The 57,225-nt window shown below is 69.4% G+C and carries 47 protein-coding genes and 5 pseudogenes (1 of these 52 running past the window's edge); 19 read left to right on the top strand and 33 right to left on the bottom strand.

Annotation, left to right across the window (positions count from 1 at the left end):
* Positions 1-2,256: the 5' portion of a family 78 glycoside hydrolase catalytic domain gene (locus ACIOKD_RS36620; protein ID WP_402092351.1), read on the bottom strand. It extends 42 nt beyond the left edge of the window; only the first 2,256 of its 2,298 coding nucleotides appear in the window; its start codon is at positions 2,254-2,256; its stop codon lies beyond the left edge, outside the window.
* 384 nt (positions 2,257-2,640) lie between these two features.
* Positions 2,641-3,264, bottom strand: coding sequence for a TetR/AcrR family transcriptional regulator (locus ACIOKD_RS36615; RefSeq protein ID WP_402092350.1), 624 nt, complete (start codon positions 3,262-3,264; stop codon positions 2,641-2,643).
* 279 nt (positions 3,265-3,543) lie between these two features.
* Here ACIOKD_RS36615 and ACIOKD_RS36610 point away from each other — a divergent pair, with 279 nt between their 5' ends.
* A complete protein-coding gene (locus ACIOKD_RS36610; RefSeq protein ID WP_402092349.1) occupies positions 3,544-5,082 on the top strand; it encodes an MFS transporter in 1,539 nt (512 codons plus the stop codon).
* A 357-nt stretch (positions 5,083-5,439) separates the two neighbouring features.
* Positions 5,440-7,803: a bifunctional serine/threonine-protein kinase/ABC transporter substrate-binding protein gene (locus ACIOKD_RS36605; RefSeq protein WP_402092348.1), complete on the top strand. Its 2,364-nt coding sequence runs from the start codon at positions 5,440-5,442 to the stop codon at positions 7,801-7,803.
* 284 nt (positions 7,804-8,087) lie between these two features.
* Here ACIOKD_RS36605 and denD read toward each other — a convergent pair whose 3' ends face one another.
* Complete coding sequence (denD, locus tag ACIOKD_RS36600; protein WP_402092347.1) at positions 8,088-9,122, bottom strand: D-erythronate dehydrogenase; 1,035 nt, start codon at positions 9,120-9,122, stop codon at positions 8,088-8,090.
* A gap of 113 nt (positions 9,123-9,235) precedes the next feature.
* Between denD and ACIOKD_RS36595 the strand changes: the two genes are divergently transcribed.
* Positions 9,236-10,063, top strand: coding sequence for a siderophore-interacting protein (locus ACIOKD_RS36595; protein WP_402092346.1), 828 nt, complete (start codon positions 9,236-9,238; stop codon positions 10,061-10,063).
* Between the two features lie 51 nt (positions 10,064-10,114).
* On the opposite strand, the gene ACIOKD_RS36590 is transcribed toward ACIOKD_RS36595, so the two are convergent.
* Genes ACIOKD_RS36590 through ACIOKD_RS36580 form a run of 3 tightly spaced genes read right to left on the bottom strand, consistent with a single transcriptional unit; the run spans position 10,115 to position 11,576 of the window.
* Positions 10,115-10,321 carry a hypothetical protein gene (locus ACIOKD_RS36590; RefSeq protein WP_402092345.1) on the bottom strand — a complete coding sequence of 69 codons (207 nt, stop codon included), beginning with the start codon at positions 10,319-10,321 and terminating at the stop codon, positions 10,115-10,117.
* A 59-nt stretch (positions 10,322-10,380) separates the two neighbouring features.
* Positions 10,381-10,977 (bottom strand): hypothetical protein, encoded by a 597-nt coding sequence (locus tag ACIOKD_RS36585; protein ID WP_402092344.1) that lies wholly within the window; start codon positions 10,975-10,977, stop codon positions 10,381-10,383.
* Positions 10,974-11,576 (bottom strand): hypothetical protein, encoded by a 603-nt coding sequence (locus ACIOKD_RS36580; RefSeq protein WP_402092371.1) that lies wholly within the window; start codon positions 11,574-11,576, stop codon positions 10,974-10,976. The genes ACIOKD_RS36585 and ACIOKD_RS36580 overlap by 4 nt, the downstream gene beginning before the upstream one ends.
* Here ACIOKD_RS36580 and ACIOKD_RS36575 point away from each other — a divergent pair.
* From ACIOKD_RS36575 to ACIOKD_RS36565, 3 genes are all read left to right on the top strand, one after another.
* Positions 11,529-11,690, top strand: a complete 162-nt coding sequence (locus tag ACIOKD_RS36575; protein ID WP_402092342.1) for a glycoside hydrolase family 125 protein — start codon at positions 11,529-11,531, stop codon at positions 11,688-11,690. The genes ACIOKD_RS36580 and ACIOKD_RS36575 overlap by 48 nt on opposite strands.
* A 266-nt stretch (positions 11,691-11,956) precedes the next feature.
* Positions 11,957-12,718, top strand: a complete 762-nt coding sequence (locus tag ACIOKD_RS36570; RefSeq protein WP_402092341.1) for an isocitrate lyase/phosphoenolpyruvate mutase family protein — start codon at positions 11,957-11,959, stop codon at positions 12,716-12,718.
* A gap of 344 nt (positions 12,719-13,062) precedes the next feature.
* Positions 13,063-14,295, top strand: coding sequence for a glycosyltransferase (locus ACIOKD_RS36565; protein ID WP_402092368.1), 1,233 nt, complete (start codon positions 13,063-13,065; stop codon positions 14,293-14,295).
* A gap of 321 nt (positions 14,296-14,616) precedes the next feature.
* Here the strand turns inward: ACIOKD_RS36565 and ACIOKD_RS36560 are convergent, their stop codons facing one another.
* Positions 14,617-15,525, bottom strand: coding sequence for an aminoglycoside phosphotransferase family protein (locus ACIOKD_RS36560; protein ID WP_402092340.1), 909 nt, complete (start codon positions 15,523-15,525; stop codon positions 14,617-14,619).
* Positions 15,526-15,571: 46 nt separating this feature from the next.
* Here ACIOKD_RS36560 and ACIOKD_RS36555 point away from each other — a divergent pair, with 46 nt between their 5' ends.
* The gene (locus tag ACIOKD_RS36555; protein ID WP_402092339.1) at positions 15,572-16,240 is read left to right on the top strand and encodes a S1 family peptidase; all 669 of its coding nucleotides are present in this window, start codon (positions 15,572-15,574) and stop codon (positions 16,238-16,240) included.
* Positions 16,241-16,616: 376 nt separating this feature from the next.
* On the opposite strand, the gene ACIOKD_RS36550 is transcribed toward ACIOKD_RS36555, so the two are convergent.
* The 5 genes from ACIOKD_RS36550 to ACIOKD_RS36530 form a co-directional block, all read right to left on the bottom strand.
* Positions 16,617-18,053, bottom strand: a complete 1,437-nt coding sequence (locus ACIOKD_RS36550) for an FG-GAP repeat protein (RefSeq protein ID WP_402092338.1) — start codon at positions 18,051-18,053, stop codon at positions 16,617-16,619.
* A gap of 279 nt (positions 18,054-18,332) precedes the next feature.
* A complete protein-coding gene (locus ACIOKD_RS36545; protein WP_402092336.1) occupies positions 18,333-18,530 on the bottom strand; it encodes a hypothetical protein in 198 nt (65 codons plus the stop codon).
* A gap of 401 nt (positions 18,531-18,931) precedes the next feature.
* Positions 18,932-19,249, bottom strand: a complete 318-nt coding sequence (locus ACIOKD_RS36540; RefSeq protein WP_402092335.1) for a hypothetical protein — start codon at positions 19,247-19,249, stop codon at positions 18,932-18,934.
* Complete coding sequence (locus ACIOKD_RS36535) at positions 19,192-19,371, bottom strand: hypothetical protein (RefSeq protein WP_402092334.1); 180 nt, start codon at positions 19,369-19,371, stop codon at positions 19,192-19,194. The genes ACIOKD_RS36540 and ACIOKD_RS36535 overlap by 58 nt, the downstream gene beginning before the upstream one ends.
* Positions 19,368-19,619 (bottom strand): hypothetical protein, encoded by a 252-nt coding sequence (locus tag ACIOKD_RS36530; RefSeq protein WP_402092333.1) that lies wholly within the window; start codon positions 19,617-19,619, stop codon positions 19,368-19,370. The genes ACIOKD_RS36535 and ACIOKD_RS36530 overlap by 4 nt, the downstream gene beginning before the upstream one ends.
* 166 nt (positions 19,620-19,785) lie before the next feature.
* Here ACIOKD_RS36530 and ACIOKD_RS36525 point away from each other — a divergent pair.
* From ACIOKD_RS36525 to ACIOKD_RS36515, 3 genes and pseudogenes are all read left to right on the top strand, one after another.
* Positions 19,786-19,920: pseudogene (locus ACIOKD_RS36525) on the top strand (IS630 family transposase); the annotation flags it as partial.
* A 194-nt stretch (positions 19,921-20,114) separates the two neighbouring features.
* Positions 20,115-21,398 carry a cytochrome P450 gene (locus tag ACIOKD_RS36520; RefSeq protein ID WP_402092332.1) on the top strand — a complete coding sequence of 428 codons (1,284 nt, stop codon included), beginning with the start codon at positions 20,115-20,117 and terminating at the stop codon, positions 21,396-21,398.
* A 446-nt stretch (positions 21,399-21,844) separates the two neighbouring features.
* Entirely contained in the window at positions 21,845-22,546 is a 702-nt protein-coding gene (locus ACIOKD_RS36515) for a response regulator (protein WP_402092331.1), read from the top strand.
* Between the two features lie 57 nt (positions 22,547-22,603).
* On the opposite strand, the gene ACIOKD_RS36510 is transcribed toward ACIOKD_RS36515, so the two are convergent.
* The 9 genes and pseudogenes from ACIOKD_RS36510 to ACIOKD_RS36470 all read right to left on the bottom strand — a co-directional run bounded on the left by ACIOKD_RS36510 (position 22,604) and on the right by ACIOKD_RS36470 (position 33,780).
* Positions 22,604-24,349 (bottom strand): GAF domain-containing protein, encoded by a 1,746-nt coding sequence (locus tag ACIOKD_RS36510; RefSeq protein ID WP_402092330.1) that lies wholly within the window; start codon positions 24,347-24,349, stop codon positions 22,604-22,606.
* A 428-nt stretch (positions 24,350-24,777) separates the two neighbouring features.
* Positions 24,778-24,963, bottom strand: coding sequence for a CBS domain-containing protein (locus ACIOKD_RS36505; RefSeq protein ID WP_402092329.1), 186 nt, complete (start codon positions 24,961-24,963; stop codon positions 24,778-24,780).
* 175 nt (positions 24,964-25,138) lie between these two features.
* Positions 25,139-25,267: pseudogene (locus ACIOKD_RS36500) on the bottom strand (CBS domain-containing protein); the annotation flags it as partial.
* A gap of 61 nt (positions 25,268-25,328) precedes the next feature.
* The gene (locus ACIOKD_RS36495; RefSeq protein WP_402092328.1) at positions 25,329-28,022 is read right to left on the bottom strand and encodes a GNAT family N-acetyltransferase; all 2,694 of its coding nucleotides are present in this window, start codon (positions 28,020-28,022) and stop codon (positions 25,329-25,331) included.
* Positions 28,023-28,420: 398 nt separating this feature from the next.
* On the bottom strand, positions 28,421-30,805 hold the full coding sequence (locus tag ACIOKD_RS36490) for a phosphoketolase (protein WP_402092326.1): 2,385 nt from the start codon (positions 30,803-30,805) through the stop codon (positions 28,421-28,423).
* Positions 30,806-30,974: 169 nt separating this feature from the next.
* Positions 30,975-31,838, bottom strand: coding sequence for a universal stress protein (locus ACIOKD_RS36485; RefSeq protein WP_402092324.1), 864 nt, complete (start codon positions 31,836-31,838; stop codon positions 30,975-30,977).
* Positions 31,839-31,843: 5 nt separating this feature from the next.
* Positions 31,844-32,035 (bottom strand): hypothetical protein, encoded by a 192-nt coding sequence (locus tag ACIOKD_RS36480; protein ID WP_402092323.1) that lies wholly within the window; start codon positions 32,033-32,035, stop codon positions 31,844-31,846.
* 24 nt (positions 32,036-32,059) lie between these two features.
* Positions 32,060-33,004: a universal stress protein gene (locus ACIOKD_RS36475; RefSeq protein WP_402092322.1), complete on the bottom strand. Its 945-nt coding sequence runs from the start codon at positions 33,002-33,004 to the stop codon at positions 32,060-32,062.
* 152 nt (positions 33,005-33,156) lie between these two features.
* The gene (locus ACIOKD_RS36470; protein WP_402092321.1) at positions 33,157-33,780 is read right to left on the bottom strand and encodes a hypothetical protein; all 624 of its coding nucleotides are present in this window, start codon (positions 33,778-33,780) and stop codon (positions 33,157-33,159) included.
* 170 nt (positions 33,781-33,950) lie between these two features.
* Between ACIOKD_RS36470 and ACIOKD_RS36465 the strand changes: the two are divergent.
* A pseudogene (locus ACIOKD_RS36465) lies at positions 33,951-34,680 on the top strand (SulP family inorganic anion transporter); the annotation flags it as partial.
* Between the two features lie 150 nt (positions 34,681-34,830).
* On the opposite strand, the gene ACIOKD_RS36460 reads toward ACIOKD_RS36465, so the two are convergent.
* Both ACIOKD_RS36460 and ACIOKD_RS36455 read right to left on the bottom strand, forming a co-directional pair.
* A complete protein-coding gene (locus ACIOKD_RS36460; RefSeq protein ID WP_402092320.1) occupies positions 34,831-35,703 on the bottom strand; it encodes a universal stress protein in 873 nt (290 codons plus the stop codon).
* Positions 35,704-35,754: 51 nt separating this feature from the next.
* Positions 35,755-36,687, bottom strand: coding sequence for a universal stress protein (locus tag ACIOKD_RS36455; RefSeq protein ID WP_402092319.1), 933 nt, complete (start codon positions 36,685-36,687; stop codon positions 35,755-35,757).
* Between the two features lie 457 nt (positions 36,688-37,144).
* On the opposite strand from ACIOKD_RS36455, the pseudogene ACIOKD_RS36450 reads away from it, so the two are divergent.
* Together ACIOKD_RS36450 and ACIOKD_RS36445 are read left to right on the top strand one after the other, a co-directional pair.
* Positions 37,145-37,324: pseudogene (locus ACIOKD_RS36450) on the top strand (regulator); the annotation flags it as partial.
* Between the two features lie 98 nt (positions 37,325-37,422).
* Entirely contained in the window at positions 37,423-37,731 is a 309-nt protein-coding gene (locus ACIOKD_RS36445) for a transposase (RefSeq protein WP_402092318.1), read from the top strand.
* A 167-nt stretch (positions 37,732-37,898) separates the two neighbouring features.
* Here ACIOKD_RS36445 and ACIOKD_RS36440 read toward each other — a convergent pair whose 3' ends face one another.
* The 3 genes and pseudogenes from ACIOKD_RS36440 to ACIOKD_RS36430 all read right to left on the bottom strand — a co-directional run bounded on the left by ACIOKD_RS36440 (position 37,899) and on the right by ACIOKD_RS36430 (position 42,768).
* Positions 37,899-38,528 carry a maleylpyruvate isomerase family mycothiol-dependent enzyme gene (locus ACIOKD_RS36440; protein WP_402092316.1) on the bottom strand — a complete coding sequence of 210 codons (630 nt, stop codon included), beginning with the start codon at positions 38,526-38,528 and terminating at the stop codon, positions 37,899-37,901.
* Positions 38,529-39,805: 1,277 nt separating this feature from the next.
* Positions 39,806-40,599, bottom strand: a pseudogene (locus tag ACIOKD_RS36435) (FAD-dependent monooxygenase); the annotation flags it as partial.
* Positions 40,600-40,932: 333 nt separating this feature from the next.
* Entirely contained in the window at positions 40,933-42,768 is a 1,836-nt protein-coding gene (locus ACIOKD_RS36430) for a thiamine pyrophosphate-requiring protein (RefSeq protein ID WP_402092367.1), read from the bottom strand.
* 433 nt (positions 42,769-43,201) lie between these two features.
* On the opposite strand from ACIOKD_RS36430, the gene ACIOKD_RS36425 reads away from it, so the two are divergent.
* The 6 genes from ACIOKD_RS36425 to ACIOKD_RS36400 all read left to right on the top strand — a co-directional run bounded on the left by ACIOKD_RS36425 (position 43,202) and on the right by ACIOKD_RS36400 (position 49,705).
* Entirely contained in the window at positions 43,202-43,438 is a 237-nt protein-coding gene (locus ACIOKD_RS36425; protein WP_402092314.1) for a hypothetical protein, read from the top strand.
* 238 nt (positions 43,439-43,676) lie between these two features.
* A complete protein-coding gene (locus ACIOKD_RS36420; protein WP_402092312.1) occupies positions 43,677-43,916 on the top strand; it encodes a hypothetical protein in 240 nt (79 codons plus the stop codon).
* Between the two features lie 988 nt (positions 43,917-44,904).
* Positions 44,905-45,381, top strand: coding sequence for a hypothetical protein (locus ACIOKD_RS36415; RefSeq protein WP_402092311.1), 477 nt, complete (start codon positions 44,905-44,907; stop codon positions 45,379-45,381).
* 670 nt (positions 45,382-46,051) lie between these two features.
* Positions 46,052-47,254 (top strand): hypothetical protein, encoded by a 1,203-nt coding sequence (locus tag ACIOKD_RS36410; RefSeq protein WP_402092309.1) that lies wholly within the window; start codon positions 46,052-46,054, stop codon positions 47,252-47,254.
* 1,258 nt (positions 47,255-48,512) lie between these two features.
* Positions 48,513-49,142, top strand: coding sequence for a hypothetical protein (locus ACIOKD_RS36405; RefSeq protein ID WP_402092307.1), 630 nt, complete (start codon positions 48,513-48,515; stop codon positions 49,140-49,142).
* A 98-nt stretch (positions 49,143-49,240) separates the two neighbouring features.
* On the top strand, positions 49,241-49,705 hold the full coding sequence (locus ACIOKD_RS36400) for a hypothetical protein (protein ID WP_402092306.1): 465 nt from the start codon (positions 49,241-49,243) through the stop codon (positions 49,703-49,705).
* Between the two features lie 256 nt (positions 49,706-49,961).
* Here ACIOKD_RS36400 and ACIOKD_RS36395 read toward each other — a convergent pair whose 3' ends face one another.
* The 7 genes from ACIOKD_RS36395 to ACIOKD_RS36365 all read right to left on the bottom strand — a co-directional run bounded on the left by ACIOKD_RS36395 (position 49,962) and on the right by ACIOKD_RS36365 (position 57,205).
* The gene (locus ACIOKD_RS36395; RefSeq protein ID WP_402092304.1) at positions 49,962-50,840 is read right to left on the bottom strand and encodes a hypothetical protein; all 879 of its coding nucleotides are present in this window, start codon (positions 50,838-50,840) and stop codon (positions 49,962-49,964) included.
* A gap of 34 nt (positions 50,841-50,874) precedes the next feature.
* Positions 50,875-51,648, bottom strand: coding sequence for a hypothetical protein (locus ACIOKD_RS36390; protein ID WP_402092303.1), 774 nt, complete (start codon positions 51,646-51,648; stop codon positions 50,875-50,877).
* Between the two features lie 131 nt (positions 51,649-51,779).
* The gene (locus ACIOKD_RS36385; RefSeq protein WP_402092301.1) at positions 51,780-52,205 is read right to left on the bottom strand and encodes a hypothetical protein; all 426 of its coding nucleotides are present in this window, start codon (positions 52,203-52,205) and stop codon (positions 51,780-51,782) included.
* 72 nt (positions 52,206-52,277) lie between these two features.
* Complete coding sequence (locus ACIOKD_RS36380; protein ID WP_402092300.1) at positions 52,278-52,754, bottom strand: hypothetical protein; 477 nt, start codon at positions 52,752-52,754, stop codon at positions 52,278-52,280.
* Positions 52,755-52,821: 67 nt separating this feature from the next.
* Positions 52,822-53,403 carry a DUF6262 family protein gene (locus ACIOKD_RS36375; RefSeq protein WP_393704150.1) on the bottom strand — a complete coding sequence of 194 codons (582 nt, stop codon included), beginning with the start codon at positions 53,401-53,403 and terminating at the stop codon, positions 52,822-52,824.
* Positions 53,404-53,528: 125 nt separating this feature from the next.
* Positions 53,529-56,024, bottom strand: coding sequence for a tyrosine-type recombinase/integrase (locus ACIOKD_RS36370; RefSeq protein WP_402092366.1), 2,496 nt, complete (start codon positions 56,022-56,024; stop codon positions 53,529-53,531).
* Between the two features lie 2 nt (positions 56,025-56,026).
* Entirely contained in the window at positions 56,027-57,205 is a 1,179-nt protein-coding gene (locus tag ACIOKD_RS36365) for a tyrosine-type recombinase/integrase (protein ID WP_402092298.1), read from the bottom strand.
* Positions 57,206-57,225 lie beyond the last annotated feature (20 nt).

Genomic DNA, 57,225 nt, shown 5'->3' with positions numbered 1-57,225 from the left:
GCCGGGGCCGACCTCCACGTCCTCCATGCCCGGCAGATCGACCAGCGCGGTGACATCCGGCGGCACGAGAAGGTCGACGAGCAGCGTGCCGCCCGTGATCCGCCACCCGGTCTCGATACGGCCGTACGGTGAGTCGTGCTCGGCCCGGGCCCAGGTGAGGCCGCCGCCGGGGCGTGGCCGGATCAACAGCCGCCGGTATCCCGGACCGGCGGCTGCGAGCCCCGCGACGGTACGGTGCATCCAGTCGGCGACCGCTCCGAGCGCGTAGTGGTTGAAGGAGGTCATCTCGCCGGGGTTGACGTCTCTGTCGGGCAGCATGCTGTCCCAGCGTTCCCAGACGGTGGTGGCGCCCATGTCGACCTGGTACAGCCATGACGGGCACGCCCGCTGGGTCAGTAGCCGGTAGGCGGTGTCCACGTGCCCGGTGTCGGTCATCGCGTCGCACACCTGGGGCGTGCCGAGGAATCCGGTGCCGATCCGGTGTCCGCCCTCGGCCACCAGGTCGGCCAACCGGCGCCCGGCCGCGGCCCGTTCGGTGCCGTCCTCCAGCAGACGGAAGCGGAGCGCGAGGGCGTAGGCGGTCTGGGTCTCCTCGGTGAGGCGTCCGCCACCGGCGTGGAAGCGGTCGCGGAAGGCGTGGCGGACGGCGTCGGACAGGGCGTGATAGCGCGCGGCGTCCTTCTTCTCGTCCAGCACCTCGGCGGCGTCGGCCAGCAGCCGCGCGGAATGCGCGTAGTACGCGGTGGCGACCAGACCGGCCGATGTCATGGCCCGGCCGGGATCGTCCGCAGGCGCGGACGGGTCCAGCCAGTCACCGAACTGGAACCCCTCGCCCCAGACACGGCCGGGCCCGGCGATCCGGTCGACGGCGTCGACCCAGGCGCGCATCGACGGGTACTGGGCGCGCAGCACCTCGGTGTCGCCGTACCGCTCGTACAGCACCCACGGCACGATGACCGCGGCGTCGCACCAGCCCGCCATGGGCGGGTTGCCGGGCGGGATGGGTACCGGGATGATCACCGGGATGTCCGGGCTGAACACCGGGGGAACGCCCCGCTCGTCGGTGCTCTGGTCGGCGGCCAGATCGCGCAGCCAGGAGCGCAGGAAGTCGTGGACGTCGTAGAGGAAGGTGGCGGTGGGGGCGAAGACCTGGACGTCACCGGTCCAGCCGAGGCGTTCGTCGCGCTGCGGACAGTCGGTGGGGACGTCGACGGTGTTGCCGCGCATGCCCCACACCACGTTCTCGTGCAGCCGGTTCAGGGAGGGGTCGGAGCAGGAGAACCAGCCCGTGCGGCGCAGGTCGCTGTGGATGACCACGGCGGTGACGTCGGCCGGATCGAGGTCGCCGGGCCAGCCCTCGACATCGGCGTAGCGGAAGCCGTGGAAGGTGAAGCGGGGTTCCCACTGCTCACCCGCCGGATCGCCGCGCAGGGTGTAGCGATCGGTGGCGGTGGCGTGCCGCAGCGGACGCGTGCACAGGTCGCCGTCCTGAAGGACCTCGGCATGGCGCAGCGTGACCGTGCGGCCGGCCTCGCCACGGACACGGACGCGCAGCCGCCCGACGAGGTTCTGGCCGAAGTCGAGGACGGTGCGGCCGGTCGGTGAGGTGGTCACGGCGACCGGTCGCACGTGGTCGGTACGACGCACCGGCGGGCTGTCGGCCGGGAAGAGCACCGTGGTGTCGAACTGCACGACCTCCACCGGCTGCCACGCCGAGTTGTCGAAACCGGCCTCGCTGAAACGGGTCTGCTCGATGCGCGCGTCGTACACCTCGCCCTCGTACAGCCCGGAGGAAAGGACGGGGCCGGGGCTCCACTGCCAGCCGTCGTCGGTGGTGAAGGTGTCGGCGGACCCGTCGGCGTACTCGACGCGCAGTTCGGCGACGAGCCCGGTGCGCTCGCCGTAGATGTCCCGGGTGCCGCCGTTGAAGCCGAGCAGTCCCCGGTACCAGCCGTCGGCCAGGTGGGCGCCCCACGCGTTGCGCCCTTCCCGGACCAGCGCGGTGACGTCGAAGGTCTGGTAGCGGTGGCGGTGTCGGTAACTCGTCCAGCCGGGGGCGAGGACATGGTCGCCCACCACGGAGCCGTTCAGCTCCAGTTCGTACACGCCGAGGGCCGTGGCCAGGAGGCGGGCCGATCTCACGGCCGCCCGCGCGGTGAACTCGTCACGCAGCAGCACGGCGGGACGGGGGCCGTCGGGTGAGGCGGTTGCGGAGGGGGCGGGACCCACGGCATGGGCGGTCCAGGAGTGATGCATGGCGGCCTTTCTCAGCGCCGGGAATGAGCAGGCACGATCATGCGACCAAAACCTAGCGATTACTAGGTGTTGGCGTACGTGACGTGTGCCACTCGCGCGGAGGGGGTTCGCGTGATGGTGACGCGCGCATGACAAGCGCGTCCTGCGGCGGGGGTTGGGCCGGGGCCGGGGCGGTGGTGTGGCGTGGGGAGCGGTGGTGTGGCGCTCGGCTCCTGCGGCCCCTGTCGGCGGATCTGCAGATCGGCCGAATTGCAGGTCAGCAAGTCAGCAAGTCAGCAGGTGAGCAGGTCGGCAGATCGGTAGATCGGTAGATCGGTAGGTCAGTAGATCAGCAGGTCGGTAGGTCGGCGAGCCGGCCGGTCGCAGTCCCGGTAGCAGTCCCGGTCACAGTCCCTGTCCGTCCGTCGAGATGCCGCGCATGAGGCGGTCGAGATGGCCGCGCATCACGGCGACAAGGTCGAACGACCGACCCCCGGCCAGCCATTGCTGATGCAGGCCCGCGTCCACCGCCACGCACTCGCGGGCGATGCTCTCGTGGTCGAGGTCGGCCCGCAGTTCGCCCTTGTCGCTGCCGGCCCTGAGGCGGTCCGACAGTTCCCTCAGCCCCTTCTCCTGCCAGGAGGTGAAGTGGTCGTGGGCGGGGTGGTCCGCAGCGATGGCCTCGACGGCGAGCATGACGGCCACCTCCACCATGCCGGGCATGGTGAGTGTCTCGGCCGTGTCCTCCAGGTGGCACCGGAAGGCATCCCGGACCGAGTCCGAGACCCGCTCCCAGCGCACGTCCATGCGCTCGTGCCAGTACTCGACGACCGCGACGAGCAGCTGCTGTTTGTCGCGGAAGTGGTGCAGCAGTCCGGCGTCGGTGATCTCGGCGTCGCGGGCTATGCCCGCGAGGGAGGTCTTGCGATAGCCGTCCCGGCCGAAGCGCAGCAGCGCGGCATCGAGAATCTGTGTACGCCGTGCCCGGCCTGCCGTGTAGTGGCCGCGCGGTCCCCTGGGTGTCGCCATGCGAGAACGGTACCGGCGGGACGGCCGGCCATGCCGGGCCGCCCGGGTGTCGGCTGCCTGGGTGTCGGTCGCCTGGGTGTGCGCTGTGTGAGGTGCATCACCATTCTGATACCTAGCGAGCACTAGGTGTTCAGGTAATCATCGACCTCACGCCGCGACGGATCAACGCCCGGTCACGCCCCTGTGAACGACAAGTTACGCCGGGCGTCCCCGGCCACCCCTCCCACCCCCCACCGCGCCACCCCATTCCTTCGGCACCTCCGTGAAAGGAGGGCTGGTATGACGCCGTCGTCATCAAGCCCCTCGGTCGACCTCGCACCCCGCGCCGCCGCGGACGGACGATGGTCCCCCCGTCTGGTCCTGCTGTTGATCGCACTCGCCTGGCCGACCCAGCTCCTGGCCGCAGGCGGCATCCTCGGCGCCAATGCCACCGCGAGTGTCGCGCAGACGTTCCACACCACTCAGGTGGTCTGGTTCGGGCTGACGCTGACCCTGGTGACCACCCTGCTCACCCCCTTCGTGATCAAGCTGGGGGACCAGTACGGGAAGAAGCGCGTCATGCTCGCCATGATGGCGCTGGGCACTCTCGGCGAGGCACTCGCGGCCGTCGCCGGCAGCTTCTGGCTGGTACTGGCAGGACGCGCTATCGCCGGTTTCTACGGGCCGTTCGGTGCCCTGTCGTTCGCCGCGATACGGGATCTCTTCCCGCCCCGGCTGGTCAAGCAGGCCAGCGGCATCACAGGCAGCAGCGTCGGCCTGGTGGCCATCGGCTCGCCGTTCCTGGCCGGCTGGCTGGTCGACAACTGGGGCTACCGCGGCACCCTGTGGTTCCTCGCCGCCGCCACCGCCGTCGCCTTCGTCCTGGTCGCTCTGCTGGTCCCCGAGACACCGCGGTACGTGTTCGGATCGGGCTTCGACTGGCTGGGCGGCCTGGTGCTCGGCGGCGGTTTGACCTCCGTGGTCTATGCCGTCGGTCAGGGGCAGAGCTGGGGCTGGTCGGACTCCAGGACCCTCGGCTGGCTGACCGCGGGCGCGGTGGCACTGACAGCGTTCTTCTTCGTGGAGCGCTCCAGTGACCACCCCATCCTGGACCTGGGAGTCCTCAGCCGCCGTCCGGTGGCGCTGGCGCTCACCGCCGGAGGGCTGGCGCAGACGGTCGCCTTCACGATGCCGGGCCTCGCCATCCTGCTCGCCCTCTACCCGCACATCCCCGGGGTCTCGGCGGGTCTGGGCTGGACCGCCCATCACAACGCCGTCGTCAGTGTGAGCTGGAACGTGGTGATGTTCGGCACCGGCCTGCTCATCAGCCGGTGCCTGCGCACCTTCGACGCCCGCAGGGTGTGGTGGGTCGGTCTGCTCGTGATGGCCGCCGGATACACCCTCGTGGGCTTCTACCACGGCGGTGAACTCGAACTCATCCTCACTTCCTGCGTCGCCAACGTCGGCGCCGGCGTCGTCGTCGCGACGGCTCCCACACTCGTCGTCGGTGTGGTCTCCCGGGACGAGCAAGGTCTGGGAAGCGGGATGCTCAACATGCTCATCAGCCTCTTCGGCGCGATCTTCACCGCCGTCGCCTACGCGATCCTCACCTCGGACAGCACCGTCGTCGAGGGCACGGCCTTCTACCAGGACACCGGCTACTCCTGGATCTTCTGGTTCGGAGCAGTGGTGACTCTGGTGGCCCTGCTGCTCTCCCTGTTCATCCCGACGCTGCGCGATCCTGTCGAGGAGGATGTCGCCGGGGCGGACGCCGACGACCGTGTCATACGTCCGGGGCCGGCGCAGGCGACACCGTCGAACGCCGCGACAACCGGCTGAACGCTTTCCTGGGCGCGCCGTCACCACTTGCTACGACCGTGTCCGCGGAGTTTGGCGTGCGGACGTTCACGTTCTGCAGGGTCAAGCCCTTGGACTGGTACTCGCCAAAAGATGAGACTGCTGTCACCCCCGCACGCCATGAGTACCAGTACACGCTCATCGATGCCGCCTCCTACAAGATCGGCCCGCAGGACGGCTTGTGGTCCGCGAGAACTGCGAGGACTGCGAGGACCGCGAGGCACATCAACCATTCGCGGTGCGGCGGAATTCGAGCCGTTTCACTTGAAGGTGTGGCAGTCGTGGGTTGCAGAGGGGGAAGCGGGAAGCCGTGGCGGGCGATGACGGTACGTTCGCGGGATGCGGCGGATCGGGGAGTTCACCGTGCAACGGCGCCTGGGCGCCGGCGGTATGGGTGTCGTGTATCTGGCGCGCAGCACCGCGGGGCGGCAGGTCGCGCTGAAGGTGATCCGTCCCGAATACGCCGAGGAGCCGCACTTCCGTGCCCGGTTCCGGCACGAGGTGGCCGCTGCCCGAAAGGTGAGCGGGGCGTTCACCGCCTCAGTGGTGGACGCCGACCCGGACGGTGATCCGCCATGGCTGGCCACTCAGTACGTCGCCGGTGGTTCCCTCGAAACCCGGGTGCGGTCCGTCGGCCCCCTGTCCGTGACCGAGATCGCCGGGCTGGCCGGGCAGTTGGCGGAGGCACTGCGCGACATCCACCGTCAGGGCATCGTGCATCGGGACCTCAAGCCGGCCAACGTCCTGCTCGCCGATGACGGCGTACGCGTCATCGACTTCGGTATCGCACGGTCCGTCGACCAGAGCCGGGCGCTGACCCGCAGCGGTGCGATGGTCGGCACGGCAGCTTTCATGGCGCCGGAACAGCTCGATACGGCTCACGCCCTGTCACCCGCGACGGACGTGTTCGCCCTGGGCAGCGTGCTGGCCTTCGCCGCGCTGGGCCGTAGTCCCTTCGAGGACCCCGGGGCGGCCGGCGTGGAGCCGATCGCGGTCGCTTTCGCTGTGGTGCACAAGAAACCGGACCTGACAGGCCTGCCCGCCGCGCTGCGCGGACTGGTGACCCGCTGTCTGGCGAAGGACCCCACCCGGCGGCCGACCCCGGAAGAAGTCCTGCGCGTGACAGCCCTGGCCGGTAAGGGCCACGAGGAGGACCTCGCGAATCGGCCGGTGCGGCCTCGACGACGATCGCCCTGGACGTCGTTCGCCGTCCTGGCCGTTCTCCCCGCCCTGTGCCTGCCCGGTGACGCGGGCCGATCGGCACCGTCGCGGGCCCTGCCGTGCGCAGCCGGCCTCAGCGCGCTCGGCGAGGGCCCGATGCGCAGATGCGTCGGGCTGCTGGATACCGCCGCCGCGCCCGACGTTCTGCGTCGCTCGTCGACTCGGGCGGTCGCCGCGGTGCTGGAGCGGATCGCTCTGGAGAACCGGCGGGTCGTCGCGGACGCCGAAAAAGCGGGCGGTCGCCCGTACGTGTCGATGGCCTATCTGACACCCATCACCGAGGAGTTCGACGGCCGGGCCTCCATGGAGGCCGTTCAGCGGGATCTGGAAGGAGCCCACCTCGCCCAGCTCACGACCAACCGGAAATCGGCGGACGCGCCCGAAGGCCCCGCGGTCCGGTTGCTGTTCGGCCAGACAGGGGGTTCAGCCCAGCAGCGCAACCACACCGTCGGCCAGGTGCTCGCGGCACGGCGCTCCGAGCGGATCGTCGCGGCGCTAGGCCTGGGCGGCAGCACCGCGGCCAGCCAGGACATGGTGGAGGAACTGACGGCCGGAGGCCTGCCCGCGTTCGGCTCGGTCCTCACCGCCGACTCCTGGGCCGCCGTTCCCGGCCTGGTACGGGTCGCCCCGACCAACGCCGATCAAGCCGCAGCCGCCGTACGCCATCTGTCGAGCGGCAAGTTCGCCCGTTCCCGGATCCTCTACGTCCAGGACATCGCCCCCGGGGACCAGTACACCAGCACGCTGGCCCAGCAGTTCCGCGCCCGGCTGCCGGCGGACCGGCTGGTCCGCCCGGACCCCGTGCTGTTCGACTCCTCGCGCTCCGAACCGGCAGACTTCCGCGCCGCGCTCGCGGACGTGTGCACGATCAAGCCCGACGTCGTCTACTTCGCGGGCCGCGGCACGTCTTTGCCGCACCTCCTGACCAACCTCGCCGCACGCCGCTGCCGAGGGCACCGGATCACGGTGATGTCGGGCGACGACGCCATGATGGTCCGGCACACGAACGGCTATGGCCGTCACCAACTGGCCGCGGCACTGGGCAAGGGTGGCATCGACCTGCTGTATACGGGCCTGGCCCACCCCGGAGCCTGGGACCTGGCACCCGGCGCCTTCGCCCCGACAGCCGTCGCGCCGTTCCGTGACGGCACGTTCGCCGCCACCTTCCCGCACGGCGAACTGGAGGACGGCAGGGCCATCATGATGTACGACGCCCTCTGCCTCGCGGTTCGCGCGGTCCAGGAGGCCCGCGGAACGTCGACGCCCACGCCCACCGTCACCGACGTGTACCGCACTCTGTCCCGGCTGCGCCAGGAGGGGGCTGTGCCGGGCGCCGGCGGCTGGATCGACCTCGGCGACGACGGTGCTCCGGTGAACAAGGCGATCCCCGTTCTCCGCATTACCCCCGACGGCCGAACCACTGCCTTGACAGTCGTGTCGGCCCACGGCGCCCCGGACGAACGGCGGGAGGGGAAACGCTAGCCGCTGTGTTGCGCGAAGGGGATCGGCTGTCCATGGACATGGACATGGACATGGCTGTGGCTGTGGCCGTCGACGGCTGGGCCGCGGACCCGGCCTCTCCGTCGTCGTCCGGGCCCCGACCGCGGAGGACCTGCGGCTGATCGAGGCCACTGAGGCCACTGAGGCCACCGATGCCACCAATGCCACCGATGCCACCAATGCCACCGAGACAGGGCCTCAAGAGCGGGTAAGACGCGTAAGAATCACCGGTTACCGACGTGTTCGACAGGCTCTCGTCGGTGTCCTCAGGGGCCGTTCGTCCCGACGGAGACGGCGACGGTGACGGCGTCGGGATGGTCCTGGACGTACGACCTGAGGACCGACTCGAAGTTGTCGTCGGGGCGCAGGCCGAGTGCCGTGGCACGTGCGTTGTCGAACGAGGCGGGCCACGAACCGACGATGGCCTCGACGGTGGAGTCGGGCGCGACGGTCACCAGGTCGGCGACGGCGTCGCCTGCTACCCGCCGCAGCGCGTCGAGCATGTCGGCGACCGTGACCGTGAGCGCCGGCAGGTTGACCGGAAGCCTGCCTTCGAGAGACCCGGGGCCGTTGTCGCGTCCGGCCTCGGTGATGCGGAGGATGCCCTCGACGGTGCGCCCCGGTGAGGCCAGCGCGACCTGCAGGCCGGGGTCGACCGGGCAGGTGGCCGCAAGGCCGGAGAGGGGCTCGCGGACGATGCCGGACAGGAAACCGGAGGCGGCCGCATTCGGTGCGCCCGGTCGTACCGCGACGGTCATGAGGCGCGCCACACGTCCGTCGACGAAGCCCCGGCGCGTGTATTCGGCGATCAACTGCTCACAGACACGCTTCTCCATTCCGTAACTCGACTGCGGCGTCGGCAGCGTCCACTCGTCGACCACGGGCGGCAGGGGCGCCGCAGGGTCGGAGCCGTACACCGCGACGCTGCTGGAGAACACCACCCGGGGCGTCGGCCCACCGGCGGCCGACTGGGCGCGGGCGGCATCGAGCAACGCGCGCGTCGTGTCCAGGTTGGCGGTCATGCCCAGGTCGAAGTCGCTCTCGCACTCGGACGAGACGGCCGATGCCAGGTGGATGACCACGTCCACGGGCTGCCTGAAGACGTCGTCGAGGCGTTCGCTCAGGTCGCCCTGGACGATGTCGACCAGTGGGTGGTCCGCCACCGGCGTCGCGGCCGGCACGTACCGGTCGGCGAGCAGTAACCGGTCGACGGGCGCACCGCACAGGGTCCGCCGTGCGAGCAGGACATCGGTGACCTGCTGTCCCAGGAAGCCGAAGCCACCGGTGATGACGATCCTCATGCGTCCTCCTCGTGCTGCTTGAGCAGACCGGGTCTCTCGCTCGCTGCCGTACCAGTCCATGAAGTGACGAGGTTGGGATTGGCATCCAAGTAAGCTGAGGCTACCCTTACCAGGTGTCGAAGATCCCGAAGTTGATGCCCCGGCAGCCCCGGCTGTTCCGTTGTCACGTCGTGCGCAGTGAGCGTTACACGTCCTCGATGCAACGGGTCACGGTGACCGGGCCGGACCTCTCCTCGTTCCCGTGGCAAGGCTACGACCAGTGGTTCCGGTTGTTCCTGCGGAGACCGCACCAGGAGGAGTTCGTCCTGCCGGAGATCTCCGGGCCGACCTGGTGGAAGCCGTTCCTTGCCGTACCGGAGGAGGAGCGGGCGCACTGCGCGAACTACACCGTGGCCGACTTCCGTCCCGACGCGGCGGAACTCGACATCGACTTCGTGGTGCACTGCGGTCCGGGCGGCGAACCGGAGGGTGCCGCGGCGATCTGGGCCTGCGGGGCGAGCCCCGGTGAGGAACTCGCCCTCCTCGACCAGGGGTTGCTGTTCGACTGCCCCGACGACGCCACCGACGTACTGCTCGTCGCCGATGAGAGCGGTCTGCCCGCGACGGCCGGGATCCTGCGCTCCCTCCCGCGTGAAGCGGTCGGCCGTGTCATCCAGGAGGTCCCGACCGCGGATGACCGCCGCGACCTGGACGCCCCGGCCGGAATGAGCGTCACCTGGGTGGTGCGTGACGACCCGTCCGCGGTTCCCGGCGCCGCCGCACTCGCGGAGTTGCGCCGGCACGTGCCCGCCGACCCGACGGGTTATGCCTTCGTCGTGGGGGAGTCGACACTCGCCACCGAGGGCCGACGGCACCTGCACCGTTCCGGACTGCCGAAGTCGCGCATCACCTTCTCCGGCTTCTGGAAGCGCGAGACACACGAGAAGGCCGCTGCCGCCTGACCGGCACCGCGCGCAAGGGGCCGCCCCTGCCGTCACGGCCCCTTGCGGAGGTCACTCGCCTGGGGACGGGTGCAGGTGGAGGACGACCGCTGCCGTTCCGAGTGCCGGCACGGTGACCGGGACGGTTCCTCCCGGCTCCATGTCGATGGCGCGCGGGGCCAGGCCGAGGTAGTTGGTGCGGAACGCCTGCCCGACGGCGAGCGGGGTGCCGACCCCGCAGGTGACCGGAGCGTCCGCCAGGGACTGCAGACGGATCATGAGCCGTCCCTCACTCGGGACGGTCGGCCCGACGACCCGTACCCGGGGGTCGTCCAGGGTCAGGAACCGTGTCTGCGCCGGACGTTCCGCCTCGGCTTCGGCTTCGGCTTCGGCGTGGGCACCGGCGCGGGCGCGGACCGGCACCAACGGGTGACCGGTGACGGCCGCGGTACGCGCGGCCAGGTGCTCGCCGAGCCCTTCGGCGGCGTTCTCGTCGGCTTGGGTGAAGGCCACGCTGTAGCGGAAGGCGTGGTGGAACGCTTGCTGGGAGGGGAAGTGGTGTCCCAGATGTGGTTGTGCACCCAGGAGAAGACAGTGCCCGGCTCCTCCTGCGGGAGTGACTGGGGATAGGGCGCGTAAGGGATCGTGATCCCGCCGAGTTGCACGAGCGGGGCGTCGGCGGTCGCCAGGGCGGCGTGGTGGGCGGCGTCGCTCAGGCTGATCCAGCGGCGGATCGCGCGCATGTGGGTGGCGGACCCCGGCACGGTCTCCCGGTCGGTGCCGAGGACGCCGCCGGTGGCCTCCGTGCGCACGATGGGGTCGTCCAGGGCGAACGGGAAGGCGAAGAAGGCGCTTTCTTTGGTGAGTGTCGCCGTCTTGTCGATGCGGTTCTCCAGGTCGATACGGGCCGCGTCGTGCGGGAGGTGCACCCTCACCCGGAGTCGGCGCGTTCCGGCGGGGCGCATTGGTAGACCTGGCTCTGGCCGGTGGCGTCCGAGGTGCGGTCGACGAGTGCCGCGGGCGGTGCCGTGCTGCGCGAGGCGAGCAGGTGCATCGAGTCGTCGGCGACGGTCTTGCTGGACTGGTGGTTGAACGCGCCGGCCGTGGCGTACTCGTCGTACACGTAGCCGTTGAAGCCGATGACGGCGTCCTGCCGGACCAGTTCACGTCCGGTGTGCTTGTCGACGACGGAACCGATGCACGCCTCGCGCAGGTCGACGGTGACCCGCAGATGGTCGTTCTCCAGGACGGCCGGGTCCGCGGACGTGCGAGCCCTGTCGCTGTCCCGTGGGGCAGGGGTGGCGCCGGGCGCGATGTCCAGGCGCAGCGAGCCGCAGGCCGGTACGTCGGCGACGGGCACGTGCAGGAACCGGCCGGCCGCCCGGTGCCGGTCGTTGCTCTGGGCCTCCTCCGCGAACGGCAGGGCGGCGCCGCTGCGGGCCGTCCAGGACCTGAACTGACGGACACCGACGCGGGCACCGGCGCCTTGCACGAGTCCTTCCACAAGGACGATCCGCACCGGTTCACCCGCCACTGGTTCTCCTGGGCCAGCGCGATGTACGCCGAACTCGCCCTGGACGTCGCCGGTTTCGGAACCCGCCCTCTGTGGTCCCGCCCTTCTCCGCACCTGCCCGCGCCCCCGACGTGAACCGCTCCATGCCATGAGTGGGCACGCCCGCACGCCCGCACGCCCGCACGCCCGCACGCCCGCACGCCCGCACGCCCGCACGGCGCCGGCCGACCGCAGCCGCTGACCACGAGACGCGACCGTGAGCCGCCCGCCCGCCCGCCCGCCTGGCCGGGCCGCTCCTTCCGCTGGAGGCGGGGGAGTCGACGCGCCACCAGCTCCGCAGGGAACCGGGCTGCACCCCGCCGGCACGCTGTTCCTGGCGATCCGGGGGTAGCGTTCTCGAAATGGACCTTCGCACCACAGTTGAGCGTGCTCAACGCCTGAAGCAGCTGCATGCCGAGTACAAGCCGCTCGTGCTGCCGACCGTCTGGGACGTCTGGTCGGCGCGGACGGCAGCCGGCGCCGGGTTTCCCGCGCTGACGATCGGCAGCCATCCACTTGCCGACTCCCGGGGGGCCGAGGACCACGAGGGGCAGACCTTCGAGGAGGTACTCGCCGCCGTCGGGCCGATCATCGCGGCGGTCGATGTCCCCGTGTCCGTGGACCTGGAGGCCGGGTACGGACAGAAGCCGGCGGATCTCGTCGCCGGGCTCACCGAGGTCGGCGGCGTCGGTCTCAACATCGAGGACACCGTCCACTCGGACGGCGGACGCGTGCGCAGCACGCAGGAGCACGCGAGTTACATCGCCGGACTGCGCGCGGCGGCCGATGACGCGGGCATCCCGGTATGGGTCAACGGGCGCACCGACCTCTTCCTGCACGCGAAGGATGCCTCCGGTGTCCTCGACGAGGCGATCGAGCGACTCCGGGCCATGGAGCAGGCCGGCGCCGACAGCGTCTACCCGGTAAGCATCCAGGACAACGACGACCTGCTCACGGCGGTGACCGGCGCGGTCGCCATTCCCGTGAACTCCACGGCCCATCCCGTCAAGCACGACCTTGAGCGCTTCCGCCGTCTCGGCGTCGGCCGGATCACCTACGGTCCGCTGCTGCAGATGGCGTTGACGGATGCGATGAAGGACATGCTCGGGCCGTGGGCACCCTGACGAGCTGAACGAGCCTTGGGCGCCCCTGGGGAGGGGCGCCCAAGGGTTCAGTGGCGGCTACTCGGTGGTTCTGCCGGGCCAGAGGTTGCGGGAGGGGTGGTGCTGGGCGGTGTCGGTGTCGGGGTCGGGGTGAGGTGAGGGGCACGCTGGGACGCGCCGGAGAGCGTTGACGCTGCCTGCCTGCCTGCCTGCCTGCTCGGCGGGTGAAGGTCACCGGGGGCCGATCTCGTGCTCGGGGCGGGCTCGCTGTTCTGGGAGCTGTCGTGTTCGGACGGCGGTCTCGGCGGGGCAAGCAGGGCCTGGCTGTCGTCGGCGCCATACTGTCCCGCGTGCGAGTAGCGATCATGACGGCGGGTTCGCGGGGCGACGCCGCGCCCTACACAGGACTTGGGCGCGGGCTGGCGGAAGGTGGCCACGAGGTCACGGTGGTGACACATGCCTGCTTCGAACCCCTGGTCGCGGCCGCGAGGCTGGGTTTCCATCCCCTGCCGGTGGATCCGCGGGCCGAGCTGGAGTCCCCACGCGGGCGCGCGCTGCACCGCAGTGCCACCGGGATCGGCAAACTGGCCCGGATGGTCGCGATGACACGGTCGCTCGTGGAGCAGATGACGGACGACCTGGTGATCGCCGCGGGGTCGGCCGACGTGCTGCTGCTGTCGAGTTCGCTGGGGCCCCTCGGTCACACCGTCGCCGAGGGGCACGGCCTGCCGAGCTTGGGCGTCTACCTGCAACCGATGGCGCCGACAGCGGAGTTCGCGCCGCCCGCGACCGGCACACGGTCACTGGGGGCGGCGGGCAATCGGCTCGCGGGGCGTGCCGTCAACGTGGCCGTGGACCAGATCTTCGCCGGTGCGACACGGGCGTTGCGGACCCGGCTCGGTCTGCCGCCGCTCGGCTCGCGTGCCGCCCGCCGGGCCCGTGAGCGGCGCGACTGGCAGGTGCACCACGGGTTCAGCCCGCTGGTGGTACCCAGACCTCGCGACTGGCGAACGGGGCTTGGCGTCGCCGGGTACTGGTGGCCGTACGACCGGGACCGTCAACTTCCGTACGCACTAAGGGACTTCCTCGACGCCGGACCCCCGCCGGTCTTCTTCGGGCTGGGGAGCGCCACCGTGCCGGATGCGGAGCGGCTGGGCGAGGAGGTCGTGCGGGCCCTGCGCGCGGCCGGGGTCCGGGGTGTCGTGCAGCGGGGCTGGGCCGGGCTGTCCGCCAGCGGCGACGACATGTTCACCGTCGACGAGGTCCCGCACGCGGCGCTCTTCCCGCGGATGGCCGCGGTGGTCCATCACGCGGGTGCCGGCACGACCGGGGCGACGCTGCGTGCCGGCGTTCCGGCCGTGCCGGTGCCGATCCAGTTCGACGAGGCGTTCTGGGCCGCGCGGCTCGTCTCGCTCGGGGTGGCCCCGGCGGCGGTTCCGCTGCGCGGGCTCACCGCTGACGCTCTCGGTGCCGCCGTGGCGCGAGCCGTGACCGAACCCGCCTACACGGAGCGTGCGAAGGAGCTGGCAGGCCGGCTCGGTGGCGAGGACGGGGTGCGGCCCGTCCTCGCCACCGTGGACCGGCTGGCCGGAGCCTGAAGCCACCGACCGCGCCGGCGACCGGGCGGTCGGAAGAGGCCGGGTCACGGTCCGACAGCTTCAAACCGTCAGCAGTCCCTCAGCAGTCCCAAGGACCCCAATGGCTCATCCCGACGACAGGCCTTCGACGGACGGACTCGGCCTGCGCGCTTCCTCGCGGTGGCCACCGCATGGCCTCTGCCGCCAGACCGTTTCCAGCAGACCGTTTCCAATAGACCGTTTCCAGCAGACCGTCTGCGGCAGAAGCACCTGCCGGCCCGTCGGCTCACGCTGCTTGCCGGTGACAGCGCCGATGAACCCACACGTCCTGGAATCGTTTGATCAGCCGATCAGAGCCTCGGTGATCTGGCGGGTGGTCTGCGCGGTGACCCGGGGATTGGCGGCGGCGTAGGAGGTGTAGGCGTTCAGGCCGGTGGCCAGGGCCCAGCCGCGGCCGCGGGTCCAGGTGGCGTCATCGATACCCAGCGTGGCGCGGAAGGCGGCCCGGGACCCGGCCGACATCAGAGTGAAGGCGATGATCAGGTCGCAGGCCGGGTCGCCGATGCCGAGCTCGCCGAAGTCGATGACCGCGCTGAGGCGGCCGTCGACGGTCAGCAGGTTGCCGGTGTGGAAGTCGCCGTGGAACCAGACCGGCGGGCCACCCCATCCGGAGGCGCTCAGCGCCGCGTCCCACAGCTCGGTCAAGGCCGCGGCGTCGAACGCACCGTCGACCTCCGTGATAGCGGCCCGTGTCGCGCGGTCCCGGTCGGCCGGCGGCCGACCGGTGAGCTCCTCGCGAGCGTCCTCGACCGGGAAGTCCTCGGGAACGAATGTCTGAAGAGCGATGAGGAACTCCGCCAGTTGGACGGCAGCCCGGGACGAGTCGGCCAGTGCCTCGACGGTCGCCACCTCGCCGTCCAGCCAGCGGGACACCGCCCACGGCCACGGGTAGTCGAAGTCGGGCTCACCCACCCCCGCCGGTACCGGGATGGCCAACGGCAGGTGCGGGGCGAGCCTGGGCAGCCACTCGGACTCCTTCCTGGCCTGCCGGATGGCCCCCGCATGGCGGGGCAGCCGGACGGACAGATCCTCGCCCAGCCGGTAGATCACATGGTCAGAACCGGCCGGGTCGAACAGCTTGGGAGGCAGCTCGTCGCAGGTGTCGTGTTGGCGTTTTTCGGCCTGGTCGTCGAGGGCTGAGGGGGCGCATGCTGGCAGGTACATGCCGTAGGGGGTCGTCGTGATTGCCATGCGTTCTGTGAGGCGTCCGAGAGTCGCTGTTCGTGCCGTTGTCGTAGTGGCGCTGTTCTTCGGCTGGTCCGTCACTTGGTCCGCCGCTGCCGGATCGGCCGCTCACGCCGATGAGCGGGCGGGGCGGCAGGCGGCTGTCGTGGTGCGCGGGGGTGACACGCTCTACAGCGCGGGTAGCCGCTGCACGGTGGGCTTCAACGCCCGTTCCGGCTCCACTCCGTACGCGTTCGTTTCGGGTCGGTGTGCTCAGGGCGCCACCACCTGGTACGCCGATGCCGCTCTGACCGTCAGTGTCGGTGTCACTGCGGGGGTGAGCTTCCCGGGCAATGACTATGCGAGCGTCCGGTACACGAACACGGCGGTTTCCTATCCGGGTGAGGTGTCGCTGGGCGCCGGGGCTGGTACTCGCGACATCACGGGCGCGGCGAATCCCGTGGTCGGGCAGTCGCTCTGCCATGTCGGGCGGGTCGGCGGATACCGCTGTGGGACTGTCCAGGCGGTCAATGTCACGGTCAACTACGGCGGGGGAGTGGTGTCCGGGCTGTTCAGGTCCACCATCTGCGCCGAGCCGGGAGACACCGGAGGTCCGGCCTTCTCGGGCGGCACGGCGCTCGGCGTCATCGTCGGCAGCAGCGGGAACTGCGGCTCAGGAGGGGTCACCTACTACCAGCCTGTGGTCGAGTGGCTGTCAGCGTACGGCCTGAGCATCTATTGAGGTCGCCGGGGTGGTGCCGGAGCGACGATGCGCGACACCCCTCTCCCTCCGTGCTCCCTTCATGCGCACGACTGCGCGGCAAGCTCCGACATGTGGCTGGAATATGCCAGAGGTATGCGGGGTGATGACATAGTCGCCATTGGAGGGCGTCGCCGGACCTCATGCGGTCTCATCGAGCGCCGCACGGCCGGAGAGCTCACGGCGCTCTCGCAGGCGGCCCCGTTTCTCCTCCCCGCCGGACGGGGCCGCCCCAGTTCGACCAGACCGCCGCCGGCACCGGTCGGAGCGCGACGATCGAGCACCGAACGCTCGGCCGCTCCATGCTTCGGTGACTCGGTGACCGAGGGACTGCCGGTAGTGAAGGGCACGCGGGTGTTCAAAGCCCCAGTACTTCGCCGTACTTGATGGCCCCGTGGGGGAGCGCGAAGCCGAAGGGGGTCAGCGACTTGCCCGGCGGGTAGGTCTCCTCCGTGCTGCTCGGCGCGAACCAGACGCCACCGGACCTGGGCTCACCGGCGTTCTCTCCGGGAGCGCTGACCGCGGTGTCCCACAATCCGTCGCGGTTGTAGTCGCCGACGGCCAGCCGGGCGCCGAAGCGGTCGCCGGCCTCGGCGGTGCCGGGCATGTTCGGGGTGCTCTGGCTGCGGGCCAGCCCACCGTAGAGGCCGTGCTCCGTGCCGTTCATCGTGACGTATCCGCCCGCGTCCTTCACGGTGCCCACGTCCTCGCCGGGCACGCCGACCACCAGTTCCGGACGGCTGTCGCCGTTCAGGTCACCGGCGGACAGCGAGGCACCGAAGTCGTCGCCCTCCTCGGCGGCACCCCCGACCTCCGGGTTCGACTGGGTGACACACTCGTACTCGGCGCCGAAGTTCGCGCCAACTGAGCCCTTGAGCAGGAGCACCGCACCACCGAGCCGGTCCTCGCAATGCGTGCTCTCCGACTCGGGGTTGGGCTGTACGAGGCCGACCGCGAGGTCGTCCGTGCCGTCCTGGTCGAAGTCGGCGGCGGCGAGCGCACTGCCGCGGTCGGAGTCCGCGTACCACTGGGTCGGCTGGGCCTGGTCGTCCCAGCGTGTGATGAAGGTGCTGGAGTCCTCTGTGCCCTGCCAGGTGGCGGCGAGGTCGTCGCGGCCGTCGCCGTCGAAGTCGCCGGTGGCCAGGTCGCGGGTGGTGCCGCCCATGCTGTAGCGGCGCAGGGTGGTGGTGGTCACCGGGTCGGCGGTGAGAGGGCCCGGGCGGAACCGGAGCGCACCGTGCTCCTCGCCGTTCTCGCCGAACGCGAGGTCGGTGTCGCCGTCGCCGTCGTAGTCGCCCGTGGCGATGGTCCGGCCGATGCTGCTGTACTCGGACGTGCCCCTGGCCACCGTGGTGCCCTTGGTCTGCCACTGCGAGCCGTCCAGGACGGTGATGGTGCCCTCGTCCTTCAGCTGGTCGGAGGTGAGTGACTCGCCGCTCGCGCCGACGGCAAGTTCGAAGACGCCGTCGCCGTTCACATCGACGGGCGCCACGGAGGAGCCGAAGCGGTCGCCCGCCTCGGGCGTGCCGGGTATGCCGGCCTCGGCCTGGCTGATGACGCCGGTGGACTGGTACGGGCTCTGCGCGCCGCCGTAGATCACGCTGACGTAGCCGGCCTTGGCCTTGCCGTCCACCGTGGCGTTGGGCATGCCGACCGCGATGTCCGCGTATCCGTCGCCGTTGAAGTCGAACCGCGGAGTCGTTGCGGCCGCGGCGCTTCCGGCGAGCGGCAGGGTCAGACCGGTGGCGGTGAGTGCCGCGACGGCGGCGGTGGCGGCCAGGGTACGTACACGCACAGGGCAACTCCCGTAATAAAAAAGGGGAAACGCAGGGAAAGGGCTTCCGGGGCTGTGACTCGTGAGGTGTACGAAGGGTTGTGCGAAGGCGTCCGTCCGGTGAACGCGACTTGCTGCGATCCGAGTTGGCCCCGAAGGTTCGCCGGAGCCAAGCGCCGAGCAAGATCCACGTGGATACCGGCCCGTGGCCTCGGCGCGGATCGGGGCAGAACGGAAAGGCCGAGTACGTTTTCCCCGCTGCGGCCCGTATCCGAGCACCACCAGCAGGTGCGACCGGGATCAGAACAGCTCGGCCTGGTCGAAGGGCGGGGCCGCCGGGCGTTCTTCCGCGCCCGCGCCCTGGGGGTGTGCGGTGGGGGTCTCGTCGCCGAACAGCGGGGCCGTGCCGCACTCGTCGGGTACGGCAAGGACGGCGGCCGGCCCAGCGGGCTTGCCCGGTCGCGGTGGCGCATCCTGGTCGAAGTCGTCGGGGGTCATGTGCCTCCAGTCACGCCCGTGCCGCTTGCTCACTTGCCGCCTCCCGTCACCGTTTCCGTCAGTTCCCAGCTGTTCACCTTCCCCGGACGCAGGCTCATCGATCATGGTTAGCCCATTGTGGAAACCGCTCTGTCCCGGGGGCAGGACGGGGAACCCCGGGGCAGGCGAGTTCCTGTTGTCCCGAGGCACTGGTGTCCGTCGCGGGTGTGGTGTCACGCGGCCAGGCCGGTCCGGGTGCCCGTCAAGGAGGGTGATCCCGTCGTCCGCCGTGCGCGCCGGTACGAGCCCTTCGAGTGCATGTCTCAACTCCGGGGCGAAGTCGGCTCCCGCGAGCGCGCCCCCGGCCAGGGGGATCAGCACCCCGCCCGGCTTGCGGCGGACGGTGGCTAGGGAGTCCACGATCAGCCGTAAGCGTACGATCCGCTCGGTGTCGATCTCCTAGTGTCGGGGCGGGGCGGCGCCCCCACCGCGTTGACATGGGTTCCCGGGTGCAGCCACGCTCCCTTGACCACGGGTTCCCGCGACGGCGTGGGGGTGCACAGCACCTCCGCAGCCTCCTTCATCTCGCGAGGGTCGGCCAACAAGTCGGCGTGCAGCCCCGGTTCGGCCGAAATCCGGTTTTTGAGGGCGGCGCGCAGGGTGACGCTCCCCCACGGCCGCGCTACCGGAGGCGAGGGCGGCCGGCCACGCCCGCGAACGCGCCGGTTGGCATCATCCATTCGACCGACAGACCGGGCACGCCCGTGCTTTCGCTGAGCAGTTCACCGGCCGAAGCGAGCAGCAGCAGCGGCACGTCGAGGCGGACCCCGCTCGCGGCGAGTTCGTTGTACTCGGCGCTCATGCGGCACCTCCCGCACGGCGGTTGCTCCACAGCATCGCCGCCGCGATCAGTAGCATCGGGACGCCCTGCACGATCTGCGCCGACGAGGCGGGTACTTCTGCCGCGAGCTGCAGGTTGATGCCACCGCTGGTGAGGAATGCCAGCAGCAGGGAGACGGCGGCCACCGCCATCAGCGAGCCGAGCGCCGGCAGACCCACCACCAGCCCCGTGCGGCCGTACCCGCAGCAGAAGTGTTCCCGCCAGGACATGCCCCGGCGAACAGGAGCAGCGGCACTCCGACCGCCGCGCGGCGTCGGCATGCAGCGGGCGGTGGGCGGACGGGCGTCCTCAATCTTGGGCAGCTCAACGCGTGCTCGGGAAGCGACGACCGCAGCGACGACCACGGTGACCGCTGAACTCGTAGGCCGCTGAGTGAAGAACAGGGTCGAGCTGTGCTTCACCCCGACCTACGCGTCATGGGCGAACCCGACCGAGGCGCACTTCGGACCACCCAGACACTTCACCATCGCCAACTCCCGTCACCCCAACCATCAGAATGAGACGACTTGAACTCTTCGGGCGGGGCTTCGTCCGCTTCGTACGTATGCGCAGGTTCGGGTCGTTACGATGACGGTGGTGGGGTCGGCTACGGGATTCGTGCCGGCGGCGGTTCCGGCCCTGTCGGGCGGTCGGCCCGGACTCGATGCAGCTTCCTTCGCCGTACGGCCGCACACGGTAAGCGCACGCAAGTCAACGTATCCCCCGTGCAGTTGGAGCTGTCCATGCGCATCGACCGTTCGAAGCTGTCGCTCGACCAGCCCGTGTCCTTACTCGATCCGACCCGCGGGACCCACGAGGAAGCAGCCGAGTGGCTGCGGTACGGCCCCGTGGTGCCGGTGGCGCTGCCGGACGACGTCCGTGCCTGGGCGGCCATGTCGGCCGAGGCGGCCCAGACGGTACTGGACGCGCACCCCGACCTCTCCAGCGATCCGCGCCACTGGGGTGCGTACTCGCGCGGGGAGATACCCGCCGGGTGGCCGCTGCTCAACCTGATCGTCGGGGAGTCGATGCTCAACGCGGACGGGGCCGACCACCGCAGGCTTCGCCGCCTGGTGAGTCACGCCTTCACCCCCCGGCGTATCGACGCGTTCGCGCCCCGGATCCGTGAGATCACCCGGGAGTTGCTGGACGGCCTGGAGTCCGGGGAGTCCGGGGAGCCAGGGGCGGTGACCGATCTCAAGGAGGGGTTCGCCTATCCGCTCCCGCTGTTGATCATCTGTGAGCTGTTCGGTCTCACCGATCCCGAACAGCAGAGCCGGTTGCGCGGTCACTTCCGGACGATGCTGAGCGTCGAGGTGAGCGGCGCCGAGCGCCAGGAGGCCGCGGTCCTGCAGCGCGAGGTTCTGGCACGCCTCGTCGCCGACCGGCGCGCGGCCCCGCTCGGCGATCTGACCAGCGCGCTCATCGAGGCGTTGGACGACGAGGACGGCAGGCTGACGGAGAAGGAACTGATCGACACCCTGGAGATCATCCTGCTGGCCGGCCACGAGACCACGGTCAACTCATTGACCAGCACCGTCCACGCCCTGCTCGCCCATCCCGACCAGCTCACCGCGCTTCTCGACGGCGAACTGGACTGGCCGGCCGCCGTGGAAGCGGGCCTGCACTGGAACAGCCCGCTGCGCAATTTGTTCATGCGCTACGCGCTACGGGACACGGTCCTGCACGAAGTGACCGTGCGCCGCGGCGAGCCGATCGTCGTCGGTCTGGCCGCCGCGAACCGCGAACAGAGCGGAACGGTCCCGGCACACTTCGACATCCGCGACTCCCGCCACTATGAACGCCAGCTCGCCTTCGGCGCGGGCCCGCACTACTGCGTCGGAGCCGCCCTGGCCCGCCTGGAAAGCGCGATCGGGCTCTCCCAGCTCTTCAAGCGATTCCCCACCATGCGGCTGGCCGTGCCCGAGCCAGAACTGGTGCCCGTGATCTCCACGGCGATAAACGGACTCGCCGCCCTCCCGGTCGTCCTGCGTCCGGCATCCGCCTGAGGCTTCGGAGATCCCGCTCCGCGCCTGTGCCCTTACTGCGACGGGGGCGCCCGTATCACCGGGCGCCCGCGATCTCGTCGGCGAGTCACTCCCGCAGAGCACAACCCGCGTCACGTAGACCGCGGCCAACATCGAACGTGAGGAAGACGCAGCGGGGTTCAGGGGTCCCGTGCTCGGCGCGTGAGAACTCGGCGGCAGAGACACTTCTCTGGCGCCTGTGGCTCTCTGGCGCCTGTGGCCGCGCCCCTGGTGAGGGCCGAGGGTGTGGTGGCCGTGGAGTGATGGCGCACGGGCCGGCTCGCCGCCCAGGGCAGTGACCGGCAGCCGAACCGACGGCCGTTCGTCGGACGGGGCCGGTCGGCCCTGGTGCTTCCGGCTTGGAAGGGTGATGCTCGTCAGCACAGTCAGCATGTGTTTCGTGGTCCATCAGTGAACGAGGGGTCGTCATGACCGAGGCGCGTGTCTTCACGGAGCAGAACCCGATCCGGGTCTTCCTGCTGGACGACCACGAGGTCGTACGACGAGGTCTCAGCGACCTGCTGGATTCCGAGCCGGACATCTCGGTGGTCGGTGACGCGGACAGCGCCGAGCACGCCCTGGTGCGCGGGCCGGCGCTGCGCCCGGACGTGGCCGTCCTCGACGTACGCCTGCCGGACGGGGACGGGATCAGTGTCTGCCGCGAACTGCGCAGCCGCATGCCGGACCTGGCCTGCCTGATGCTGACCTCGTTCGACGACGAGGAGGCCCTGCTCGACGCGATCATGGCCGGGGCGGCGGGTTATGTGCTCAAGCAGATCAGGGGCTCCGATCTGGTCACGGCGGTCCGCACGGTCGCTTCCGGCCAGTCGATGCTGGACCCCACGACGACCGCCCGTCTGATGCGCTCCCTGCGCGCGGACCCCACCGAGGGACCGGCCCTCGCACCCGAACTCGCCGGCCTGTCGCCCCGCGAGCGGGACATCCTCGCGCTCATCGGGGACGGACTCACCAACCGCGAGATCGGCAAGAAGCTCTACCTGTCCGAGAAGACGGTGAAGAACCACATCTCCCGGCTGCTGGCAAAACTCGGCGTGCAGCGCCGCGTTCAGGCGGCGGTCCTGGCCAGCCATCTCGAACAGCCCGCCTCCACCGACAACTCGACGCGATGAGCCCCCGCTGCCCCGCCTCGTCGTCCGGACCTGCCGCGGGCCCGCGACCCTCTTCGGTCAGCCTCCGTCCGCGGCACCGTCCGCATGCACGGGGACCCTCCACACCAGCCGCGTGCCGCCGCCCTCCGGTCGTTCGCCGAGCGTCAGGGTTCCGCCGAGGGCGACCGCCCGCTCCTCGATGTTCTTCAACCCACTGCGCCTGACGCCACCCGGCACTCCGCAGCCGTCGTCCGTCACCGTGAGCGTCAACTCGCCCCCCGCGCACTGCAGCCGGACGTCCACCGCCTGTGCTCCGGAGTGCCGGGCCGCGTTACTGAGCGCCTCGCTGAGCACCGCGACCGCATGGTCGGCGATGTCGCCGGGGACATCGGTCTCGACAAGCCCCTCGATGCGCAGCGCGGGCAGGAATCCGAGTGACGTGACCGAGGCCCTCAGCACCTCGGCCACCCGGCCGCGCAAGCCGTCGCTCTCCCGCCCGCCCCCGCCATGAGCGCGCAGTCCGAAGATCGTGGAGCGAATGATCTTGATGGTGTCGTCGAGGTCGTCGACGGTCCGCGTCAGGCGCTCCGTGCCCTCGGGGTGCTCCATGAAGCGCTGGGTGCTCTGCAGGGTCATGCCGGCCGCGAAGAGCCGCTGGATGGCGAGGTCGTGGAGGTCGCGGGCGATGCGGTCCCGGTCCTGGAGCAGGGTGATCTGATCCGCGTCCCGCCGCCGTTCGGCCAGTTCCAGGGCCAGCGCCGCCTGGTCGGCGAACCCGAGCAGCGGCCCGGTGTCCGCGTCGCCGAACGGCGTGCCGGCCGGCACGCGCCCCAGCAGCAGCACGCCCCGCGCCTTGCCGCCGGCGCCGAGCGGCACCGCGACCACGGGGCCGAGCCCGGCCCACTGGGCTTCGCCCTCACCCGTACGCGCATCGTGCTCGATGTCGGCGCTGACCACCGGCTTGGCCGCGCCGAGAGCCGCTCCGACGAAACCGTCCCGCGCGGACAACACCAGACCGCTGCGCTGCTCCCTGCCCAGGCCGACCGCCAGGGCGGGCCGCAGGGTCTCCTCGCCCGGCACACGCTCCGCGATCAGCCCCATGTCGGCGGAGACGATCTTCCGGGCCTCGTCGACGATCAGTTCCAGCACCTCCGCGCTCGGCGCACCGGTCAGGAGCATGCTGGTGACCTCGCCACTGGCCCGCTGCCAGCGCTCGCGCAGCCTGGTCTCCTCGTACAGCCGGGCGTTCTCGATGGCCACCCCGGCGGCCACCGCGAGCGTCGACAGGACGGACTCGTCCTCCGCGTCGAACTCCCTGGCGCTGCGCTTCTCGGTGAGATAGAGGTTCCCGAACACCTCGTCACGCACCCGGATCGGCACACCGAGGAAGGAGTGCATCGGCGGATGGTTGGCCGGGAAGCCGTACGACGCCGGGTGCTCCGACAGCTCCGGCAGCCGCAGGGGCTCCGGGTGCCGGATCAGCTCTCCGAGGAGCCCGTGCCCCCTGGGCAGCGCCCCGATCTCCGACCGCTCCTCTTCGCCGATGCCGACGGTCAGGAACTCGGACAGCTTCTGGTCGCCGCCGATGACGCCCAGCGCCCCGTACTCCGCGTCCACCAGCACCACCGCGGCCTCGACGATGCCCCGCAGCACCTGCGGCAGGTCGAGCTCCCGCCCGACCGACAGCACGGCCTCCAGCAGGCTGTGCAGACGGTCCCGGGTACCGCGCACCGCGTCGATGCGCACCTGCAGCTCGCCCAGCAGTTCATCGAGCCGCAGCTTCGGCGCGTGCTCCTCGGAACCGTCGCGCCTATCCCCGCTCATGACTTCCTCCGACCGACACAGCAGACAGGGCGGCTTGGACCAGTTCGCCTGTGCTCACCGTACTGTCCAGGGAGCTTCGACAGTGCCGTCGGACGGGCGGAAGGCAGACGGGTACCCCGGCCGCGCGGACCGTTCCACCGGGCACAGCCACCGTGACGCTGCCCTGGCCGTACCGGCCGCCACCGTGACCGCCGCTGATTCGTGCCGGGCCGCCACCGTGACCGTACTGATTCGTGCCCGGCCGCCGGGGGTGGCGCAGGCCCGGTCACCGGACGCGCCGGCCGGACCCGGCCCCTCGACGCGGCGGCGCGGGTCAGGCCCGCACTGTCCGGCTCCTCGGCCGCGGCGTCAAGCGGGCCGCTGCCGCAGAACCACAGCGGGCGCCCGGCCGACTCGCGGCCACGGCGAGCGGACCAGCACCTCGTGGATCACCTCGCGGCGGCTGTCATGGCCGGACCGCAGGAAGACCTGGATCGGGCGCGGCGGGTGACGATGCCGACGAGCCGGTCCTCCTCGCCCAGCACCGGCAGCCGCTGCGCACGGTCCCGTGCCATGATCCGGGCGGCCTCGGAGCTGGTGTCGTCGGCGTACACCGTGACCGGCGGCACGGACATCGACTGCCCGGCGATACGGGCGCGTACCTTCGCGGCCTGCCCGCGCGTGCGGCGGCTCAGCCCGGTGAGCCGGCAACGGCGCTTCGGCCTGCCCGACCGGGTGTCCGCGCCTGCCCGACCGGGTGTCCGCGCCTGGCGGACCGGGTGTCCGCGCCTGGCGGACCGCGAGGTCGGACCCGGAGACCACCCCGAGGACCTTCTCGTCCTCGTCGACCACGGGCAGTCCGCCGACGCGGTGCTCGGCGCAGGGCCGCGCCATCTCCTTGCAGGGGGTGCCGTCCAGCGTCCGGACGACCTCCGTCACCAGCACGGACCGGACCTAGCCGTGTCCCATGTCTGGGCCGTCCTCAGCCGGCTGTTCGTCCTCAGCGCAGTCGGCGCAGATAGGGGTCCTGAACGACGCGCGGCAGCAGGCGGACCTGTGCGTCGAGCACGGTGACCGCGTCGGGCGTCGCGAGGACGGGGTTGAAGTCGGCTTCGGCGAGCTGCGGCAGATCGCTCGCCAACCGGGACAGGCGCAGGAGCAACTGTTCGAGGCCTTCGAGGTCGACAGGCCCGCTGCCACCGGCCCCGAACAGAAGCGGTGCGCAGCGCGGCGCGGTGATCAGGTCGTGTACGTCGAGGTCGGTCAGCGGGGCGAGGCGGGCGGCGTCGTCGGCCAGGACCTCGGTCGCGGTGCCGCCGAGTCCGAACAGCACGAGCGGGCCGAAGACCTCGTCCCGTACGACTCCCGCGAACAGTTCGGTGCCGCGCGCGGCCAGCGGCTGGACGACCACCCCGGTCATCAGGCCGGCGAACCGTGACGCGAAGTCCCTGAACGCGGCCCGAACTTGCGCTTCACCTTCCAGATCGAGGTGCACGGCATGCTGTTCGCTCTTGTGGAGCCGGCCGGGCCAGTGCGCTTTCAGCACCACTCGGCCGTCGGGTCCGCACAGCCGCTCGGCCGCGACGACGGCGTCGTCCTCCGACTCCGCCCAGGACCAAGGGAGCTGAGGAATGCCGTAACAGGTGAGGAGCTCGGCGCAGGTGCGCGGGTCGAGCCAACCGCCGTCGGGGTGGGCAGCGAGGTAGGTCCCGGCGACCGCGCGGGCCCGGGCCGTGTCGACCTCCGCGAGCTCCGGGACAGTGCCCGCGGGCCGGCTCAGCCAGGCCGCACGGCGGGAGGCGTGTGCCAACGCCCTTGCCGCCGCACCCGGTTCGGCGTACGACGGGATGGCGCCGCCGTCCCTCGTCGGCAGCAGCCTGACCGGCAGATCCTGCTCCAGGCGTACGACGGCGACCGGACGGGCACGGTGTGCGGGGCCGCCGGTGACGGCCCGGACGAGGTTGTCGCCGGTCGCGGCGGCGACGGCCGTGGGAACGAGGGCCAGCAGGACGGCGTCGATGCCCGGGTGCCGGATGATCCGGTCCACGCAGTCCCTGAGTTGCCCCTCCGTGACGGCGGCGGTGGCGTCGACGGGGTTTGCGACGGTGGAACCCTCGGGGAGTACGGCATACAGACTGTCGATCACCGAGGGCGTGAGCGGCGGAAGCGACAGCCCGGCTTCCGCGCAGGCGTCCGCGGTCAGGACGCCTACCCCGCCCGCGTTGGTGACGACGGCCACGCGGCTGCCCGTCGGGAGCGGCTGGGAGTGCAACAGGGCAGCGGTTTCGAGGAGTTCACCCACCGAGTGGGTCGCGGTGATCCCCGCCTGAGTGAACAGGGCCTGCCGGGTCATCGTCGGGGTGGCGGCGGCAGCGGTGTGCGAAGCGGCGGCGCGGCGGCCGGCGTCGGTGCGGCCGGCGTCGACCGTGAGCACCGGCATACGGCGGCTCACGCGCCGGGCGGTACGGGAGAAGGCCCGTGGGTTGCCGAAGGACTCCAGGTGCAGCAGGGCGAGTTCGGTGCGGCCGTCGCTCTCCCACCACTGGAGCATGTCGTTGCCGCTGACGTCGTACTTGTCGCCGAGCGACGCGAAGGACGACACGCCGATCCCCAGCCGGGACAGTCCGTCGAGCAGTGCGATACCGACGCCGCCGGACTGGACGGCGACACCCGCCGTGCCGGGGCGCGGGTGATCCGCTGCGAAGGTGGCGTCGAGGGAGAGTGCCGGATCGGCGTTGGTGATGCCGAAGCAGTTGGGCCCGACGAGCCGCATGCCGTACGTGCGGCACGCCTCCATGAGCGCTTGTGCCTGGTGACTGTCGAGGCCGGCCGACACGACGAGCAGCGCGCGTACGCCGGCCTTGCCGCACTCCTGCGCGATGTCAGGGAGTGCTGCGGCCGGTACGGCGAGGACCGCGAGATCCGGGACCTTGGGCAGCGCGCTGACCGAGGGGTAGGACGGTACGCCGAGGATCGAGGTGGCATGGGGGTTGACCGCGAAGAGCCGCCGGGTGAAGCCGCCCTCGTGCAGATGGTGCAGGAGGGCGCGCCCCGCCGATCCGGGCCTGCGGCCGGCGCCCACCACGGCGATCGCGTCGGGCCGCAGCAGGGGTTCCAGACTTGCCACGTCGGCGGCCCGGCCGCGGGCCTCGACGGACGACAGGTAGGTGTCGTCCTCTGCGAGAGCGATGGAGCAGCGCACCTCGGGGCCGGCGAAACAGCGTGCGGTGCGCAGGCCCAGGTCGGCGAAGAGCCGAAGCACTTCGTGGTTTTCCGACAGCGCGTCCGCCGTGAAGGTGGTGATGCCGTCCGCCCTGGCGGCGGAGACCAGGTGTTCGACGAGGAGCGTGCCGACACCGCGATGGTGCAGCCCGTCGGCCACGGCGATGGACATCTCGGCCGAGGCCGCGTCGTCGCCGGCCTCGTACTCGGCCAGGCCGATCGCCTGCCCCCGCGACTCGGCCATCAGCGCCCGGTATCCGGGGCGCGGCGGGGCACAGGCCCGGTCGGCGGCCAGCGCGGCGGAACGCCGGCTCGCCGCGAAGAACCGCAGCCGCAGATTCTCCGCGGACATCTGCTCGTAGAGCCCTCGCAGATGTTCGTGATCGGCCGCCGCGACCGGCCGGATGCATACGGTGGTGCCGTCCGAGAGCAGGGCGTGGACCGTGGGCCGGCTGAGCGTGTCGTCCGTCATCCTGGGTCTCCTCCAAAGCCTTGTGACACTTCGAGCATCCGGCGGACAGGGCAATGACCCCATGGGCTTTCCGGGGCGCGTCGGGGGCCGGTCGGCCCTGGAGTCCGGTCCCCGACGAACGGCGGGCCCGGGCAGGCACCCGGTGGACAACGGGGGTGCGGGCGCGGGCCCGGAGCGTGGCGCCGGCCTACAGGCGGCCACGCGCGGCCACGGGTGGCTACGGGTCGGCGTCATCGGTCCTCGGTCGTCGGCGACCAGCGCCGTGAGGTCCGCAAGCCGGTTGGTGTATCCCCACTCGTTGTCGTACCAGCCGAAGCCCCTGAGTTTCCGCGTTCCCGCCCGGCGCGGAGCGCAGCACCGTGTGGGCGTGGGCGCCGGTCTTCAGATGCAGGACGGTTTCAGGCCGTCCAGGTCCAGTCCTCGACCTCTGGCAGGTCGGTGCCGTGTTCGCGGATCCAGGCGTGGTGGCGGGTGCGGGCGTCAGCCATCGACTGACGTACGGCCGCCGCGCGCACCGCCAGGCCGGGGACCCGGTCGATGACGTCCATGACGAGCCGGTAGCGGTCCATGTCGTTGCGGACGACCATGTCGAACGGAGTGGTCGTGGTGCCCATCTCCTTGTAGCCCCGCACGTGCAGATTGGCGTGTCCGGTGCGGCGGTAGGCGAGGCGGTGGATCAGCCAGGGATAGCCGTGGTAGGCGAAGACCACCGGCTTGTCGGTGGTGAACAGGCCGTCGTACTCGAAGTCGCCCATTCCGTGCGGGTGTTCCTCGCGCGGCAGCAGCCGGGTCATGTCCACGACGTTGACGACCCGGACGGCGAGTGCGGGCAGGTGCTCCCTCAGCAACTGCGCGGCGGCCAGCACCTCCAGGGTGGGCACGTCACCGGCGCAGGCCAGCACCACGTCCGGTTCCCGCTCGCCGTTCGAGGTACCCGCCCAGTCCCAGATCCCGGCGCCGCGGGCGCAGTGGGCGCGGGCCTCGTCCATGGACAGCCAGTCGAAGCAGGGCTGCTTGCCCGCCACGATCACGTTCACGTAGTCACGGCTGCGCAGGACATGGTCCGCCACGGACAGCAGGGTGTTGGCGTCCGGTGGCAGATAGACCCGTACGACCTCCGGGCTCTTGTTGAGGACGTGGTCGACGAAGCCTGGGTCCTGGTGCGAGAAGCCGTTGTGGTCCTGGCGCCAGACGTGCGAGGTGAGCAGGTAGTTGAGGGAGGCGACCGGGGCCCGCCACGGCAGCTCCCTGGACGTCTTCAGCCACTTGATGTGCTGGTTGACCATCGAGTCGACGATGTGGACGAACGCCTCGTAACAGGAGAACAGGCCGTGCCGGCCGGTGAGGAGGTAGCCCTCCAGCCAGCCCTGGCAGAGGTGTTCGGAGAGGATCTCCATGACCCGGCCGTGCCGGTCCAGGTGTTCGTCCACCTGGAGGATCTGGGCCTGCCAGGCCTTGCCGCTGGCGTTGAGGACGGCTCCCAGCCGGTTGGAGGCGGTTTCGTCCGGGCCGACGAGACGGAAGTCGCGCCGCTCCGACGTGTCCCTCATGATCTGTTCGAGGAGGTCACCGAGGACCCGGGTGGGCTCGTGCGAGGTGGTGCCCGGCTTGTCGACGGGGACGGCGAAGCGCTCCAGGGACGGCATCGGCAGGTCGCGTACGAGCAGGCCGCCGTTGGCGTGCGGGGTGGAGCCCAGCCGTCGGGTCCCCTCGGGGACACAGGCGAGGACGTCGGCGGTGGGCCGCCCGTCGGCGTCGAAGAGCTCCTCCGGGCGGTAGGAGCGCAGCCAGGTCTCCAACTGCCGCAGGTGCTCCGGGTTGTCGCGGACACCGGACAGCGGGACCTGATGGGCGCGCCAGGTGCCCTCGACCGGGAGGCCGTCCACCTCACCGGGTCCCGTCCAGCCCTTCGGGGTGCGCAGCACGATCATGGGCCAGTGCACGCGCTCGGTCACGCCGTCCTCGCGGGCCGCATTCTGCATCAGGGCGATGCGGTCCAGCGCCTGGTCGAAGGCGTCGGCCATGGCGCGGTGGACCTGGTGCGGGTCGTCGCTGGTGACGTGGATCGGTTCGTGGCCGTAGCCGCGCAGCAGTTCGTCGAGTTCGGACTCCGGAAGGCGGGACAGCACGGTCGGGTTGGCGATCTTGTAGCCGTTGAGGTGCAGGATCGGCAGGACGGCGCCGTCGTGGACCGGGTCGAGGAACTTGTTCGAGTGCCAGGAGGCGGCCAGCGGGCCGGTCTCCGCCTCGCCGTCGCCGATGACGCAGGCGACCAGCAGGTCCGGGTTGTCGAAGGCGGCACCGTAGGCGTGGGCGAGCGAGTAGCCCAGCTCACCTCCCTCGTGGATCGAGCCGGGCGTCTCCGGGGCGACATGGCTGGGTACTCCGCCGGGGAAGGAGAACTGCCGGAAGAGCCGGTCCATGCCCGCCGCGTCCCGTGAGACGTCCGGGTAGGTCTCGCTGTAGCTGCCCTCCAGCCAGGAGTTGGCGAGGACGGCGGGCCCTCCGTGTCCGGGACCCCAGACGCAGAGCGCGTCCAGACCGCGCGCCTTGATCACCCGGTTGAGGTGGGTGTGTACGAGGTTGAGGCCGGGCGAGGTGCCCCAGTGGCCGAGCAGCCGCGGCTTGATGTGCGCGGGCGTCAAGGGCTCAGTGAGCAGAGGGTTGGCCAGCAGGTAGATCTGGCCCACGGCCAGGTAGTTCGCGGCCCGCCAGTGGGCGTCCAGGGCGCGCAGTTCGGCGTCGGTCAGTACGGTGCTGTTGCGGTGTTCGACCTTGGGCATAACGACTCCGTAAGTCATCGTGGCGAGCCGGGCTCCGGGACGGGGCGCGAACCGAGGGCGCCCACCCGTCGTGATGCCCGCTCGTCGTGGTGTTCGAAGGCGCCCGTGTTGAGGCGCGTCTCGGAGCGGGACCCGCGCGTCGCGCCGACACGGTGGCGCTCCGAGCCGGTCAAGCGCGCTGGGGTACGACGGCCACGGGGCAGCCGGAGTGGTGCAGGACCGCGTGGGCGACCCTGCCTATCTGGAGCCCGAAGTGACCGTGGCGCCGCCGGGCGCCGACGACGAGCAGGTCGGCGTCGGCCGAGGCATCGAGCAGCACCTTGCGGGCAGGGCCTTCGACGGTGTGCCGGCGCAGTTCCACACCTTCCGGGGCATCCCGCAGTGCCGCGTCCAGGATCTCCACGGCCCGCTCCTCGTGCAGCCGGGCGGGTTCGCCGGTCATCAGAGGGTGGTCGGTGGTCTGGTACCCGGGGCTCCGCCAGGCGCGTACGGCCTCCAGCGGAACCCGGCGTTCCGACGCCTCCTCGAAGGCGAAGCGAACGGCCGCGGAGTTCTCCGGCTCCTCGCCGACCCCCAGCACGACGCGCCCACGCATGGTGGACCCGGCCCTGTTGTCGTGGTTGCCACGCAGCACGATCACCGGACAGCCGGCGCGGGCGGCGACCGCGAGGCTGACCGAGCCGAGCAGCAACTCGGCGATGCCGCCGCGGCCTCGCGATCCCAGGACCAGGGCGAAAGCTGTGCGGCCCTCGCGCAGCAGCACCGGCACGGGCTCCTCGGGCACTACCTCGGTGGCGATCTTCACGTCCACCGCACGGCGGTGCGCCCGCTCCGCGGCAGCCTCGACGACGGCGTCGGCCATCATCTGTTCCGAGGACCGGCCAAGACCCGTGGCGCTCTCGTACTGCTCCCACAGCGAGGCGTGCACCAGCCGCAGCGGCAGCCCGCGCAGGGCGGCCTCGTCGGCCGCCCAGTCCACCGCGCGCAGACTCGATTCGGAACCGTCGACGCCCACGACCAGGGGGAGTTCCATCGCCGTCACCTTCCCGCGCCCATGTCGGAGACGATCCGTGCCCTGATCTCGCCGCGCGGCACGTCGTGGAGGGAACCGTCGATGGAACTGCCGATGGAACTGCCGACGGAGCCGTCGACGGACTGATGGACGCCTGTGAGCGGCCGTGCCTTGTGGATGACCGGCTGGCCGAAGGCTCGTACGACTGCTGCCTTCATGGTTTCTCTCCTTCTCCGGGCAGGTCAGCCGTGTGCGACGACGGCGACGGGGGCAGCGGCGTGATGAAGCACGGCCTGGGTGACGGGGCCGGTGTGGGTGCCGAGCGGACCGCGGCGGATTCGGCGGCCGACGACGACCAGACAGGCATCGCGGGAGGCGTCCACCAGGTGATGGGCGGCCGATCCGTACCGGGACGTCTCGATGACCTCGACGGCGGGGAATTTCTGCCGCCACGGGCGCAGGGCCTCGATGAGAGCGGTTGTCTCCTGGCGTGCCAACTCGGTGTGGAGTTCGACGTCGGCGGGGAGGCCGTACGCGTAGTAGGGCGGCGGGTTCCAGCCGTGGACGACCCGCAGTTGGGCGACACGGCGGGCGGCGGCGTCGAAGGCGAACTCAAGGACGGAATCGTCCGGGTGGTCCAGGTCCAGTCCGAGGACCACGGGCCGGTACGGGGCCGCGGCGGACGGGATGCCCGCCGGATCCATCACGTGCTCGTCGGCGGCCTGCTCCCCGGCCCGGACCAGCACGACGGGCTGTTCGGCGTGCGCTACGACGGACTGGCCCACCGATCCCACCAGGAACCCGCCGAGCCCGCTGAGGCCACGGGATCCCAGGACGAGCAGTTCGGCGTCCTTCGCCAGGCCGGCGAGCACATCAGCCGGCCGTCCGGTGAGTTGTTCGGCGGTGACCTCGACGCCGGGGTGTCGCAGCCGGAGGCCCTCGGCGGACTCTTGAGGGCTTCTTCCCCAGCCATCGGCCGAGGGTGCCGCCGTCCCGCTTCGCCCGCTCCGGCGCTGCCGCGTCTCGGCACCGGGGAGCGGGGTCTGTGTCGTGGGCTCCGGTACGGGCTCCCGGACGTGCACCAGTTTGAGCGGCAGTCCGCGCAGCTCGGCCTCACGGGCCGCCCATTCGGCGGCCGCCCGGCTCTCGGACGAACCGTCGAGACCCACGGTGACGGTGCGGGGCATGGTCTCCACCTCCTGCTGTCGGGGTAAGTGGTCTCATCGTGGTGCCGAACGGGCTCAGGGCGCAGGGGCCACTGGTACTCGGTATGGGCCGAACGGCCCTGTGTCCGGCCGACGCGGCGGTCCCCGCAGGACTCCGCCGCGTCCTCGCGCGGTCAGCGGAGCCAGCCGTTGGTGCGGACGAAGGGCAGGGTGGCCCAGATCTTTCCGACGCCCAGGGTGTTGCCGGCGGAGGCCAGCGCGAGAGCGATCAGGACGACCGCGTAGATCAGGTGGTAGTCGACGAGAGGGTTCGGCGACATGGTCGGCGAACCGTCGGACAGGTGCCGGGCGGGCGGCCACTCGGCGACCCACATCAGCGTCATCATCGCGGTACCCGCGACGGCCGCGAGCCGCAGCGCGAAGCCGCCGACGAGGGCGAGACCGACGCCGAGCAGTCCGGCCATGAACAGCCAGTCGGCCCAGGTGGCACCGGCCCAGGAGTGGAAGGTGGACTCCATCGGCCCGGCCGCCACACCGCCGAGGAAGCCCTGGGTCGGTGAGCCGCCGTCGATCCAGGCCTTGCCGGACGGGGTGGCGTAACCGAACCCAAACGCCTTGTCGAGGAAGGCCCACAGGAAGATGAATCCGGTGAGCAGGCGCAGGGAGGCGAAGGCGTAGGCCTGCGCGGTGTGCGTGTCGGTGTGAGCCGACACGGCGGACTCCGAGGAGGTCCGGCTCCTGCGCAGCGACGGCAGGTGGAAGTTTGGGCTGCGGCGAGAGTGCTCGTGCAGGGCCATGGTGGTGATCCCTTCGGGGACGATCGGTCGGTGTCTGACGTCCCTCACTCTTGTCGTGCGGGGCGGGTCACGCCGGGTGCCGAAGGTCCGCCGGCGGAGGGCCGAACGGCCCTTTCCGCAGGGCCTGTTGGGGTGACTGGTGCGTCACGGATCACGGGGTGCACCCTGGAGCGCTGAGCACGGCGACCGTGGTGGGTCCGCCGACCGTCGGGGAGCCCGGCAGGTACGCCATGCCGGCGGCGACCCCGGCAGCCACCGTGGGCCTGCTGTGCGTGGTGGCGGGCGTGGGCGGTGCGGCTGAGCTTCGTCGCCGACCTGCTCTCCCGGCCGGTACCGACCGGCCATCTCGCGGGCGCGGCGCTGCTCATGGTCGTGGACCAACTGCCCAAGCACACCGGCGCGAGGACGACACGCTCGGCCTTCTTCCCGGGTCGTGGTCCTTCGTACGACACCTGTCGGCGATCCAGTCGACCCGTATGCCCTCGGTGGTCCTCGGGGCGCTCGTCGTGTACGCCGCCGTCCGTACGACCGACCTGGCGGGATCTCGGCGGCTGGCGGCTGGGGGGCTTCCGCCGCCGCTGGGAGCTGCTGCTGGCGCGCGGCTGCCTGGCCGGCGTGCTGACTCCGGACATCCTGTACGGCGTGCTTGTCGCCGTCGCCGTCGGACCGTCTGTCGCGGAGCTGCTGACTTGGGTGACTCGGGTGGCCCGCCCGCACGACGCGGTACAGGGAGGGGTGGGTGGCGGGGGTGGCGGGCAGGCACGACGTGGATGACTGTCCCGAGGCCCGGTCGATCCCCGGCGTGCGGGTCCACCGCTACGACTCCCGCTGTTCTTCGCTAACGCGGAGAACTTCCGCCGCCGGGCCCTGGATGCCGTCGACGCCCGCGCCGTCAACTGGCCCACCGGGGCGTTGACTAGCGCGCCGGGCAGGACCACGGACAGGGCGCTCCTCATCCAACCCGGCCCGGCCCGGCCCGGATCACGGGCGTCCGCCGCACGCGAGGCCATGCCGACGCTGAATACCAGGCGGTTGCGGGTACGGCTTCCTCTATGCGTAAGAGCCCCCGGCTCCGTCCGGCCCGGCGGGCACGATCAGCACGGGGCAGTGGGCCCGGTGCAGCAACGTACGGGCGGCGGGGCCGGGTCGGCGGCCGTGCCCGCCCGGCTCGGGCCGACGGGCGATCACCACGAGGTCCGCGGTGCGGGTGGCGTCCAGCAGTTCTCGGGTTGTACGGGTGGCGGCCGACCGGATCTCCGTACAGACCCGATGCACCCGCGTGCGACGCTCGCGCACAACCGCCGACTCCTCCGGATTCGCGGGGTGCGGGGCGGCAGGCCCTGTCCCGCCGTGCGGCACCAGGCCGGCGACCGGATGCCGGTGCGCCGAGAACCGCAGGAACCGCAACCGGGCACCCCGGAGTGCGGCCTCCTGGAAGGCGTACGCCGCAGGAGTCGCATCGATTGCATCGGTCGCATCGATCGCGGCGATCGCGTCGGTTTCGTCGTCGAGGACGAGCAGCACCTCGCCGTACGAGTGCCCAGGAGAGTCACCCCGTACGACGAGCAGCGGGCCGTGCGCGTGCGCTGCCAGCCGTGAGCTCACCGAGCCGAACAGCGTGCCGGCGAACCCACCCATGTTCCGGCAGCCAACGACCGTGAGCACCGAGTCACGGCCGTGTTCCGCAAGCACGGCCGCGGAATGCCCCTCGACGGGGACGGCGACGACCGGCAGCCCTGGATGACGGACGTGTACCCGCGAGACCGCAGACGCCAGGATGGGCCCGGCCTCGTCCAGGTCCGGCACGGCGTACACGACCTCCAGAGTGGTGGCGCGCAGGGCCGCCTCGTCGGCGGCGCGGTCCAGGGCTCGTACGGCGACGAGCGAACCGTCCACTCCGACGGTCACCTGACCAGTGGTCATGACTGTTGCTCCCTCGTGTCGTTGGTTTGCAAAGGATCATCCGGGCACGGTTCAGGCGTGCGGGACGACGGCCACGGGGCACCCGACGTGATGCAGGACCGCGTGGGCGACGGGGCCGAGGTGGGTGCCGAACCGGCCGTCCCGTGTCCGGCGTCCCACGACGACGAGGGAGGCCCCGGCCGACGCCCGCACCAGTTCGGTGGCGGCCCGCCCTTCGCAGACCGTCGCGGTCACGGAGACCTCGGGGAACTTCTCGCACCACGGGCGCAGCACCGCGATCACGGTGTGTTCCCTTGCCGCGAGCGGTTCGGGCTCGGGTCCGGACCCGGGTCCGGGTCCGGGTACCGGCTCCCACGGGCCGTCGGCGGCCTGTGCCGCCGGGACGCGGAAGGCATGCGCCACCCGCAGGTCGGCACCCCGGAGCCGGGCGGCCGTGAAGGCGAACTCCAGCAGTTCGTCGCAGGGGTGACGGGTGCCCAGCCCGAGGAGGACATCGCGATATGGGGTCTTGGAGATCTCGTCCGGCGACACGCCGTCCAAGACCGGGAGGTGTTCGTCGGTGGAACCCTCGCCCGAGCGTACGAGCACCACGGGGCACGCTGATCCGGCGACGACCCGCTGGGACACGGAGCCGGTCATGAATCCCGCGAGCCCGCTCAGCCCGCGGGACCCGAGCACCAGCAGCTCCGACTGTCCGGCCTCCGTGAGGAGAGCGGCGACCGCGGTGCCGGACACCAGCCGGCGGTCGACCGCGAGCCCGGGGTGCGCGGCGCGGACGCTGTCGGCCGTACGGTCCAGGGTCTGCTCGGCCCACGCGTGCTCGCTGCTGTCCGCGGGTACCGAGGGAGCGGGACGCGGATGCCACGTCCAGGCGTGTACGAGGCGCAGCGGGACACCGCGGCGTAGGGCTTCCCGGGCCGCCCAGTGGGCGGCGGCGACACTCTCGGTGGAGCTGTCGATTCCCGTGGTGACGTACCGAAGCATGCTGTGTGCCTCCTGTGTCCGGCGTTGCACTTTCAGGGCCGCGTTCCGTGCCGCGTTCCGTGCCGCGTTCCGTGCCGCGTTCCGTGCCGACTTCAGTGGCGCGCTACGTGCGGCTTTCAGCGCCGCACCAGCGTCCGGTCGGGCGGACGCAACCTTTCGGCTGTCCGGTCGGCCGGCGGCCGGCTGTGGCGCCGCCGCATCCGCAGCACCAGCGCGTCGAGCGCGACGCTGAACAGGAACGGACGGCCATGGCGGTATCCAGGCGGGCGACGAACAGTCTCCAGAACTCCGGTGTCGGTGTCGGACCCACAGTGCTCACCCCCTCTAGCCGGGTTGCTCCCCCCACACCCTCATCGAACAGCGCGGCGGAGGACGGCGCAGGGTGCCGAAAGGTTCTGGCTTCGGACTGGGCGGCCCCTTGGTGGGGCCGGGTGGCCCATGGCCGACGTGGCGGGAGGTGTTGATCCTCAGAGCACGAGAGCACGAGCCTCTTCGAGGGGGACGCGCGCACCTCTTCGAGGAGGGTGCACGCGCCGATTGGTTCTGGATCCTCCGTACCGGCATCATCGACCTGGACACGCACGTACCCGGGCGCCGCGCGGCTGTCATCGAGCCCCTCGCGCACAACGAACTCGTGGCGTCGGCTGCTCCTGGTTGTTCGCACTCGCCCGGCCTGGTGGTCGGCCGGTTCGTCGGCTAAGGACTCCGGGCGACTCGCGGGTTCGACCCCGCGAAATGATCAATGGGAGCAAGAGGCACCCCGTAGTGGACACGAAGGGCTTGCACGCGGTGATCAGGGTGACACCCGCCGACATGCAGGACTGGGACGCCGCAAGCGAGTTGCTCCGGCGCCTTCGCCCTACGCACCCACAGATCACGCAGGTCCAAGCCGACTCCGCCTACGCCGGCCGACTCGTCACCTGGGCTGAGGGCTTCCTCCAGAGCACCCTCGCAACCGTCTCCCGCCCCAGAGGAGCCAAAGAGCTCGTCGTCCTCCCGCGTCGCTGGCGTGTCGAACGCACGCCGGGGTGGGGCGGATCATGAACGCCCGCCGCAGCGCGCGAGACTATGAACGCCCCCCCGCAGCAGCTCAAGGCAGACCTGAACTGGTCACTCATCACGCTGAAGCCCAAGCGGCTCACCCGCAAAACATCCCTATCCGACACCCGGGACAAGGAATCTCAGCCCGCGAGCTGAGCCCGCCTCCAGCGTCACCGGCACGGTGTCACGAGCGCGGCGGTTCCCGGCCCGTCAAGCTCTTCCAGCGCCATCCGTCGCCCGGAGACGGCCAGCAGCAAGGAAAGCGCGGGTCCCCTGACTTCCGGACCGTCTCCGATGGACAGGTCGGCGTCGACTGCCGTGAGCCGGACACGCGCTGTCAGTTCCTTGGCTCCGCCGAAAGACGCAGGAGTACGAGCCTGCAAGCGCAGCGATCGGGTGACAGCCTCCAGCGGGTAGGAGCGGGTGAGTCCCAACGGCCTGCGGATGTCCTCACCGTGGACGACCTCCTCGACGAGCCGGCTGTCCAGGGGCGCCGGAGGGGTCGACCTTCGCGACGCCACCTGACGAAGCCGCTGCAACGTCTCCTGCGGTGAGGCGCCACGCTCGCGTTCCACACCGCGTGCGTTCTGGCGGTCGAAGTCGAACCGCTCCCGGACAAGGCCGACGACGAAACCAAGGCGTGTCGTGCGAGCCGTGTCGACCAGATGGGCGGCCACGTCGTGCACGGTCCATCCCTCACAAAGCGACGGCTGCTCCCACCGCGAGTCATCAAGGTGTGCGAGGTCACCGATCAGCGCCGTACGCTCCGCATACACCATCGGCCAGACACCGTTGTTCATTGTTTTTCTCCTTCACTCAGCCACAGCATTCGCCCCCGCCCCCGTAGGACTCCGGGCACCGCGGGAACTCATCGGCTGGGGTTGAGGTTTGCGCGTGCCTGTCTCATTCCAGGGCGCCCGGGTCATGACGGAACGTCGCCGGCCGTACGTCGCCGGCCGTCAAGGCACGACCTGCGCGAGATCATGAGCGCGATCCTGTGCAATGGCCTGTTGCAGGAGTTGGTGTGTCAGCAGGATTGTCCAGAGGGCGCGCTCGACACCGAACGGCGGCAAGACGTGGCGCTGTCCGAACCGCCGCGTGAGGTTGTAGGTGGAGCCTGTAGGTGAAGCCCGGTACCAGCAGCTGAACAGTTGTGCTTGTCGTGGCGGGGTTGGCGGCGCGGTTGGCAGAGCTCCCGGTACATGTGTGCCTGGCCGGTCTTCTTGACCGAGACAGGCCCCCGGACCTCGTAGCAGCGTGCGTCAGGGTGCCTGCGCTGTACGGCGCTTGCGCTATACCTCGCGCCGCCTGAGGAGGCGTGGGCCGGCGCGGAGGGCTCCGCTCGTGCGGAGGTGATCGCGAACACGGCGATCCCGGCCGAGGCGAGCGCCGTCGCCGAGGCGAAGAGTGCCTCTGTTGTCGTCGTGGTAAGAGTGCGACGACCGCGTGCGGTCATGGTCATCTGCAAGGGGCCGAAGAAGGGCATCGTCGGTAAGCGGAGCGGCCGTGTTCGGCCGCGCGCTCCGGGCGCGTCATGAGGAGGGGGCGCCCGCCCGTGCTGAATCGGGCCATGCGGGGCGTGAGGGCTTGGCGCCCGAGGTGAGAATGCGGCGGCTCCGCCGGCTCTTCGACGGGCCGCGGGCGGGCGTGGCACCGAGGACGCTCGCGGCAGGGCGAGGGTGTCGCCGTGGACATCGCCCGCAGACGTGTCCAGTCCTGCGGACGGTGGGCGTTTTCGCGGTGTGCTGGGTCGCTGGCCGCTGGCCGCTGGCCGCTGGCCGCTGGCCGATCTGCCGTGGACGCCATGTCGGGGTGGCCCCAGTTGAGTTCGACTTCCTGTTCGCCGATGAGTGCCTTGATGGTGGTGAAGTCGGTGCCGCCGGGAGTGCGGAGAACAACTTCGTAGAGGCGGACCACGTCCTTGTTCATCTCGGCCTCGATCGGCGGACTTACTCGGCGTGGGGGAGGCTCCTTGTCGTGCCGGGGTATCGGAGGTGTGCGGGGGTGTCGGAACTGCCGCGGTTGCCGGTCGCGGAGGATGTGGCGGTGCGCCGCGTGCGGGCCGGGCGGTGTGCGGTCAGGGGTCGGGGACGCCGAACCAGCGGGTGGCGGCGCGTATCAGCAGTGCGCCGAATCCAAGGTCCTCGCGTACCGGGCTGCCCGAGTAGTGGAGTCGGCCCTTCCAGCTCTGGGCCGCGTCGCGCAGCGCGCGGTCGCCGCTGAAGTCGAGCACGACGCCCTGGCCCCGGCCCTGGCACAGAAGGTCCCCGAGGCGGGTGCCGCCGCCGAAACGGAAGTCGGGGGCGGTACGGCCGACGAGCGGCTGCTCGCTGCCCAGGTCGTAGCGGTGGAACAGCCCCGTCGTGTGCCGGTACACGTGCGTGGTCCCCGAGGGGGTACTCATCAGGTCGTGCACCAGCTGCCGCAACGCGGGAGCGGTGGGGCCCGGTCTCACGGTCGCCACCTGAGCACGAGACCAGTCGAGGATCGCGGCACCGACGGGGTGACGCTCACTGGTGTAGGTGTCGAGCAGGCCCGCAGGCGCGGTGCCGTGCACGGTCGCTGCTAGCTTCCAGCCGAGGTTCACGGCACACCGATGCCGAGGTTGAGGCCCTGGCCGCCCAGCGGGGAGTGGATGTGCGCGGCATCGCCCGCGAGCAGCACGCGTCCCTTCCGGTACGTCGTCACCTGCATCGCACGGTCCGTGAAGCTCGACGCCCGAAGAACACCGGTGAGCGTCACGTCGGTACCTGTGATGCGGCGCAGCACATCCTGGAGGTGCTCGCGGGTCAGCGGCTGGGAACGGTCGAACGAGCCGCCGTCGAAGTCCATCATGCCTAGATGACCCCTGGAGGGCGTGCGCAGGTACATCCTGCACGGCACACGCGACCGGCCCGGTTTGCGCCCGCCGCACGTCGGTTACACGGTCTGGGCACTTGCGCCATCCCGGCGATCATCGAGACCTGAGCCCCATCGGCATCCGGCCGAGGACCGCCGAACCCGTCCCTCCCGGCGGCTGGCCGTTGATGGACCCGGTCGATCTTCCTCCCCCCGGTTGTCAGGCGTCCGCACGACCCAGCGACGCGCACGTTCTGGAAGAGAAGCGTCGGGCCGGAATCGACGGTAAGACGGCCGGCTGTTCCACGAGCGGATGTCTCGTGGAACAGCCCTCGTGGAACGGCTGACCCGGTGGTTGCGCTCGGCTCACCTGCTGTTTTCGCCGCTGTCATGCTCGCCGGCGCCGGGCCGGTCGCCGCGATGGCGGCTGCCGGGAAGCATCTCCTGGACCTTTGCCTTGAGTCCCTGCTTCACCATCGAGCCCCGGTCGCTGTCGCCGTGCAGGATTGCGGAGGCCGCGGCCTCGATCTGGTCGAGGGAAGCGTGCGGCGGGATCGGCGGCACGGCGGGGTCGCAGCGGAAGTCGACGACGAAGGGCCGGTCCGCGGCGAGGGCCCGGTCCCAGGCGGCTTCGACCTGTTCGGGCTTTTCCACCCGTACGCCGTCCAGGCCGATGCTCCGTGCGATCTCAGCGTAGGGCAGGTCGGGGATGTGCTGGGACTCCTCGAACTGCGGGGCGCCGGACATGGCCCGCATCTCCCAGGTGACCTGGTTGAGGTCGCCGTTGTTGAGCACTGCCACGATCAACCGCGGATCGGACCACTCGCGGTAGTACTTGGCCGCCGTGACCATCTCCATCATGCCGTTCATCTGCATGGCACCGTCACCGACCAGGGCGATGGCGGGACGATCGGGGTGGGCGAACTTCGCACCGATCGCGTACGGCACACCCGGCCCCATCGTCGCCAGCGTCCCGGACAGCGAACCACGCATCCGGCCGCGCAGCCGAAGATGCCGGGCGTACCAGTTTGCGGCCGAGCCCGAGTCGGCGGAGAGGATGACATCGTCGGGCAGCCTGCCGTCCAGAGCATGCACCACGTACTCGGGATTGACGGGATCGGCGTCCACGGCGGCCCGGCGCTGCATGACCTCCCACCACCGGGAAACGTTCTTCTCGATGCCTTCGCGCCACTTGCGGTTCTCCTTGCGGCGCAGGCGTGGCAGCAGCCGCTGCAACGTCTCGCGGGAGTCGCCGACCAGGTTGACCTCGAAGGGATAGCGCAGGCCGATCATGTGCGGATCGATGTCGATCTGGACGGCACGCGCCTGGTCCAGCTCCGGCAGGAACTGTGTGTACGGGAAACTGGATCCGATCACCAGCAGTGTGTCGCACTCCTGCATCAGCTCGTAGGACGGGCGAGTGCCGAGCAGCCCGATCGAGCCGGTCACGTAGGGCAGATCGTCGGGCAGGACATCCTTGCCCAGCAGAGCCTTGGCCACCCCGGCACCGAGCACGTCGGCCAGCTGCTCCACCTCGGCGCGCGCCGCACGAGCGCCTTGTCCGATCAGGACGGCGACCTTCGCACCGGCGTTCAGCACGTCCGCGGCCCGCTCGATGTCCGCGTCTGCCGGTACCGGCGCATACTGCCCCAGGCCCAGGCTGGAGGGCACCATCTTGAACGCGTGGGTCGGCGGGCTGTAGTCCAGCTCCTGGACGTCGGCTGGCAGGATGACCGCGGTGACGGTGCGCTTGGCATAGGCGGTGCGCATCGCCCGGTCGATCAGGTTCGGCAACTGCTCCGGCACGGTAGCCGTCTCGCAGAAATCCGAGGCGACGTCCTTGTACAGGTTCTGCAGATCGACCTCCTGTTGGTACGAGCCGCCCATGGCACTGCGGTTGGTCTGCCCGACCAGCGCCACCACCGGGACATGGTCCAGCTTCGCGTCGTACAGCCCGTTCAGCAGATGGATCGCCCCCGGACCGGAGGTGGCCGCGCACACGCCCACCTTTCCGGAGAACTTCGCATACCCCACCGCTTGGAAGGCGGACATCTCCTCGTGGCGCGCCTGGACGAATTTCGGTCGGTTGTCGGCCCGGCCCCAGGCGGCCAGCAGGCCGTTGATGCCGTCGCCCGCGTAGGCGAAGACGTGGTCCACGTCCCATTCACGCAGCCGCTGGAGGATGTGGTCGGACACCTTCATGCTGGCCATGGAAACTCCGTTTCTGGTGACGCCCGCTCTGCGACTGTCCTCAGCGCGCGGTCCGGCCCCGCACGAAATGGGTAACCACGGGCGTCCTGAGGAAACGTTGTCGCTGCCGCCGAGGCGCCGGTTCGGTGACGGCCGTCGACCGGGACGTGTCAGGACAACCGGCCGAGGGGAACGTCTTAACCGGCGTAGGTCGGACGCCCTTGGACCGGGTGGACGCCCTCTCGCAGCGGCGGCACCTGTCGGCGCCTCTACGGACGTGGCCTCTACGGATGTGGCCTCTACGGATGTGGCTCGATCCCGCTGACTGCGGCCACGTTTTCCGGCACGTGGGAGGAACGAGCGGGGCTGTGGTGTGTACAGCGGGCGAGACGGGTACCCGAGGCGCTTCCCGAGCAGCGGAACCACCCACACAAGGGAGGCTCGTATGGCCAGCAAAAAGGAAACCGGAGGCGTCTCGGGGACGCCCGACAAGGACTACAACCTGATCTGGTACGTCGAGGCGTGCTTGAACAACGCGCTGCGATTGGAGACCTACATCGCGGACGCGGAACGGGACAAGGACACCGAGGCAGCCGATCTCTTTCGCAAGGCCCAGGCGGACAGTCGCAAGGGCGCTGAACTCGGCAAGCGTCTCCTGCGTACACGGCTGAACGCCGACTGAGGAATGAGTCGGCAGGAGCGCCCGCGTTGTTTCGCTTTCCATGAAGGGAATCATGGGCGGCTCGGATCTCTCCCACGCGAGTGCTCCTGCCGGGCAATGACGGTGGCAACGCGCAGCCGCCGCGCCACCGCCACCGTCACCACCGTTCCTCTCGAACTGACCCTGCAGAGACCACTCGGTCCCCCGGTGCCTTTCTGGCCAACGTGGGGTCGATGCGTTCCTGGTCGATGAGGTGGCGATGGCGTTGCCCAGCAGCGGCCGCAACCGTGCCGCTGTGCCGCCGTGCAGAGAGATGCTGTGTTGTTCGCGCCGGAAGCGGGTGCCGGAGCTGCTGTTCGAGGTGGACAACCGCACGGAGTCCGCGGACGCGCTGACGGCGAAGTTCGACCGCTCATCGCCGCTTCTTCCGCCGAAGGACTATGAACCACCCATAACCCACCAGGGCCGCGAGATCCCGGTGTGGCGGCCGCCCGCCTGACGGTCCGCCACAACCCGAGTGAGCCTCGACGCCGTACGCGCCGTCGAGACCCTCTCACGAGCTTTTCCCCGCCGCTCACCACGGTGAACGCGGTCTGACAGGTCCGAGAGCGTATCGACGTGGCGCGTTACCAGGTGCGAGAACAGCCCGTACCGCCGACGCCTGTGAGGATCCGGGACCGGGAAGGTTCGGTCCGCATCTTGTCAACGGAACCCGCCTGGCCGGCTGTGTTCCCAACCGACCAGACTGCCATGGGCGCTTGGCCGGGGTGTCCCCGGCCGGGTGCCGTCCCGTCCTGTCCTCAGTCTTGCCGGCAAGGGGCAGGCGGGCAGAACACAGTCCGGGGTCCGGGGACTGGGGTATGAGACCGCCGCCTGTGTTCGACGACTAGGTACGCGACCATACGGGTCGGCCCACGGTCTCAGGCGTCCTAGCATACGCCTCCATTCGTGGCCGTCGGTGTTTTGGGTTCGGGCGACGGATGGCGTGCGGTTGCGGGGAGAGGGGGTGATGGCTTCCGGCTCGCCACCGCAGCGTGCGCGACAACGCTTCAGGTCTCACCATGTCCGCCCTCCTCCCTTCCCCCCTCGAAAGACCAAGCTGTAGCAGGGTGTCCAACTGGCGCGGGGACGGCCACGGCCAACCGACAGGGAACTCTGCAGGCGAGAAGCCGGCACTGCGCAGCCCGTCCCGGCACCCCCTCACCACCGCGCCGGAGCTCCGCTGCGCGCCCACCGGGCACGCGCTGCGCTTACGCATGGTCGCCGTAGTGCGCGCGCAGTCCGGCGACCGCGATGGCCAGGTGCTTCTCGGCCCCGGGACTGGTAGGCCTGTATGTTCCGAGGTCGCGTAGGCGCCTGAGGAACCGGCCTGAAGCCACACTGAGTGCTCTTGTGTCGGCCTGAAGTGCTTCCTGGCAGCGGCGCTTCGGTTTGTCGATCTGGGCCTGGCTCTGTGCGGGAACGCATCTGCGTGCTGAGATGGCGATGTGGAGGTTGTACTGGCCAGCTTGATCGCTGTCGCTGGGACCCTGTTGGGATCAATCAGCACCTTTATTTTCCAGCGCCGTTCCAGTGCGCAAGCGGAGGTCTTCACCCGCTCCCTGCAGCTGCGCCAAGAACGTCTGACGACTTACAGCGCCTACGCAGAAGCCGTAACGGCGCTTAGACAAGGGACAGTTGCCCTTTGGTTCCGCCTGCAGGGAGATGCTGACCACCCCGAAACGCAACATGCCTTCACCGAGTGTGACCGACTTGGCGCGGCCACAGAGCATGCTCGGTTCCGAGTGCGGCTTCTCGCCGAGGACGACACGCTCGTCTCACTCGCTGCATCGGCCTTCGACGCCATCGGCCCGATCCGCAGGGCAACAACGAAGACCGAGCTGGCTGAACGCGAACAAGAGCTGCAGGACGCCCTCACTGCCTTCATCACCGCAGCCGCTATCCAGATTCATCGATCCACATGACGGAGTCGGCAGAATGGTGGATGCGCACACGTTGAGGTGTCGTGTACCCCTTGATGAGGTCGGTAGTGGCGTCACCGGAATGTGGTCACCGCGGGCGTATCGGCTCCAGGTGCCGTCAGCATGCGTGACCAGGCGGGTGGCCGTCTTGCCGCGACAGTCGAGTGCCTTCGCCATGACTCGTCATGACGGGGCTGGTGTTTGGAGGACGAGCTCGCGGTTAGCGAGACCTTTGGAGGATGGACCAGGCTCCGCCACGTCGGAGGGCGGGTACGCGGAAACGGGTCGGGAGACTTCTGGCAGGTATTCGCCTGCGCCTGCGCCTGCGCCTGCGCGTTCCGCGGCGTAGATGAGAATTTCAGCGAGAGTTGGCACTTTTCAGTGGGAACTGTCACCACAGGGTCCCTTGCATGATCGAGGTCTGTCCGGATTCATCCGGTGAGGCCGAGGGCGGTCAGGGGCCTTCGTCCGCCCCCGCCCCGAACCGGGATGCCCCCTCCAAGGACGGGCCGGCACGGCACTCCGGATGAAACGTGATCACGCAACGGCCCATGCCCGGCGCGCGCCCCCTGTGCTCCCTTTGTTCCGTCTTTCGAGGAACTGGCCGATCGGGCAGTTCGTATCAGAAGGAGAGGGTACGGGGGCGTCGGGCATGGGGATATGGGGGAGCCAGATGGCGAGCGCGCATGATTTACGGCTTGAACCGGAGAAGGTCGATCCGTTCTTCCGGTGGTTCGCCCACCGGCGGTGGCATCCGGCCTGGCTGCTGCTTCTCTTCCCCGCGATGTTCGCCGTCCTGGCTCTGGTCACGGCTCCGAAGGGGCAGTTCGTCCACGCGCACCCCCTCCAGACCTACAGCCGCGACCTTCTCCACGTCCTGCGCGTCCAGGACGGCTCGACGGACACCGACTTCCCGCTGCTGCGCGACTACCCGTCCCTGACCTGCACGGCGGTGGCGGCGGCGACGCTGCTGCTCGCTTTCCTGAACTGCCGGCTCATGGCGACGTTCGCCCAGGAGCTGCACGAGGGCGGTCTGCTGCTGCTCCCGGAGCAGGGGCAGGCGCGGGACGAGGTGCTGCGCGCGGTGCGGCGGACGAACCTCCGCTTCGCCCGCTGCGGACAGTTCTCCTGGGTGGTGGCCCTCGGCTCCCTGGCGACCGCCGCGCTCCTGATGGCCGCCTACCGCGCGGGCGGCGCGTTCTTCGCCCTCGCCCCGTCCGGTGCCGAGGCGGAGCGCCGCGCCTGGAGCAAGGCCGCGTACACGTCGTGGTGGGCCGCGCTCGCGCCCGGACACTGGGCGGGGGTGGTGGTCTACGGGCTCTTCGCCGCGCTGATCTCCTACATCATGATCAAGCACAACCTGATGGGCATCTTCTTCATCCTCTTCTTCGTCGCCATCAGAAACCGGGTCACCTACGGAGTCGACCAGGGGAACACGGACGGCTTCTACGGCTGGAGCCCCATGCGCAGGCTCCTCGGGTACGTGATCTTCTCGCTGCTGCTCAGCGTCGTGGCGTTCAGCTCGCTGTTCATCGGGATGTCGGCCAGTGAGATCCCGTGGACCGCCCCTTTCCTGATCCTCTATCTGATAGCCCTGCCCGCCTACATCCTGGTGCCCAACCGGCTGCTCAAGAGCGCGATGAGGGACTTCCGCACCTGCGAGATCGCCAGCACCCGCGCGGAGTTCGCCCAGGCACGCGACAATTGCCCACCCCTGTCCGTCGACCGCTTCCAACTCCGCGAACTGGAGCGCGCCGAACTGAACCACCTCCGCACCCTCGACGTCCGCCTCTTCAAGATCAAGGAACTGGTGGCGACCGCCTCCGTCTATCTGGCGTCATTGGTCGCGACGCTGGCCCGGATCTTCATGCACTGACCTGACGTTCCTCTCGGCGTGCCCGACCAGCAGGTCGATGTCCCGGCCGGACGCGGGGAGTGTTCTCGGGATGCTGCTCACGACACGTCTCAACGACAGAGCGCAGTGGGATCGTGTCCTCTCGGTGCGGTGGGACGAGCGACGGCTGGACGCCTACTCCGAGTTCGCTCGCGCACTCAAGGAAGTCCACCTGGTGCGGTGCCGAATGCGGGCCCAAACGGCCTCGACGCTCATGCGCCATTTCTTCTGCGCCTGCGGGTCTTGTTGATCGCAGATCGACTGGCCCATAACCGGATTCCGATCATACGGATAGCCGAGGACAATTCAAAGTCCGCGGCAGGCTTGTTCCCGCTTCAGATTCGGCGCATGGTTGGCGCGAGGAGCTTGGAGGACAGATGACTCTCTATTTCAACGATTTTGCAGTGTCCTGGGACCTCAGCTTCCTAGCGGGGCTGGGGAGCGTAAACGGAGATGCCACGGACCTGTATGGAGAGAAGGTCTGGAAAGTAACCTCCGTGAGTGGATCTGCACCTGCAGGCGTTTCTCGCCTGCAGGAAATGATCAACTCCCCCGCTGACGTGGTGATCATGCGGGTGACGTCGGCGTTCGTTGTTCCAGGGCCCGGTGCGGTTGCAATCTCGACGCGTGGAGGGGGCGCAGTGGGTTCGGCTCCGGCCAACCCTCCCCTGTGGGCAGTTTGGTTAGATGGAGATAACTGCTCCGGGCAAGGATATTACGTTTACGCCAGCACTTTCAGAGCAATAGAGAACTACTCTCCAATAATCCTCGGGCACGAGCTTGCTCACGTGTCTCATCACATCAACGGGATCCAAACATCCGAGCCTCTAGCCACGATGGCCGAGAACATCCACCGTACGGAGTTGGGACTGCCTAGCCGCAGCGTCACCAAGTATGCCGGAGGTTGTGGTCCGCCACCGAGCTGGCTGCCGCCCTGGCTAGAGCCGGCGATCAAAGTGATCGACTCGTTGGGCGTCTTCGTTCCCTTCGCCGGACGAGATGGGGAACAACTTTCCTCTGAAACGCCGGCTCGGATACCTGAGGAGGTCTTACGCGGGCGTGATTCTGGCAATTGAAGTTGAGCCAGGAAGTCGCTCACTTCAAGTAGCAGGTTGCTCAGCACCGAAAATCGTCTTACTGACAGATCTTAGCGATATCGCAGCTCACCTTTGAGCGGCCCGCTGAACGCGCGGTCCCGGCAGGCAGGCACCTAGGGGAGCCGCACTCTGAAGGAGGAGGCGTGCTCACAGGCGCTGAGGCCGGAGCCGTCGCTAAAGCCAGCGGCATGGTAATGCAGGGGCTTAAGGGGCAAATGAAGCACGAAAGCTCGTGGCCAAATATGCATGCCGCGCTCATGGAACTGCATCAAATTCTCGATGACTGGTGCGTAGCGGCGGCCCACACCGCAGAATTCGCCCGCGCACTGCTACTTGAGGAGAACTATGAAAATGAGTCGCTCACCAACCTGGCTGGGGTCGGACGGTGGGACCGTTGGCGAGGCAGCTATCTCGGAAGAGTTGAGCGGGATATTGAAAGCGTGATCTCACCGAAGGGTCCCCTACTGCAACGATGGAGCGGGGCCAGACGGCGCCGGGCCGCACGTAAAACGTTGCGTAGCATGATGCAAATTTACTGTCCGGATCTGCTCGCCTCTTTCGAAAGCGCCGCCAAAGACCGCGCATGTTGGGTGCTACAGTACCGAGAAATCCTCAAGAGAGGAATACCTGGAATTTCACTCGCGGATGCCAATCACATGACCGAAGAGATGGTAAGTACGCAGCTTGCCCTGAATGAAGCGCGGCGTCACCTCGAAGACTTAATATTAGCTCACTTCCCTATGGGAGGTCATTCAAGCGACCGCGATGCTTGATCGCACAAGCTCTATTTTGGTTGGGTCCATCTTCCTGAGCCATTGCACCACATACACTCGGTAGTCCAGGTGCGCTTGTAATCGCCACGGACATACGCGTGATACTTTATGCCGTTACCCCAGCAAAACCAACATTTCCCTCGATCTCTGGGCATCCGCACTCCGTCGCGTGTCCTGCCGTGCCTGATATTCCACTCTTCTTGGTCGAATTTTGCCAGCCTATCATTGTCGCGCTGGAGCCAGATTTCATGACTACCCGTGCCGAGGCAGAGTCCGCACTCTCTCTCTTCGAGAGTATTACTGTACAATTCGATACGCATCAGCATGCCAGTGCCTTCACAGTTTCCGCAGGCATCGATACCGGTTATTTTTTGCGGATAATGAAAATCGGCGATTACTCCGGTGGAGTACCCAGAGAGGCGAAACCAGGACTTGAAAGCAAATCCGCTAGGCAAAACATCCCCGTGCCGATAGGGGAAAAGATGAAATGCAGGATAGACCTCCGAATTCCTCCGATGCGAATTCTCCTTCATCTGCTTCTGTATCTTGCGTCGTTCGCGTGAGAGTTTTGACATGCGCACCTCATCATGCTCGGCCGCCCGAAAAGGAAACTCTGATATCTATTCTCCCCTGTAGGCAGAATAGGCTGTCGGTACGGAGATCGGAAGGGGCTTGGCAGCTATGGCGAGGTCACCGACGCGGTGCGGGTCTACCCGCCTGCGTGAATAAACCGCACCCGCGCACGCGTGGGGCCGCAGGTGGGCAGAGTGTCGGAACCCGCGCAAGGCGTGCTCCTGCAATTTGAGCCGTGCGGGTGCCTCAGGTCCACGGACTGGATTGAGTGGGTGCTGATCCAGTGCGGTCGATGATCGGCGTCAGGTATGCCGCATACTCCTCGAGCAACGCCATCAGCTGGTTGTCGGTGGGTCTCCTGAAACTATGCCGCTGACGTGCCCAGAATGCGGCGACGCTCACCTCCCACTTCCGTTGCGTCTCTGGATCTTGCTGATTAGCGATTGGGGTCGGGGCGAAGACATGCTCGCCCTGAGTCATCAGGGTCCAGAGCATGACGGACGCGATGTTTCTCTTGCGGTCGGTGAAGTCAGGATTCCATCCTCCGCCGTATTGGGGGTCCACCATGCGGGAACAGATTGCGGCCCAGGTTTCAGGAGCGATGCACCACGCCGCGAGAGCCTTCCTGCGGCGTTCGTAGTCGATCAGGTCATCACGGGAATCAAGCTCGACTGCGAGGCTGCGGATCGCGGATTCGAACTCAAGAGGATCAGGTCGGGTTCGTGCCCACCGGTGGACGCGCTTGGGGCTGTCCGCGATTCGAGCGATGGCACCGGAGTTGGTCAGGAAGGGTCCCATCCGGTCCGCAGCTTTTTGAATCGGTCCCCCGGCGGCTGTCTGGAAGAGTCGGAGTGCGGCGGTGCGACGCAGGTGGACTGTCGCGATGCCGTCCATGTGGGCGAAGTACTTCTGATACCAGTCGTTCTCGAGGAACTGAGGGATGTGCTCGGGGCGGAAACGGGTCGTGAGGATCGGCTCCTTCAGGTTCCTTGCCTTGTTCGTCTTGGCATAGGTCTGCACTACTGATGAGACCGACTGAAGGAAGCCTTCGGAGCACTTGGGCCGGGCTTCGAGGAAGGCCCGGGTCCAGTCCACTTTGGAGGGCCGACGTTCGTTGTCGTGCAAGAGAGTCCGCAGGTGGTCGGCGAAGTCTCCGTGATCATCGGGCGTGGGCCCGACGTCGGTCGCCGTCTCCCAACCGCCTTGGTGCACAGGGTTGTTGCAGGACCACGGCCTCGCGCCGGCTGCGGCGTTCGGCGTCCACGGCCGCATCGACCGGGACCGGTCGCTGCGGCCTGCTGCCGATGGCGGCCCCGTCGGTGCCGGCGGCGGGGCGATCGGCCGCGGCCGCCTGGACCTGGGCGGCTTCGCGGGCGCGTTCGGTTCGCTGGGCTTTGGTCAGCCGGCCAGGCCACTGGTCGACCCTGGCGTGTGCGGCGATCAACTCCAGTAGCAGGGGCAAGAGTTCGCGGTCCGTGCGGGGCTTGAGACCGGCCTGTTTCGCCGCGGTCAGCAGTTCGCGTACCCGTGCGTCGGTGAACGCAGGGACCTCGCCCTGGGGCGGCAGCCCTGTCCATCGCAGTTCGTGCCACTCGTGGGTGCGGGGGTCCTGGAAGAACGCGAACCGGGCATCGCGGGGATCGCGGTGCACCGTCCAGCGGTCCTTGTGCCGTCCGCCCCGGCCCGATTCCTGGTCGCGGTAGGGCTTCAGTGCCTTGCCGTCGTACCAAAGTCCGCGGATCTTCACTCCGCGCTTGTTCTGGATGAGGACCTGGTGCCGGGGAAGCAGCTGGAAGTAGAGGCTGGGCGAGGGAATCTCCAGAGCCCATCCGCCCTGGGCCATGGAGGCGGCGAACAGGGTGTTCGGGCTGTGATCGCCGACCGGGTCCCAGCAGGGGGCGTGCTCGCCCAGGCGCCTGTTCTGCCAGTCCACTTTACCGACCGCAGGAGCTCGATACCGGCTCTGAACTGCGACGATTCATAGACTACATGTCCGTGACGATGTATCACTACCTTCTGATGTCGCCCGATGGGGTGGTTCTCGACTTCGTCGTCTGAGATGGCTCAAGGGCTTGGCGACAGGTCAACGGCTCCGGCTGAGCGGAGCGCGCGTCCGAGGTCGCCGACGAGAATCCGCGGGTGGCGGCGCCACCACCACATATCGTCGGGATCGAACTGACTGATCCGATGAAACTGGGACAGTGCCTGGCCGTCGTCGAAGGCGGTCGCGTCCCGGAAGCGGTCGTCGAGTTCCTGGATCTGCTGGTTCCAGGTCACGAGCATGTGCCCGGGCAGGAGAACCCACGCCTCGTGGAGCCAGTTCCGGCTGTAGAGGTCGTTGGTGTACTCGTCGATGAAGTCCTCGTAGCCGTTCTCAACGGTTCCGACGAGCGAGGCCCACTGGTCGACCATCTCGGTGACGGTGAACGCCTTGCGCCAGCCGCGCCCGTGCAGTACCTCGCCTGCCACTTGGTCGTCCTGGGGCTCCATGCTGGGGATGTTCGCATGGCCTCGGCTGGTGCGGCTACTGGCTTTCCCCGGCTCCGAGACCGAGAGGGCTGTTCAGGTATTGCGCCCGATTCGACGCGTCCAGACTGGGAACGGCGGCGGCACGGCCTCCGCCCGGTCCTGGCCATCGGACTCGAATGATGCGAGTTCGGTCCACGGCACTGAGCCGGGATCACTGTCGTCGAGGAAGCTGGTAATGATCGGTGCGAGCGTCTCGGCCAGCACGTAGTTACCACCGAACGGGAGCGATGCCGGGGGCTGGGAGGAGGTCGAACAGCGCAGTTGTCCGGCTTGCTCGTCGTGCCACACGTAGAACGTGGCCGTCCCGTGCAGACCGAGGGCCCGGATGCGGTCACGCAACGCCCTCGCGGTGCTCTCGAAGGCGGCAGCCACCTCCTCCACGGACAGCGTCGCCCGCTCCTCGGCGTCGGCGCCGAGCTGCCAGGTGTTGGTCTGCGACTCGGTCGCCTGGTTGCCCGGGTCCAGGACCAGGTGCTCGTCCGCGACCTCTGCGATGAACGTCAACAGCATCGGCCAAGTGTGCACTACGGCTGGTGGCCGCCCCACCGGGGGTGCGACGGCCACCGGCCAAGTCGGATCATCCCGGCGGGGTGGTGATCTGGGCTTCGAGGTCGGCGACGCGGCGGTCCTGGAAGCGGAGGTTGGAGCGGGCGGCCTTGAGTCGCTCGTCGAGCGTGCGGTTGTCGGTCGTGAGCTGGCGGACCCGTTGCTTGAGTGTGGTGTTCGCGGTGGTGATCCGCTGGATGGCTTCTTCTGTCCACTCGGCTTGCAAATCCCGGATCTGGCCCAGGAGTTCGCCAGCGTGGGCCCGCTGGGCGATGATCTCGCCGTGGGCTGCTTTGAGGGCGTCTTCGGCGTTCAGGGCACGCTCGCGCCAGGTCGCCTCGCGCTCGTCGTCCTGGTCGGCGAGCGTCTGGGTCCGGCGTTCTCCGGCCTCGGTCATCGCGGTGGCGATGATGGCTCGGGCCTCGGCGTTGTCATAGAGGAAGGTGCGCGAGACGTCCGCGCGGCGGGCGACGGCGGCAACGCTGACCTGGGCTTTCTCGCGCCGGAGTCGGTTGATGGCTTCACGGATCCGTTGGAGGGCGGTCTCCGTCTTGTGCCGACGGGCGGCCAGGGCGGCGGCGGTGCGGGGTTCTGGAACGGCAGCGGTCTTCATGCGATGTCCTGCTCGGGGTCGTTGTCGGTTGTGCACGTATCGCTGTACTCGCTCTGCTCGGCGGCGCCCGCGTCGGCGAGGTCGGCGGCGCGGAAGGCGGTGGACCACACGCGGTGGAAGTAGTCCTAGGGTTTACGCAGGTCCAGGGCGAGTGCGTCGTCGAGGAGGCCGAGGCCGGCCAGGGCCTTCTCCAGGCCGTCGATGGCGCGGGCGGTGGGCTCGAAGTAGCGGTGGAGGTAGTCGGCGGTGGCGTCGTCCGAGGCGCCCTCGGCCAGCAGCCGCCACTGTTCGCGTTTGCGCCGCCAGTAGAGGAGGTCGGCGCCGGAGAGAACGAACTTGTCGCAGTTGTGGCAGTCGAGATTCCAGGGACAGGCGCCGCCGTCGACGACTGGCTGGAAGGTGCAGAAGCCGCCCTCGGCGGGGGTGCTGCGGCGGGCCAGATCGATGGCGAGGGACTGGGCCTGCTCGCGGGTGAGCGGGGTGGTCGGCCCGGCGAGGACTTCACCGGGGCTGGGGCTGCCGGGGCCGGCGACCCAGACGTGCTGAAGGACGTCCTCCAGATCGGACTGGGTCAGGTGGATGTAGTGCTCGGCCATTCGCTCGGAGACGTGGCCGAGGTAGCGGCGGACGTGGGTCAGGCTTGCCCCGGCCCGCAGCAGGCTGGTAGCCAGACTGTGGCGGGCCTGGTGGGGAACCCAGCGGCCGATGTCGAGATCGTCGATCCAGAACTTGAAGCCCTTGTGGAACCACTTGTAGCTCAGCGGCCGATGGCCGTCGCGGTTGCGGATGTTGGTGGGGAACAGCGCCATCTGGGCGCGTTCGTCGGCGGTGGGCGGCCGGTTGTTCCGGGCCTCGAACAGGGCCAGGGTCTTGCGCTGACGGGCTTGAAGGAGTTGGTGGACTCGCTCCGGGATGCGCAGGGCCTGGTCGTAGTTGCCGACTTTCGTCTGGTCGTGCCAGAGCATGGGGAGTCCGCCGTAGCGACCGAGGCAGTCCAGGCGGAGCTGTAGGACTTCTCCGCAGCGGCGTCCGGTGACGATGATCGTCTCCCAAGCGTCCCGCAGGCCGCGGTCGAACGGGTCGTAGCTCTCGGAGAGCCCGCGCAGGTTGGCCTCGTCGGCGAGCTCGCGGGCGACGCCGTCGGCGAAGGGCGATCGCGAGCGGCGGACTGTGCGTCCTGGGGCGGGCATGGCGGCGATGAACGCTCGGTCCAGACCGAGGCGTTCGGCCTCTCCCGATTCCAATGCCCCGCGCAGGAGGCGCCGGGTGCGGTGAAAGACGCGTTGGCGGGTGTTGTCGGTCACGATTGACTGCTTGCCTGGGCGCCCTCTGGCCGCGAGCGAGACGAGGCCGTCCCGCTCGCGTTGCCGCTGGTCGGCCACGAACTGGTGCATGTGGTCGGCCGTCAAGGCTCGCGGGTCGTGGCCGCCGGATGGCGCGTGGAGTTCGAGGAAGGTACTCAGCTCCAGACCGGCTCGGCGCATGTCGTCGAAGGTGCTTCCGCTGCGCGGGCAGCCGGGAGAACGCAGGATGGCGACAAGGTGGTCCCAGATGAGGTTGCGGAGCCATCGCTGGGAGACGTTCGTGAGGTCCATGTGGACCGAGCGGCCGGTGAGTTTGCGCCCGTAGTGCTCGGTGAGGATGTATCCGAGCTCGCGCGACTCGGCCGGTGTCACGTAGAGGGGCTGCAGCCAGCCGGCCACGGCCCGGACGATGTGGACCGCCTCGCGGCTGACCGCCTTCTGCAGCAGTCGTTCCTCCTCGGGGCCCGCGTCCGTCAGCGACCGCAGACCGTGCTCGCGGGCGAAGTTCGCCAAGCCCTGCCAGGTGACCAGTTCCCAGCGGCCGTGTGCCTTCTGGGTGTAGGTGAACATGCCCCACTTGATCTCGGCCCGCAGCAGCGGATGCAGCCCCCGGAGATTGACCTGCGCGGGCCGGAGCACAGCCCCGGCGCTCGCGCACCAGCGCCGGAAGGCGAGCTCGTCCTCGTAGCTGACCGGTGTGATCAGTCCCCGGCGCCCGAAGCGGGTGCCCCACTGCGACGGCAGCGTCGCTCCTCCCGGCCTGCCTTGCCTGCGGTAGCAGCGCTCGTGACGGAAACACAGCGCGAGCGGGGAGTCTGCGAGTTCCGGGCAGACCTGGACCTGGCAATCGCCGAAGCCAGGATGCGATTGCTGATCGACGAGCCAGGCGTCGAAGTCGAGGTCACCGCCGCGGCGGCCGCGCTGGTTGTACCAACGAAACTCGTGGTATCGGCAGAGCGCCATTGTGTGGTGACGAGCGGGCCGCCCGGGGCAGATCTGACAGGACCGTTGTTCGATCCACTCCCCGGGGCCGACGGGCGGTGCGGTGCGGAGGAACTCGGCTCGTTCTCCGCCCAGGTCGCGGTGTTCGCGCCAGAGCATCTCGTGAGAAGAGCACAGGTCGCCATGTCCCATAGTGGACCGCTCGCAGTCGGCGCTGAGGCAGTTCCACCGGTAGACGGCATGGTTCGGCGGGATCTTGACGACATCGGGGCGGAACAGCGGGTCGAACGACGGAGTGCTGATCAGCGCGGTAAGGACTTCCAGCCGGTCCCGGCCTGTGCGGGGATCCTGCTGCAGCAGCAGGGCTGTCGTCATGGTCACTTCGGCTCACCCCAGACCGTGCGCAGAGCGGCGTCGAAGGTGGGGTCGTGGACGTCGACGTGTCCGTAGACCTCGTCGACCGTGGCCGTCGAGGCCCAGCCGCCGGCGTCTCGGGCGATTAGCAGGTTGCCGTCGGCGGCATCGAGAACCGCGGAGGTGAAGGTATGACGGAAAGCGTGGGGTTTCACAAGTCCCAGGCCAGCGCGTTTCCCGGCCCGGCCGAGCATCCGGCGGGCGCCGACCGGCGCCCAGGGCTGCCCGGTGCCGGCGCCATGGAGCTGGACCAGGAGCATGCCGTGTCCGGCCCCCCGCGGGTACTCGGTCGTCATGTACTCGAAGTAGGCGTGCACCATCGCGGGGCTGACCCGCTTGATCAACCCGCCTGTCATAGTGCCGTGTTCGACCTGCCAGGAGTGCTTGGTCTTGGCCTCGGCCCGGTTCGGGTTTCCCGAACGATGGCAGACGTGCAGGTGAGGACTGCGGCACTCGTTGCAGGCCGCGTTCTCGCGCAGATGCAAATCAACCCGGTGCAGCCCGCAGAGCTCACCGACCCGAAGACCGCCGTCAGCGAGCCAGGTCACCACCAGCCGGTCCCGGGCCGAGTTCACCCTCTCCAGCAGCCTGTCCCTCGCCCCGTCCGGGAGCATCTTTGGGTGCCGGCGATGTGGGCCCTTCGGCGCGAGCGGGTTCGCGGGCATCGCGGATTTCACGTGTCCGAGGAACGAGCGACGCCGGTCCACCCGCGACGGGAGCCGGGTGCCATCCAGCTTCTCACCGAGGTCGACGTTGACGCCGAGAGAGGCTTGGTGCAGGTAGAAGCCCTTCAGGCAGGACGCCGCGATCGACAGCGCGGACCGACCGTAGGGGCACTTTCCGACCCGCCAAGGCTCACCGAGCGGCATCCGGACCTCGGCACCGACGATGCCCATATACCGTTCGAGGTCGCGTACTTGGACTGTGTCGAAGGCCAGGCATTCACGCTCCAGCCACCGCAGATGATCCACCAGGTAGTACGCGTACGTCTTCTGGGTGCCGCTGCCGTCATGGACGCGCAGGAACCGGTCTGCCTCCGTATGGATGGTGCCCTCGGGCCAGACGATCGTCCACGATCGCCGTCCGTCCTTCCGTTCGATCCGCTGGACCCTCAAGTCCCCGACCACGATGTGCCGTACCACTCGTCCTCCGTACCGACTCC

The organism is Streptomyces sp. NPDC087844 (assembly GCF_044742785.1).
Taxonomy (GTDB): Bacteria; Actinomycetota; Actinomycetes; order Streptomycetales; family Streptomycetaceae; genus Streptomyces.
The sequence above is the reverse complement of the archived record's forward strand: the minus strand, read 5'-3'. Positions and strand labels throughout refer to the sequence as shown.

Bases quoted from the DNA above. Each gene is read 5' to 3' on its own strand.
- ACIOKD_RS36615 (WP_402092350.1), bottom strand. From the start codon at position 3,264: ATGGCGACACCCAGGGGACCGCGCGGCCACTACACGGCAGGCCGGGCA.
- ACIOKD_RS36610 (WP_402092349.1), top strand. From the start codon at position 3,544: ATGACGCCGTCGTCATCAAGCCCCTCGGTCGACCTCGCACCCCGCGCC.
- ACIOKD_RS36605 (WP_402092348.1), top strand. From the start codon at position 5,440: ATGCGGCGGATCGGGGAGTTCACCGTGCAACGGCGCCTGGGCGCCGGC.
- denD (WP_402092347.1), bottom strand. From the start codon at position 9,122: ATGAGGATCGTCATCACCGGTGGCTTCGGCTTCCTGGGACAGCAGGTC.
- ACIOKD_RS36590 (WP_402092345.1), bottom strand. From the start codon at position 10,321: ATGATCCGTCTGCAGTCCCTGGCGGACGCTCCGGTCACCTGCGGGGTC.
- ACIOKD_RS36570 (WP_402092341.1), top strand. From the start codon at position 11,957: ATGGACCTTCGCACCACAGTTGAGCGTGCTCAACGCCTGAAGCAGCTG.
- ACIOKD_RS36565 (WP_402092368.1), top strand. From the start codon at position 13,063: ATGACGGCGGGTTCGCGGGGCGACGCCGCGCCCTACACAGGACTTGGG.
- ACIOKD_RS36560 (WP_402092340.1), bottom strand. From the start codon at position 15,525: ATGGCAATCACGACGACCCCCTACGGCATGTACCTGCCAGCATGCGCC.
- ACIOKD_RS36545 (WP_402092336.1), bottom strand. From the start codon at position 18,530: ATGACCCCCGACGACTTCGACCAGGATGCGCCACCGCGACCGGGCAAG.
- ACIOKD_RS36540 (WP_402092335.1), bottom strand. From the start codon at position 19,249: ATGGATGATGCCAACCGGCGCGTTCGCGGGCGTGGCCGGCCGCCCTCG.
- ACIOKD_RS36535 (WP_402092334.1), bottom strand. From the start codon at position 19,371: ATGAGCGCCGAGTACAACGAACTCGCCGCGAGCGGGGTCCGCCTCGAC.
- ACIOKD_RS36530 (WP_402092333.1), bottom strand. From the start codon at position 19,619: ATGTCCTGGCGGGAACACTTCTGCTGCGGGTACGGCCGCACGGGGCTG.
- ACIOKD_RS36515 (WP_402092331.1), top strand. From the start codon at position 21,845: ATGACCGAGGCGCGTGTCTTCACGGAGCAGAACCCGATCCGGGTCTTC.
- ACIOKD_RS36510 (WP_402092330.1), bottom strand. From the start codon at position 24,349: ATGAGCGGGGATAGGCGCGACGGTTCCGAGGAGCACGCGCCGAAGCTG.
- ACIOKD_RS36505 (WP_402092329.1), bottom strand. From the start codon at position 24,963: ATGTCCGTGCCGCCGGTCACGGTGTACGCCGACGACACCAGCTCCGAG.
- ACIOKD_RS36495 (WP_402092328.1), bottom strand. From the start codon at position 28,022: ATGACGGACGACACGCTCAGCCGGCCCACGGTCCACGCCCTGCTCTCG.
- ACIOKD_RS36490 (WP_402092326.1), bottom strand. From the start codon at position 30,805: ATGCCCAAGGTCGAACACCGCAACAGCACCGTACTGACCGACGCCGAA.
- ACIOKD_RS36485 (WP_402092324.1), bottom strand. From the start codon at position 31,838: ATGGAACTCCCCCTGGTCGTGGGCGTCGACGGTTCCGAATCGAGTCTG.
- ACIOKD_RS36480 (WP_402092323.1), bottom strand. From the start codon at position 32,035: ATGAAGGCAGCAGTCGTACGAGCCTTCGGCCAGCCGGTCATCCACAAG.
- ACIOKD_RS36475 (WP_402092322.1), bottom strand. From the start codon at position 33,004: ATGCCCCGCACCGTCACCGTGGGTCTCGACGGTTCGTCCGAGAGCCGG.
- ACIOKD_RS36470 (WP_402092321.1), bottom strand. From the start codon at position 33,780: ATGGCCCTGCACGAGCACTCTCGCCGCAGCCCAAACTTCCACCTGCCG.
- ACIOKD_RS36460 (WP_402092320.1), bottom strand. From the start codon at position 35,703: ATGACCACTGGTCAGGTGACCGTCGGAGTGGACGGTTCGCTCGTCGCC.
- ACIOKD_RS36455 (WP_402092319.1), bottom strand. From the start codon at position 36,687: ATGCTTCGGTACGTCACCACGGGAATCGACAGCTCCACCGAGAGTGTC.
- ACIOKD_RS36445 (WP_402092318.1), top strand. From the start codon at position 37,423: ATGATCAATGGGAGCAAGAGGCACCCCGTAGTGGACACGAAGGGCTTG.
- ACIOKD_RS36440 (WP_402092316.1), bottom strand. From the start codon at position 38,528: ATGAACAACGGTGTCTGGCCGATGGTGTATGCGGAGCGTACGGCGCTG.
- ACIOKD_RS36430 (WP_402092367.1), bottom strand. From the start codon at position 42,768: ATGAAGGTGTCCGACCACATCCTCCAGCGGCTGCGTGAATGGGACGTG.
- ACIOKD_RS36425 (WP_402092314.1), top strand. From the start codon at position 43,202: ATGGCCAGCAAAAAGGAAACCGGAGGCGTCTCGGGGACGCCCGACAAG.
- ACIOKD_RS36420 (WP_402092312.1), top strand. From the start codon at position 43,677: ATGGCGTTGCCCAGCAGCGGCCGCAACCGTGCCGCTGTGCCGCCGTGC.
- ACIOKD_RS36410 (WP_402092309.1), top strand. From the start codon at position 46,052: ATGGCGAGCGCGCATGATTTACGGCTTGAACCGGAGAAGGTCGATCCG.
- ACIOKD_RS36385 (WP_402092301.1), bottom strand. From the start codon at position 52,205: ATGGAGCCCCAGGACGACCAAGTGGCAGGCGAGGTACTGCACGGGCGC.
- ACIOKD_RS36380 (WP_402092300.1), bottom strand. From the start codon at position 52,754: ATGCTGTTGACGTTCATCGCAGAGGTCGCGGACGAGCACCTGGTCCTG.
- ACIOKD_RS36375 (WP_393704150.1), bottom strand. From the start codon at position 53,403: ATGAAGACCGCTGCCGTTCCAGAACCCCGCACCGCCGCCGCCCTGGCC.
- ACIOKD_RS36370 (WP_402092366.1), bottom strand. From the start codon at position 56,024: ATGACGACAGCCCTGCTGCTGCAGCAGGATCCCCGCACAGGCCGGGAC.